This is a genomic window from Streptococcus sp. ALY_211 (genome assembly GCF_058314555.1).
Genome location: NZ_JBZFUN010000009.1, coordinates 1 through 57,671, shown reverse-complemented (window position 1 = coordinate 57,671; position 57,671 = coordinate 1). Strand labels below are relative to the sequence as shown.

The following is a 57,671-nucleotide window of genomic DNA, read 5'->3' as shown; positions in this document are numbered from 1 at the left end:
CTACTCTTATTAATAGAGACTATCCAAGTCTTGAAATAACACCTGAAGAAGTAATAGATGACTGTATCGGACTTAATAGAATCGGAATTGAAATTCTAATTAATGGAAACCAGCTAACATTAAAAGATAAATTATTTGACTTTGAAATTCCTATACAAAAAAACGTATCATTAGAAAAAAGTGATATTGAAAAATTTAAGAATCAATTACGAACAGAACTAACAAATATTGATCACTCTTATCTTAAAGGAATTGATATAGCTAGTAAAAAGACAACCACTAATGTCGAAAATACGGAATTTGAAGCAATTTCAACCAAGGTCTTTACAGATGAGCTAGGTTTCTTTGGTAAACATCTTGGAGGAAGTAATAAGCCAGATGGACTTGTTTGGGATGATAACTGCGCAATTATTCTTGATTCCAAAGCCTACTCAGAAGGTTTTCCACTTACCGCATCTCATACAGATGCTATGGGAAGATATCTGAGACAGTTTAAAGAACGAAAAGAAGAAATAAAACCAACATGGTGGGATATTGCTCCAGATAATTTAGCTAATACATATTTTGCCTATGTTTCAGGAAGTTTTTCAGGTAATTATAGAGCTCAGTTACAAAAATTTAGACAGGACACAAATCATCTGGGTGGAGCATTGGAATTTGTTAAATTATTACTACTCGCAAATAATTATAAAGCTCAAAAAATGAGTATAAATGAAGTTAAAGAAAGTATTCTCGATTATAATATCTCATACGAAGAGTATGCTCCATTACTCACAGAAATTGAGTAAAAAAATTTAAATTAGTAGAGGATATCTAATAGAACAACAGATATAATAAAAAGCAACACAGTTCAAACTATGCTGCTTTATTTTCCAGTAAGTATTTTAAATGTCTCATTATCATAATTAGTTATCAGGACTTCTTGACTTCCTTTGTTTTTTGAATTATGAGACGAATTATTATAGTTATAATTGAGATAATTAATATTTAAGTTTCTTGAATAAGCCCAATCTTTTAATAATTGGTTGGTTTTACCTTTATGCTCAGTTACATTGCTGAGAGCAAAACGAATTCCATGATGATTTAGACGATCCATAAAATTTAATAATTCTACTTCGGAGGTTTTATTCCAATCTGAGAAACCTCGTTTCCCATCATTATAACTTCCAGTTGTAATTAAATATGGAGGATCAAGATAAATAAAATCCTTAGATGTCAAATTTAAAATATTAAATTCATTAAAATAGTTATCTGTGAACGTAGCATCTAATGCTTGAAGCTTAGTAACGAAATTCAATAAATTATTTCTCATATTCTCACTAAAATGACTACGATTTCTACCAAAAGGATTATTGAACTCCATAGAATTATTAAATCTAAATTGATAATTGTAACTAAAAGAGGATAGCACATATAAATCCAAAGGATTAGGATTAGTGTTATAATGTTTTCTAAAAGTCAGAAATGCCTCTTCGTTAGTCTTACTTAGTTTCCACTCATCAATCCTTTGTTCAATTTGTTGAACCAAATTTACTGGTGACTGACTTTGAAAATACCGAAACATTTCATTAATACGATTATTCATATCATTAAAAATATATTTGTTTGCTTTCACATTAATACCAACATTAGCTCCTCCACTGAATATATCCACAAATGTATCAATATTGTCCGGAAAGAGAGGTAATATTTGATTTAAAAGTTTATATTTCCCTCCAATGTAATTAAGTGGACTCTTAATGTATTTCCTTGTTGAACTAACTTTTATGCTGTTGTTGGTTTTCTTAAAAGTTTTATTTTTAGGAAGTGGTTTTCTTTGTATATAAAATAATAATTCATAAATTTCTTTGACCTTAGAAACCTTCTTTGATTGATACTTTCGATATGGAATTTTTTTAATATCAACCATACCATCAACTGAGAATTTTTTCAAAATATTAGTCAAATCTTCCTCGGAGATAATTCCTTCGTTATTATAGCTTAAGATAATATGAGTTGAATCTATATTTTGAATTAAATCTCTCATTGCTGTTAGAGCTTTACTTTTTGTAGCGTAATCACTTTTAAGATTTTTCCAATCAAAAATCTTTGTGACTCCCTTTAAAACAGGTTGATCATTTCTAGCCACATTTTCTAATAAATGATAATTGGAAGCATATTGTCTTGAATTGTAAGGAGTATCAATATAAACAATGTCAGCTTTTACTTTTTGAACTAGCTTATTTGCATCTTCATTGAATGCTCTATTTTCTTTAGAGTTATCAAATATAGTAAAATCTTGTAACTCTAAATCATTCAAAGCCCTCTTGTCCCAGTGTTTTAGGAAAGCACCATAAGTTCCGGTAGTGTTGCTGACAAATGGTAAGGCCTCTATAAGAGAGGAGAGTAGATAGTAGTATTCATGCTCTGTTAGCAAATTCTGATTTTTCCAACTTTCAATTTGATTACGGATCATGTCTAGTTTTTTTGCATTTTTTACTGAAAGATAATTTGCTTTTCCTGTAGGAGAGTAAGCAGATTCATAATATCCTACCGTTTCATTATCAACTTCTAAATCTTGCAAATAAGTCATGGGAGAAGTGATTCCTACTTGAATAAGCTTATCAAATAACGGTTTGGAATTATTCTCAATTCTAGCTTTGGCATTAACATAGCTAAAAAACAGTAAATCATTGGAATAAACTGTGTAAAATTGTTTGAAATAATTCGCTACTACATTTGTACCAGCAAATAAGTCTAAGAATACTTCCTCAGAGCCATCGGTATGTCTATCTATCATTTTTTTAATCTCAGGTAAAAGTAATTTTTTAGAACCAATATATCTCATTTTTACATCCTTTGTCATCCTTATTTTAACATAATAGAAATAATATTCCAACTATAAAAACAATTTTTTATAAAGTAAATTTTTCTAAAGCGATATGCTCAAAGTCAGATTACCTAAAATAGGTAATTTCAAAAATAGAAATGGCTTATTTGATAAACTAGATGTTAACTTTGCATTATGGGGTGATTCCGATTATCCCATAATGCAAAGAAACAACCTCCCATCGATACAAATTAGCAGTTAACAAAAGACTTCAGTTTGAGAAACGTTCTAAGGAGCCATGTCTGATTTGTAAAGGTTTGAGAAGAAAAAGAGAACATTTCGTACCATTTAAACCTGTCTAAATTACAAAAATTGTATTTGTTTTTTACAAAATAAAGTACATTTTCCGAAAAATAGAATCAAAATTAAATTTTTGTTTTCACGTAAATAAAGTACATTTTCAGTCAAATTTCTTCAAAAATTTTTTTTAGTCATTAATGGGACTCTGAAAAAGGATATCAATCGTTTCGAGTTATTTGTTATAACTTCTTTCCGAAAAACTGTAATTTTCTTGAAAAATATATACAGGCGTGATATACTACTATCTGGATAAAAACGATTAAAAAACAAAGGAAAATGAACTGATGAAACGTCAACGTTTATTAGAAAAAATCGAGGAATTAAAGGCTCTTATGCCATGGTATGTTCTGGAATATTATCAATCCAAATTAGCTGTTCCTTACAGTCTGACGACTTTATATGAATATCTCAAGGAATACCGTCGTTTTTTCGAATGGCTGATAGATGCTGACATTGTTCAGGCTGATAAGCTTGCTGACATTCCGCTAGAGAGTCTAGAGAAATTAACTAAAAAAGATATGGAATCCTTTATTCTTTACTTGCGTGAACGTCCGTCACTCAATACCTATTCGACTAAAAACGGGGTGTCGCAGACCACTATCAACCGTACTTTATCGGCCCTCTCCAGTCTCTACAAGTATCTAACTGAGGAGGTTGAAAATGATCAGGGTGAGCCTTATTTCTACCGCAATGTTATGAAAAAAGTCTCCACTAAAAAGAAAAAGGAAACACTTGCTGCCAGGGCGGAAAATATCAAACAGAAGCTCTTCCTAGGTGATGAAACCATGGAATTTTTGGATTATGTGGACAAAGATTATGAAGGTAAGCTTTCCAATCGGGCAAAATCATCTTTCCGAAAAAATAAGGAACGTGATCTAGCCATTATTGCCCTGCTGCTGGCTTCTGGTGTGCGTTTGTCAGAAGCTGTCAATCTTGATCTGAAAGATATCAATCTCAATATGATGGTTATTGAAGTCACTCGTAAGGGTGGTAAGCGAGATTCCGTCAATGTTGCTGGCTTTGCCAAATCTTATTTAGAGGATTATCTAAGAATCCGAAAAAGTCGCTATAAGGCCGAAAAACAAGATGTTGCCCTCTTTCTTTCTGAATATCGCGGGGTTCCTAACCGTATCGATGCCTCCAGTATCGAAAAAATGGTGGCTAAGTATTCCGAAGATTTCAAAGTTCGTGTGACTCCCCACAAGCTCCGTCACACGCTAGCAACCCGCCTCTATGACGCCACCAAATCCCAAGTACTCGTCAGTCACCAACTCGGTCATGCTTCGACTCAGGTCACCGACCTCTACACCCACATTGTCAATGACGAGCAAAAAAATGCCTTGGATAATTTATAGTAAATAAATTATGTAAACTATTTTAGAAAAAGTCTAAGAGGGTTTTATTATATTAGCAATATTTTCACCGTCCTAAACCATGATAAGGACTCTTTATCAGTCTCTTTAAAAATTACAATCACCAATACTCTTGAACGACAACAAGAAGGGGACTATAATAGCCTCAGTTTTATTTAATAGATTCAAGCTAAAGGAGGTTATTATGACTGTTAATGTTTTAACCGCTCTGATCTTAGTGGTAGCCCTTGCTTTTCTAGCTCTCCTGGTTTATTTCCATCGGAAAAAAGTAGGTTTCACCACTTCTGTCTTTACTGCACTCATCACTGGGACCGCTTTTGGCCTAGTCCTGCAACTACTACTGGGGGCTGAACATCCTGCTCTTATAAGTGCCCTCGATTGGTTAGGGATTGTTGCAGATGGCTATGTTTCCCTCTTAAAAATGTTGATCATTCCTCTGGTTTTTATCTCCTTGGTCAGTGCCTTTACGCAGCTAGATATTACACAAAATATTAGAAAAATTGCTGGAAATACGCTGACGGTCCTGCTTGGAACCACCGCTGTAGCCTCCCTGATTGGCTATTCTTCAGTGATTCTCTTCCATCTGCAAGGAGCTAACTTTGCAGGCAGTGCTAATAAAGAAGCCTTGGCCAGTATCCAAGAACATCAAGATGAACTCGCCGGTCTAACCCTGCCTCAGCAAATTGTCAGCTTCCTACCAAGCAATATCTTCGCTGATTTTGCAGAAACTCGGGCAACCAGTACCATCGCTATTGTGATCTTTGCTTTATTTGTTGGCTTTGCCTTCTTAAGAGTTAAGAAAGCTGACCCTGATAGCGCTGAGCTGTTTGCTAAAATTATCAAGAGCTTTCAGCTAATCATAAACCGTATTGTCAAGCTAGTCCTATCACTGACACCTTATGGTATCTTTGCTTTAATCACAAGAGCCAGTGCTGTGAATTCGCTAGATACAATAGGACGTCTGGGAATCTTTATACTAGCCATCTATGCTGCGCTAATCACAGTACTCCTAGTCCATACAGCCCTACTGCTGTTCAATGGAATCAATCCTATCCTCTACTTCAAGAAAGCTTGGCCAGCTCTTATCTTTGCCTTTAGCTCTCGTACGAGTGCTGGAACGCTGCCCCTGAACATTAAAATTCAAACAGAATCATTGGGGATCAATCCTACGATTGCCAACTTTGCGGCTAGCTTTGGATTGACGATTGGCCAAAATGGCTGTGCTGGTGTTTATCCTTCTATGATCGCCACTATTATCGCACCAACAGTTGGAATTAATGTTTTTTCATGGCAATTTATCCTGACTCTAATAGCTATCGATGTCATCGCCTCCTTTGGTGTAGCCGGTGTCGGCGGAGGTGCTTTATTCACCGCCTTGATCGTACTTGGCAGTCTCAATCTGCCAGTAGCCACATTGGGAGTTTTGATTGCTGTTGATCCTATTGTTGATATGGGTCGTACCTTGGTCAATGTCAATGACAGCATTCTAGCCGGTATCATCACAGCTAAAAGAACCAATCAGCTAGATACCCGTTTGCTCAATGACACTGACTCCATTGTCACTAGCACTTTATAGGCTCCCATCAGCACCACTAAAGATTTCAAATAAAGGCATAAAAAAAGGGTGAGACAATAAGTCTCGACCCTTTTTATTTTTAACGATTATCAATTGTTTCTGGATATAGATCGTGATTCATGAGACGGTAATTAGCCATCTCTTCATACTTGGTGCCTGGACGACCGTAATTGAAGTAGGGATCGATTGAAATACCGCCTCGTGGGGTGAATTTACCCCAAACTTCTAGATAGCGAGGCTTTAGCAGGTCGATCAAATCCTTACCAATAGTATTGATACAATTCTCATGGAAATCACCATGATTACGATAAGAGAAAAGGTAGAGTTTAAGTGATTTCGACTCTACACAGAGCTCGTCGGGAATATAAGATAGGTAGATAGTTGCAAAATCAGGCTGCCCAGTAATAGGGCAAAGTGAGGTGAATTCTGGACAGTTGAACTTGATAAAGTAATCATTATCTTGATGGCGATTTTGGAAGGATTCCAAAATACTTGGATCATAGTCAAAAACATAAGGAACTTTTTGATTCCCTAGTAGGGTCAAATCTTTCATTTCGTCTTGAGTCATTTAAGACCTTCTTTCTAAATATAGTTAGACACCACGTTTATTATCATAAACGAGTGTGTGGAGTTGAGGGAGAACACGGACATTACCCCAGCTATCATCCTTAGCTATACGGTCCCAGAGCTGGCCAAGGCGCTCCAGTTGATGCGCCACAATACTACCATCTGCCTTAGGCTCAGGATTTCCTGCTGAAAGATAGAGGACATCAGGCTGATAGCGCTCCTGAATCATCTTAGCAAAGTCTAAGTCCTCATCATTAAAGATTGGAATCTTAAAGGTTACACGCTCTCTAGGAAGTTTAGCTACGATAAAGTCTAGGGTTTCCATATTGACCTCCATCTTACTTGATGGTGGCTTAGGACTCAAGGTCACATCATCGATATCAAGAAGCCACTCCTGCCAACGTGATCCTTGGGTTTCGACAGCCAAGGTCACACCACGTGCCTTAAGTTTGCTCACTAACTCAGCCATATTGGCTGCCAGTAGGCAAGGATTCCCCCCAGAGAGAGTGACATAATCATAAGTCCCCAAAGCATCTAAAGCTGCGATAACCTCATCGCTGGTCATGCGAGTTGGCTTCTCTGAACCATCCCAAGTAAAGGCAGAATCACACCAGTCACAATGATAATCACACCCACCCGTACGGATAAACATGGTCTTTTGACCAATAGCACGTCCTTCTCCTTGAAAGGTTGGTCCAAATATTTCTAAAACGGGTAATTTTAGTACACGTTCTCTAACCACTAGTCTTCCTCCCAATCCCTGCGAAATTCTGCATAAGAAGTCGGAGTCTCATATAGGCGGACATGCTCCATACGCAAGCCTCGCTCATCTGGTAAACTCTGCTTCACCCTTTGATAGATCCAGTAAACCATATTTTCTGCTGTCGTATTCATATAGGGTAAACTTTCATTAAGATAGCGATGATCCAGCTTGGGTTCCAGCTCTTTTTTATAGATAGCCTTAAAATCCCCAAAATCATAGGTCATTCCCTTGGCATCTAAGTAGCCGCTGATCGCAATCTCTAACTGATAGGTATGACCATGCAAGGCCTTACATTTTCCCTCATATTGGAAAAGGTGATGAGCTGCATCAAAGGTAAAGGACTTGGACACCAAAACACGTCTAGGAGCATAGACTAAGGAGTCACCGGTCTCTTGTTTGATTTCTTTGGGTGCTAGAAACATCAGCGAGCCTCCCTTTTGGACAGATAAGTGTCTAAACCATGCTGACGAAGCTTACAAGCAGGACACTCACCACAACCTTTACCGATAATGCCATTGTAGCAAGTCAGTGTCCTTTCTCGTACATAGTCAAAAGCACCTAAGTCATCGGCTAAAGCCCACGTTTCAGCCTTGTCCAACCACATGAGTGGGGTCTGAATGACAAAATCGTAAGCCATAGCTAGATTGAGAGTGACGTTGAGCGATTTGACAAAAACATCACGACAGTCAGGATAACCAGAAAAGTCAGTCTCGCAGACCCCAGTCACAATGTCAGTAATCCCCTTTTGCTTAGCTAGAACAGCTGCAAAGGATAAAAAGAGATGGTTGCGCCCATCCACAAACGTATTTGGCACCTCTCCTTCTTTTGCTTCAATGTCCATATCACTGGTCAAAGCATTGGTTGTGATTTGACTCAATAAAGACATATCAAGGATATGATGCTTGATACCTTGCTCCTTGGCAATCGCTTTAGCAACCTCTACCTCTTGCTCATGACGCTGGCCATAGGCAAAAGTCACTGCTTCTACATGCTGGTAGTGCTCCATAGCCCAAAACAGACAGGTTGTTGAATCCTGACCACCACTAAAGACGACCAGAGCTGATTTTCGTTTCATATGAGATACACCCCTTTATCTTTCCTAACTGATGGCAAAAGAAAAAGCCCTTACCAACTTGGTAAAGACCACCCAAAGATGCTTGCGCAGGTTTTTTTTAGTGATGGCTTTTCCCAAACATCAGTCTACAATAAATGCTTCATTATAGTAACACGATCAGTAGGGAAAAGCAAGTAAACGAGCAAAAATAGATCCCTGATCATTGGTCTTACACTAGCTTAACAATCCCAAATCATACTTCCAAATCAAGATACGTTTCACTGACTTGTCTATAGCTTTTTCAGAGAGATCACCAGCATCAATCTTATCCAGGAGATAAGGAATCTGCGATTGATAAGATGACCCCATAATAATATCATTACCAGCGGCGAGAACACGATAAGCAGCCTCATCCTGACTAACAAAATCTGCCAAGCCCGCCATATCCAGATCATCTGTCATAATAACTCCCTCAAACCCTAAATCCTGTCTCAAAAGCTGATTGATCTTAGGTGAGATGGAGGAGGGAACATCGTCAATAGTCGTCATAATATTATGGGACACAAGAACGCTGTCTGCTCCAGCCTCTATTCCGGCTTTAAAAGGAAGTAAATCAGATTTTTTCAGCTCAGACAGCTTTCGCTTATCCCTGATAATATCAGTATGGCTATCTCCATTATTACCATAACCTGGGAAGTGTTTGAGGGTCGAGCCCACTTTTTGCTCCTTGAGGGTAGTTACCACCTGACTGACATAATCTGCTGTTTTATTAGCGTCTTGACCGATGGTACGATCATAAATAAAAGCTGAGGGATCCGTTGCAACATCAGCAACTGGAAAGAGTCCTGCATTGATCCCCACAGACTTGAGAGTCTGAGCCTTAGTCTGAGTATCTTTGACAATCGCCTGAATACCGCCATGTTTATAGAGAGACATGGGAGAAACAAAAGGCTTGTCCAAAATACTACTCAGCCGTGTAACACTTCCTCCCTCTTCATCTGATCCAATCAGCATAGGGATATTAGCCGCATCTTGATAGGACTTGGTTAAAGACTTGAGACTATCCCTTGTCTGGCCTTCAAAGTCCTTGCCAAACAGGAGATAACCACCCAAATGATAGGTTTGGATATCTTTGACTTGATCTTTTTCAGGGACTCTAGCCCAAAAAAGCTGGCCAACCTTTTCCTCAAGCGTCATATCTGAGAGAATCTTATCCACAACTTTATCACGATGGGCTATCTGAGCCTGCTGAGCCGACCTTTCTTTATCTGACTTTATAGAACGAGAGCGTTCCTGAGGCAGAACAAAAAGGTGACTCAAGACCAGACTCAAAATCAAGACTAGAAAAAAACTATGGACAATAAGGGGGTTAATGCGTCTTCTCATAATGTGCTCATTATAACATTTTCCAAAATGAGAAAAAAGCAATCACCTTTTAGCCTGTAGCACAACGCCACACTTATCAGAGGGAGAAAGGAGCTCTTTTATATGGAATCAAAAGACCACCTGTTTAATGGATAGTCATGATTGTGATAAAGGAAAACTTGTCATAGTTTGAGCGTCATAAATATCTAGATATCTCGATTCCAATCGCTGTCTATATCACGAAATGGCTGGATATCCTGGACATACTCAAGAACACCTTGAAACTCTTGCTTCTCATCACGTACAGCCGCATAAGTGACAAAAACGAATTTACCTGTACGTTCAGACTTAAACCACATCTCTACTTTATCTCGCTCACCGGAGCGTAAGAGATTAAAAATTTTCTTGACCTTATCCAGCAATTTTGGTGGATGGCAGAGCTCGACATGACGGCCAACCTGACTAGGGGTTCGCTTGAAGATCATTTCAGAAGAGGGAAGGCTATCATTATAGTATTGGAAGATATCATCTTTATTGACAAAGGTAATTTCTAAGGGGAGATGATTGAGAATAAGGTTGGCTTGATCCATAGACAAATAACCGTTTCCCATTGGCTCTACCTGTGAACGGTCAGTAGGACTATCATCTTGTTTCGGGGTGAAACTAATGGTAAATTGGCCATGCGGAGTGTCAATGGTCATCGCACCATCACTACCAGCAGTAGATACCATTGTTTTTGGCTGATCGCTGCTTTCGTGCTCAAAGGATTCACGATGGGGGACCCATTTTTCACTCGGCCGAATAATAGCATAACCATAGGCCTCACTTTCATCCCTAACTTGCAACCAATCGTCTTGCGTAAATGTTTCCAATAAAATCATCAGCAGGATAGATTCTTCTTTGAAGATCATTTCTTCAAATTCCTTGGCGAATACCTCAAAAGAGTCAGACACTTCCTGAATAGGAACATCAGGCAATCGGTCCACGAGAGCCCTGCTTTCTTTAAAGAGAACCCTAATCTCATCATCTACTCCCCACATGACCCTCGGGGGAGCGTCATGACCATAGCGCTCCATAATAGGAAAAAAGAGCTTTTCTTTTCGTGTATAATGAATATGAAATTGCCCTAAAAGATCCATTTGGTGTGTGAGACCTGTGATGAGCTCCTCCCTAAAAGCCTCATTGTCCGGTGCTGCATATTGGTCTAAAATCCGGCGGATACGCAGGAGAGGCGGATACGCAGGAGAGCTGCTCGCAGAGCCAAATTTTCCTCTTTAAAGATATAGACCGGATGGCCAGGATGGTCTATATCATCTGCTTCTACCCCCTCTACTGCTCCTTTAAAAAGATTGGCATGAACATTACACAATTTCATGACATCCTCAAACCCTACGCCTGTATCAGCAGACATTAGCTCATGCTCCATCATAGAAATTTCCATGGCAGACACACCCTTAAAGTGTTGGTTAAAGCGCTCTTGTACCGATTCTGGACTAGCTCCTCGGTGCAGATCCAATAAGATGTCTTTTAGAATGTCAACACGTTCTGCTGTCATTGTTGCTCTCCTTCTACTTGGTAGCCATTAAACTCTAGGGTCCGTACAATTTTCTCCAGCGGGATGCGAGCTATTTTGGCTCCAGCTTGTAAACTAGTTGTCCGTCCCACTGTTTCTAACATAAGAGGATTAGCCAAGGGCTTAAATCCCAGATCGACCAAGAGCTCTTTTAGTTCGGGATGCTCTTCTACAAGCTGCGCTACTGGCTTTGACAAATCGATGGTATTGTTCATCATGGTTGACCCCTTTTCTAATCTTATCCTCATTATAACGAAATTTGCTAAAAAAGTAAGAGTCGGACTCAATCAGTAAGCCGTGATAAAACCATGATTTACTGATTTTCCTAATTCCCGCATTTTTAGGCTCAGGTTGAAAGCCTCCACTTATATCGACACATGCACAAAAATACCACCACCTCAAACGAGATGGTGGTATTTCTAGGTTTTAAACCGAACTGATATAGGGATATAGGACTCACATGTTTATGATTTTTAGATCATGTATTTGGCCTATTTTTTAAGTTAAACTGAACAGCTATAATTGCTAAGAAACCAGTCACTATAGCACTAATTACCATTAAAATAGAACTGCTGGCTAGGAAAAGGCAACTAGGGAGTGAAATGATCTGGGAGACCGTTTCTGATCGAACGCCTAAAAATAAAAGAAAGGATAGAAATCAATAATTCGAAAAATTTGATTCCTATCCCACTCTCTCTTACTTATGTTTCGCAAAACGACCACGTCGCTTGCGCTTTCTCATCGGTTGAGGGGCTTCTAGCAAGTCAGATTCAGACTGACCACTCTCCTCAGGAAATGGCTGATCGTCTTGATCATCCGCACTAAAACTAGGGCCCGTCACCAGTTCAGCATAGGCCACCGGAACGGTCTGAAACTTTTTAGCAACCGAAACCGATACACGATCAGAATCCGGTTTAGAAGCGACTTCCTGAGCGACACTATTTTTACTGACACCGGCTGCTTGGGAGGCGCTCTCTTCTAAAGTATCAGACAGACTGACTTCAGCTAATTTTTGCTCCAGCTTTTCTTCCTCACTTGCTGCCTCATCAAGATCTGATCCAGATCTCAATTCCCATTCGATCCCACTAGTATCGCCATCTTCACTGCCTTCCTCTTCTTCATCATCTTCATAACCAAAGACCTCAGCAGACGAGGCTAGGCGAGACTTTCTAGATGATTCTTGAACATAGTCATCCTCATCATCGAATCTTCGGTTTTTCCTGCCTTTTTTAGAAGGTCTGGTAATCTCTTCGTAGTAAGCCATAGACGTAGACTTGAAAAAGTGTGATAACAACCATAGGAAAAAGATAATCTGGATAAATAGCCAACCAGCAAAAGGGAAAAGCAACTGGCGAACAGCCTTATCCAAGCTCTCGATACTACCATCTTTAGCGACAAAACCAGCATCGATCTGATTCCAAACCTTATAGACATAGATGGTGTGCATGACCACAAAAGCAAAGAGGGCCAAAGATACAAGAAAAATCAAGAAGACCATCACTCGTTTTAAAACATTTTTTGTCTGACGTGACATATAAGCGCCAACTTTCTAATCATACAATATATATTCCACTATAGGAAGTAAAGCAGTTGTTAACTGCCTTCAGAAGACAAAGACTCATTTAATCGCTTCTGCCTGACATGATTGGCAATAAGCTTATAAAGGGTAGCTGCTGATGGTACGGCAATCAACATTCCAAAAACACCGCCCAAGGTTGCCCCGATAGAAATAGATAAAATGACCCACATTCCAGGAAGGCCGATAGAACCGCCAACGACACGTGGATAAATCAGATTCCCTTCAAATTGTTGTAAAATGACAACATAAACCACAAAGAACAAGGCTTGAGGAACCGACTGCGTCATAATTAAAATCGATCCGATGACAACCCCGATATAGGCCCCCACAACAGGAATTAAGGCAGTAAAGCCTACTAAAATACCAATCGTTCCAGCATAAGGGAGCTTAAAGAGAATCATTCCAAAAGAGCACAGACTCCCTAAAATAATAGCCTCGATGGTCTGTCCCTTGAAAAAGCCATGAAAACTCTCATGGGCTATCCGTCTCACATAGTGAAACTGCTCTTCATACTGTGGTAAATAAGCATGAATCAGCATATTGCCCTGGCGTCCTAACTTTTCCTTTCCTGCTAAAACATAGATAGAAAAGATAAGGCTGACAAAGACAGAAACCAGGCGAGAAGCCAAAGAGGTGGTCGATGCTAAAATACCACTCAAGATCCCAACCACTGTAGAGGAAATCTGTTCATTATAGCGAGCTAGAAGGTCATTAACACTCTTATCCAGATCAATATTAAAATCTGCCAGGACTTTTCTGACCCCTTCACTCTTTTGCAAGTTATCCAAACTCTTAGCAATCCCCTCAAAATCGATCTTAGTCAAGGATTTCAGACTATCGACCAAATCAGGCAAAACAATCGAGAAAATGAAAAAAATCGCAATGATAAAGGTCAAATAGGACAGCAGCATACTAATAGCACGATGACCAGGAATATCTTTTTTGAAGATCAGGCGCATCAAATCTTCGTAGCTACTCATGACGATATTGATGATATAGGCCAAGCCACCTCCCATCAAGAAGGGGAAACTAGCGCCATAGACCTTACCGAGAATATCTTGCGCTAAGGACCAATACGTCACTGTCGCATAAATCACAGCAATCACTAAGAACAGATAGCCAAAATGTCGTTTTGTAAGTTTCATATAAGTATTATACCCTCTCCAGCAAAATAAAACCAGTCAAAATTATTGATATGACTGGTTTTATTTTATATTGATTAGATGATCTTGTTAAGAGAGCTCACTGATCTTGGACAAGTCAGCCAAAGCCCGCTCCGCAATCTTTTCATAGCGCTCCTTCTTATCACGAATACGTGGCCCCTCAAGCTCTTTTATGATCCCAAAGTTGACATTCATAGGCTGGAAGTGCTTACTATCAGTATGAGTCACATAGTGTGGAAGACTTCCAATAGCTGTTGATTCTGGAAAGATCAGAGGGTCTTCTCCCTTAAATAAACGAGCTGCATTGATCCCGGCTACTAATCCAGAAGCAGCTGACTCGACATAACCTTCAACTCCTGTCATCTGACCAGCAAAGAAAAGATTAGGATTCTTACGAGACTGAAAGGTTTGGGTTAAAAGATTAGGCGAATCCATGTAAGAATTGCGGTGCATGACCCCATAACGGACAAACTCTGCATTTTCAAGTCCGGGAATCATCTGGAAGACACGTTTTTGCTCACCCCATTTAAGATGGGTCTGGAAACCAACGATATTGTAGAGACTGCCCGCTGCATTGTCCTGACGGAGCTGAACAACGGCATAAGGGGTCTTGAAATCACCATCACGAGGTCCCTCATAATCATCTGGATACTCCAAGCCAACTGGCTTCATGGGTCCATAAAGCATAGTCTTAACCCCACGCTTAGCCATGACCTCAATAGGCATACAGCCCTCAAAATATTTTTCCTTTTCAAACTCATTGAGAGGCGCTTCCTCAGCATTGATCAAAGCCTCATGGAAAGCCATAAATTCTTCTTTTGTCATCGGACAGTTGAGATAGGCAGCCTCACCCTTGTCATAGCGGGACTTGAGATAGACCTTGTTCATATCAACTGTACTGATATCTACGATTGGAGCTGCCGCATCGTAGAAATAAAAGCCTTCCCCACCATTAAGAGTATGGATTTTCTCAGCCAATGCATCTGAGGTCAAAGGACCCGTTGCAACCACTGTGATAGCATCATCAGGAATATCTGTGATTTCCCCACGAATGACTTCAATCAAGGGATGATTGCTGATTTCATCAGTAACCGCTTGCGCATAGCCCTCACGGTCCACTGCCATAGCTCCACCGGCAGGGACACGATGGTCTTCACCATTACGCATGATAACGGAATCCAAACGGCGCATCTCCTCTTTCAAAAGGCCGACCGCATTGGTCAAACTATCTCCACGAAAGGAGTTGGAACAAACCAGCTCAGCAAAATTGCTTGTTTTATGCTGAGGAGTGGCTTTAACCCCACGCATTTCATAAAGCTTAACAGGAATACCACGCTTAGCGATTTGGTAGGCGGCTTCTGAGCCTGCCAAGCCCGCTCCGATAACATTAATATAAGATTGAGACAAAACTAATACCTCTTTGCTAGGAAGCCCTAGCTCAAATCTTTCTACAAATTTTCGTCAATGGACTAGGCTATTATAGCATAAAATCAGTAAAATAAAGGGGACACGATGCCCTAGCATAAAAAACTACTAGTAAGGAGTGACCTCCAAAATAAAAGTCGCAAATTTGTCCATTCATTCAATAATCTAAAGATTTTAAGAATATCCAAAATATAACTAGCCCACTTCTTCTACCACTGGCTTATCCTTCATTTTCGGCACCAGATGTGCCTCAACAAAAGCATTGAAATCACGCATACAATGGGTATCAATTTGCGTTTTTACTTGGATCATCTGACTATTGTTTTTCTCTTTATCCCAGCTCGGTGCTGTCCAAGTGACATTGCGATAGTCGCCCCAAAAGCTATTTTGCACTGGAGCAACTGTTAAGGACAATTCCTGAGGATCCATTAGATAACTTTCCCCCGACAGTTTTAGGCGCAGGTAGCCTTCATTAGTCAGCTTAATTAAGACTTTTTGAGATGACAAACCCACAGCTAGATACAAACCCACACCGAGCAAAAATAGATAAAATCCAAAATCATTATCCTGAAAACGAACAATCAAAAAGATGATGAATAGAAGAGGATAAAAGAAGGTGTGCAGACCGATTGGACCATAGCAAAAGAGAAAACGTCGTTTGGCCTGACGAGCCATAGCCCTGTGATCCGAAAGACCTATACTGGTCCTTTGGAAAATACGCAACCCCTTCTTATACTCCCAGCCGGTAGCTTCATGCTCAACGCTTAGTTTAGGAGCTATATGAGCGTCATAGAAAGTCCGAAAACTTTCAATGTTTTTGGGACTTAGTTGCCCTGACACTTCTCTAATCTTACCATTAATCGTTTTACCACGAATAATAATGGAATAATAAGTGATACTGGCTCTAGCAGACGTTTCTGTGACCATCTGTCCAAAATAAAATGTGACATTCCGCCATAAAAAACGCTTTTTACGAAACCATTGGCATAACACCAGATTATCCGTCTCCACACGGATTTGTAGAGGCATTCCCATAAATAAAATAATGAGCAAAGCACCAAATAAAGCTATAGCCAAAGATACCAGACTCCCCTCCTGAGTAAAAAGTAACAAGCCAGACAGGATAAAAAAAGCTCCCATTCCTTGTGATAGCCTATAAACACCAGAGAGTTTTACAATATACTTTGGACTTTTCTCTTTCACACTAAAACCTTTCAACTATGTAATACCCTACTTGTAAAATTAAACTAGACAAAAAAAGCCACCTACGTTAGACTCAGATTATTATAGTCCCAGCTATGATGAAGTTTTTGGAACCATTCGAAACAACACAGCTCTAAAACCTCGTAGACTAATTTTTGTCTCGATATTTCGTAATCGTGCCATTTATCTCAGCCAGATTTCAGCTTCAAAATGATTCCTTTTAAACAATTTAATCATCTGCATTATACTCAAAAAAGCGCTAGAAATCAAGCTTTCCAACACTTCTAACTTTGTTTCATAATTGTAATTTTTTCTCTAAAGCCTTTGTTAATACTTCAGAGTAATTGACTTGATCACGATCAGCCAGTCGCACCAGCCATTCAGGAACCGTCACATTTTTTCGAATGGCTTTGCTATTCCTAAGATAAGGACTCGGATCCGCCTGAATCAGGGTAACGAAACCATCCTCAGCAGATATCGTCCCTATATCACTTGGTTTAGGTAATTTCATTCCTTCATCCAGATAAGAGGCCAATACACTCTCGAGCATTTGACGTGCATTCTTCATGGATTCTTCCAAGTCTTCTCCTTGCGTACCGCCACCAAATTCAGGAAATTCAACCCAGTATCCCTCTGCTTCCCTATGAAAAATTGCTGGATATGTTTTTAGCATAAGATTCCCTCCTTTATCATTACAAACCTAGATCTTTTAAAATTTTCTTTTCAAGACCAACTTTAACTGATTGATTTCCATGGATCGGAATCGTGACAATATAAGGTATGCCATCCTTCTTGAAATGATGATGACTCGTACTCTAACCTCTTTCCAACCATTATTTACAGCTAACTTGGCTAATTCCTTTCCAGTTAAAGGCAATGTGGAACTCCTTCTGTAATTATATGCGTATTATACGTATTTGTCAATTTTAAATAAAAGGTAGACACCTCTTAAGTGTCTATCTTATTATCCGTATTCAACTTAAAAATGATCACCTTTTTTTCGTCTTTGTACCAGGAGAATCACGACGGAGACCGTCTCCATAAATTTTCAATCTTTTGTGTATGCGTTTTCATGAAAATGTGATATGATACCAATGTGACAATAAATATTTTTTAAGGAGACCTATTATGAGTCAAGGTAAAGTTACTGCTTCTGCTGCCATGCTCAATGTTTTGAAAACATGGGGCGTGGATACCATTTATGGTATCCCCTCAGGAACTTTAAGTTCTTTGATGGATGCGCTGGCTGAAGATAAAGATATTAATTTCTTACAAGTTCGCCATGAAGAAACTGGAGCTCTTGCTGCTGTAATGCAGGCTAAGTTCGGTGGTTCTATTGGTGTGGCTATTGGGTCTGGTGGTCCTGGTGCTACTCACTTGATCAACGGGGTCTACGACGCTGCTATGGATAATACACCATTCCTAGCAATCCTTGGATCCCGCCCAGTTAATGAGCTCAATATGGATGCTTTCCAGGAGCTCAACCAAAATCCAATGTACAATGGTATTGCCGTTTACAATAAGCGCGTCGCTTATGCCGAACAATTACCAAAAATTATCGATGAAGCCTGCCGTGCTGCCATGTCCAAAAAAGGACCAGCTGTCGTTGAAATCCCTGTCAACTTCGGTTTCCAAGAAATCGATGCAGACTCTTACTATGGTTCTGGATCTTACGAACGCACCTTCCTAGCACCAGCCCTAAATGAGACAGAAATTAATAAGGCTGTTGAGATTCTCAATCAAGCTAAACGTCCTGTTATCTACGCTGGTTTTGGTGGAGTCGGATCTGGTTCTGTTATTACAGAGCTGTCACGTAAAATCAAGGCACCAATCATTACGACTGGGAAAAACTTTGAAGCCTTTGAGTGGAACTACGAAGGATTGAGCGGTTCAGCCTACCGTGTTGGTTGGAAGCCTGCCAATGAGATTATCTTTGAAGCTGATACTGTCTTATTCATGGGATCTAATTTCCCCTTCTCAGAAGTTTATCAAGTCTTCAAAAACACTGAGAAATTTATCCAAGTGGATATCGACCCTTATAAACTCGGTAAGCGCCACGCCCTAGATGCTTCTATTCTAGGAGACGCTGGCCAAGCGGCCCAAGCCCTTTTAGAGCGAGTAGATGCTGTCGAATCAACACCTTGGTGGCGTGCTGCTATCAAGAACAATCAAAACTGGCGTGATTACCTCACCAAGCTGGAAACAAAAACTCAAGGAGAACTCCAACTCTTCCAAGTTTACAACGCTATTAATAAATATGCTGACGAGGACGCTATCTACTCTATCGATGTCGGAAATACCACTCAAACCTCTACTCGTCACCTTCATATGACACCTAAAAATATGTGGCGGACCTCTCCTCTCTTTGCCACAATGGGGATTGCTTTGCCAGGAGGTATTGCGGCTAAGAAGGATAATCCAAATCGTCAAGTCTGGAATATCCTAGGAGATGGTGCCTTTGGTATGTGTTATCCAGATGTCATTACCAATGTTCAATACAATCTACCTGTTATCAATGTTGTCTTCTCAAATGCTGAATACGCCTTCATCAAAAATAAATATGAAGACACTAATAAGCATCTCTTCGGTGTTGACTTCACCAACCCAGATTACGTTAAAATTGCTGAGGCCCAAGGAGCTGTTGGCTTCCGTGTAGACCGTATTGAAGATATTGATGCTGTCGTCAAAGAAGCTATTGAGCTCAACAAAGCTGGTAAAACTATTGTTATCGATGCTCGCATTACTCAGGATCGTCCAATCCCAGTAGAGGTTCCTCAACTCGAATTGGATCCAAAACTTTATTCAGAAGATGCTATTGCAGCTTATAAAGAACGCTACGAAGCACAAGATTTGATTCCATTCCGCCTTTTCCTTGAAGAAGAAGGTTTAGAGTCACGTCATATTAAATAAGATCGCCGTCTATAGAAAAACAGCGACAATAAACAGGTCTAGGAACTCTTATCCTAGGCCCGTTTTATATATCTGCTAGCCAAGAGGTAATCAGATCTTATTCTTCCAGCAATCCTAGCTTGTCAAAAGCCTTGTAAAGACCGTCTTCTTCTACATCATCTGCCACCATATCTGCCATAGCCAAAAGCTCCGGACCGCTATTTCCCATGGCGACCCCGATCTCACAATAGGACAACATCGGAATATCTACCTTAGCATCTCCAAAGGCGATCGTATCTTTTTTATCGAGCTTCAAATGATCTAAGAGAACCTCTATCGTATGAGCCTTATCAATATCAGCTACTCCTATATCACCAAAAAGCGCTGTCTCACCTCGACCTCCCCAGGTTCCTACTTTGAGATGAGGAAAAGCAGACTTAGCATCAAGATAGTCCTGATAACTATTCAAGATAAAACTGATTTTATTGACATCATCACGATAGAGATCCTCACCATAGAGTAAGCCATGGATAGCATCGTCTGCCTCCAAGTCTGCCACCTCTTGATCCGATGCTCCTTTACGTTTTGCATAAGCTCTAATGACTGGTCTTGCGACTTCTCTAAAATGTTCACTAGCAAAAAGGCCATTGTTACTCTCAATATAAAATTCTAATTGATGTTGACTCAGCCAATCAACAATCTCCTGACTATCCCTTTCAGATAGGACTTGGTGCATGAGAACTTGGCCATGATGCTCAAGATAAGAACCATTACCACCAATTAAACCATCCAAGCCAATCTTCCACAAGTTCGGCTGTATTTCAGCACGACTGCGACCGGTACACATATAGACGAGATGACCTTTGGAGCGTGCTTGCTGAATCGCCACGATAGCCGATTCAGGAATACGATTTTCATAGTCAACAAGCGTCCCATCAACATCTAAAAAAATAACTTTGCCAGCCATAGTTTCTCCTTATAACTTTTATAGTTATCACCATTATAAAAGGTTCTTGCTGAAAAAGATAGAAACTTCCTCTTAAAAAATAATACTATCCTATGATTCTTTCACGATAAAAAGAGACCTCCAAATATTTTGAGAGCGATCCAACGTCAAATAACCAAAGCCTATAAAGCAAAAAAGAGAACCTTTTTAGGTTCTCTTTTGGCTATTGCAAATTCCCTCATGTACTCTTTCTATTGATTATCCTCTGGAGGTGTTCCGCTTCCAGGGAAGGCCGGATGATGGCCGTTTGGTAAGAGAGGAATCGTCTCCTTTGGAATATCACGGCGAATCTCTGGGTGAGGAGTTGTTTCTTTGGTCGCTGTTACTCTTGCTGGGTGACCGTCAGCTGTTGTAATAGTGTAAGACTTTCCTTCTTTTAGGTCTTTGCTAGAGTAGACAACATTATCAAAGTCAACATCAGCCTGGGTTTGAGCCACTGCTTGTCCATCTTCATCTGTAACGGTGATAGTATCACCAGCTAATCCTGAAACAATGCCAATAATATAAGCCTGCTCGGTACCTGTTGAGAAACCTTGGGCAAAGCCCATATGACCAATCCCCCAGATAGTACCACCAGAAGCCAGACCAATACCATCATAATCTAAAGCTGAGCTATAGTCAGTTTTAGACTGAATTTTAAGATTGCCACCAGTAACAGTCAAATTCCCATTGGAATCCACGCCATCATCATAGCCAGTCCCATTAACATCAGCACCTGATAAGATGATAGCCACCTCGTTTTTTATATCAGAGGTACTATTAGTCAGCTGAGAAAGGTCCGCATCATCTTTAGCAGTCCATTCAGTCGCATTAATGATATCATCCCCAGAATCAATGGTGATAGTTCCTTTTTTCAGCTCAACATGGCGGCCTTCAACACCTTCAGACTCTGACTTAATCGTTAGAGTAGTATCTCCTTTAACAGTCACCTCATCGTTAGCTGTTATGCCTTTACTTGCAGCTGTGATAGCCACGGTTGAATCTTTGATCTTGAGATCCCCAGCATTGACATCAGTATCATCACTGACTTGAATACCATCATCACCGGCGGTAATGGTAACAGCTGAATCATCGAGGCTCACTTTTGTTTGGACATTCATCCCATCTTTAGCCACTGCATTAAGCGTCAAATTAGCATCTTCAGCCTCAAGCTCCCCCGCCTTAATCGCATGCGACTCAGAACTTGTCAGCGTTAGAGTGCTTTTTTTCTTGCTAGTAATAAAGAGAGCTCCACCAGCTTCAATCGTCGCCTCAGCTGATGATAACGAACTATCTGAAGAAACTTTGATAGCCAAATCTCCCGCAGATGAGATATGGGAATCTGTCAGATTGACGGCCTTGAGTTTTAGCTTAACCTGACCTGTTACCCCATCAGCAACGGCAATATGATAGCCATTTCCAGAGCCTGTTAGCGTATAGGTTCCAGCTGATGAAATAGTGACGGTTCGGTCGTCAATAGTGACATGAGAAGAAGAGGACTCTACTCCCACTTCACTGAAAGTAATAGTCGCTTTCTTCTCATCATCGCTCGCATCGTCATCAGATTCTTGGTCATAGTTGTCGTCTTCGTCGTCATCAAACTCATATTCGTCATCATCAGATTCATCCTCTTCTTCATCGAATTCATCTTCATCATCGTCATATGATGCAACAAAAACTACCGATTGAGGAGACTCAGAATTTACTTTCTGGCTGGCTGGCTGATCAGAGACAGCTGCTGCTTGCTCTTCTGCTTGAGCTGCTGTCTCATCAGTCTGATCCGACTCACTTGCTGCCTCAGCTGACACAGCCTGCTGATCCCCCGTATCTGGTGATTCAGCATTGACAATAACAGCTGTTGCAGATTGGTCGTCGGCAGAAACCACTTGGCCAGCCCCCAGCACAAGCAAAGATCCTGCTAGGAGCACTCCTGCTACTAAGCCCTTAGAGGATTTACGCTTGCTATCATGCCCCTTGGCATTTGCAAAACTCTGACGATTAAATAAAACATTTTTGTTCATACTACTTCATAAACCTCCTAAATATTGATCCATTATATCAAAATTTCTAAACTTAACAAATTTTAAAAGTAATCAATCATCTAAATAGATCATTGTAAGGTTAAAAATAGGATGAAAGGCCCCTTCCAGTATCGGTTATCGGTAGTCCTATCTCTTGGCGGCACTTTTAGATCGATTACAAAACTCTCTAGCTGACTAATCAGATCAAAATGCTACAGGATTTCCTAAAATTATAAAAATCATCACATCCCTCTCAATCATTATTACCTTTCAAAAAAGCTTCAATAACTTGAAAAACGCCATTATCATCATGATGAGGGGCTTCATACTTAGCTACTGCTTTAACATTGGCAGGGGCGTTGAGCATGGCATAGCTCTCACCACTAATAGCCAACATCTCCAAATCGTTATCACTATCACCAAAACTCATGACCTGATTCGGTGTTAGTTTAAAGTGATCAAGTACACGCTCTAAACCAGTAGCTTTATTGCAGCCGTCAACCATGATATCAACACCTCCGTAACCACTAGTGACAGCCTTGAGGCGACCGTTAAAAATCCGATTGAAATCAGTTACAACAGAATAAGCCTCTGCTTCATTAGTGGCCAGATTCATCTTGAAAATAGGGCCTGCTATTTCTCCCCACGAGCGTAAATGATGAATTTGATTTCGCATAGCTTCCAACTGCTCAGGCTCAATCCCATCAAAATCAGGAATTGAGCTATCTCTAAGCATATAAGTACAGACATCGCTCGTCAAACTCAAACTGTAGTCTCTCTCCTTACCTGCAAAAAACTGCAGAGCCTCCTCTACCAAGCCTTCTGCAATCGTGGTCTTAGATAAGGTCTGTCCCTCGATCATGATATGAGCGCCATTCTCTGCTACAAAATCCATTCGATCAGTCAGTCCGTCAAACAGCATCTCTAAGCGTTTCATACTATTTCCCGTCGCAACAACAAACTGAATCCCTCTAGTTTCAAGAGCATCCAAAATCTTGATGAACCTCTCCTTATCATAGGAGCCTTTGGAATCCAGAAAAGTTCCATCCATATCTGCCGCAATTAATCGAATACTCATAATATTTCCCTTTCCCCAAAAAAAGCAGCAGGCCTTATCCCACCATACTGCTTTTCCCTAATTTATTTAAAGAGCACCTCTCCGTTGCTGGCGATAACTTCTTTATACCAATTGAAGGATTTTTTCTTGTAACGCGCTAGGGTGCCGCTGCCATCATCGTTGCGGTCCACATAGATAAAACCGTAGCGTTTGCTGAGCTGGGCTGTGGAAGCTGAAACCAGATCGATCGGTCCCCATGTCGTGTAGCCAAGAAGCTCTACACCATCTTTCAAAGCTTCGCCGACTTGGACTAAATGCTTTTGCAAATAGTCAATGCGGTAGTCATCTTCAACAGTTGGGCCGTTGGGGCCATCCACCAAGACATCCTTGGCACCCAAACCATTCTCTACAATAAAGAGCGGCAACTGATAACGGTCATAGAAATTATTAAGAACGAGTCGCAGACCAACTGGGTCGATCTGCCAGCCCCATTCGGAAGCTTCTAGGTAAGGATTGTTGATACCTCCCATAATATTGCCGCGACCTGAGTTGTAGTTTTCGGGGTCATGCGCTTGAGCGACACTCATGTAATAAGAGAAGGAAATAAAATCAACAGTATTTTTGAGAATTTCCTCGTCCTCTGGTGCAAATTGAATCTCAATACCATTTTCTTCAAAATAGCGTTTGATATAGTTTGGATATTTTCCACGCGCATGAATATCTGAGAAGAGGTAGTTTTGATTTTCAAAATCACGAACAGCCAACTGATCCAAAGGATTTGATGTCATAGGATAAGCCGGCATAGCCAGTACCATGCAACCAATCTTAAAGTCTGGATTGATTTCATGGCCAACCTTGGTAGCCAGGGCTGATGCCACCAATTCATGGTGGACAGCTTGATAGAGGTCCTGTTTACTGAGCTCTTCGACCGGTGTGGCAATACCACCTGACATAAATGGCGCGTGGAGGACAGAGTTGACTTCATTGAAGGTCAGCCAATATTTTACTTTATCCTTATAGCGGGTAAAGACCGTGCGGACATAGCGTTCGTAGAAGCCGATCAAGTCCCGGTTTGCCCAGCCATTATACTGGCGCGCCAAGTGCAGAGGGGTTTCATAGTGAGAAAGGGTCACTAGAGGTTCAATGCCATACTTAGCCAACTCATCAAAAACATCATCGTAAAATTGCAAGCCAGCTTCGTTGGGTTCCGTTTCATCACCATTTGGGAAAATCCTACTCCAAGCAATGGACAGACGGAAAACCTTAAAGCCCATTTCAGCAAAGAGAGCAATATCTTCCTTGTAGCGATGATAAAAATCAATCCCCTCCAATTTGAGATTATTCTCGGTCGGTTGATCCGTGATCAAAGGATTGAGATCACCGTCTTTGGCAGGAATCCCACCTTGAGGGGTAACATCTTGAACGGACAATCCTTTGCCGTCCACATTATAAGCCCCTTCGAATTGGTTGGCAGCGGTTGCCCCACCCCAGAGGAAACCTTCTGGAAATACTGATTTTGTCATAAGACTACTCCTTACTACTTCTATTAGTTCTGATAATAGTAGTATAGAATTAATAACATGATTTTTCTGGCATTATCCTTGGTTAAAATGATACTATACTCTGAAATTATGCTAAACTAAAAGAAAAACATTGGAGAAAATTCATGAAAGAACCCCTGCTAAATGATCTCAAAGAAGAGGTCCCATTCAATCACCATCTTCTCCCCTATAACTACTATCACACCATTATAGAAAATGGCCGACCAGATACATTATTTCACTGGCACCCAGAAATGGAGATTAGCTATATCTATGAGGGACACGCTCAATACCATATCGACTATGATTACTTTGAAACTCAACCTGGTGACATCATCCTTATCCGCCCCAACGGCATGCACTCCATCCATCCTATTGGTAATGAGCGCCAAGTCAGCGATACCTTTCAGTTTCATCTAGATATGGTGGGAAATGCTATCATCGACCAGGTCAGTCTGCGTTACCTGCAGCCCTTGCAAAATAGTGATTACAAGTTTATCCCCATTATCAAGCCGAACATGGCTGGTTACGAAGAACTGCATAGCTGCCTCTTTGCCATCTTTAAACTTGTCAAAGAAGAGCACCGCCATTTTGAGCTTTTGCTCAAAGCTAAAATCAATGAGTTTCTCTATCTGCTCTTTCAATATCGTTACGTCATTCGTAAAGTTACTGACGATGCCTATCGCAAGAATGAAAAAATTCGTGAACTCGTTGACTATATTAATCAGCACTACGAACAGCCCATGTCTATCGAATTTTTAGCGAATATGATCGGCTACAGCAAGACTCATTTTATGGCGGTATTCAAGAAACATACGGGTACCTCTTGTATTGACTTTATCATTCAAGTCCGCCTGAATAAAGCTTGCGAAGAATTGAGCAACACCAGTAGGTCTATTCTTGATATTGCTACCAGCGTGGGTTTTAATAACCTGTCTAACTTTAACCGACAATTTAAGCACTACTACCAGATGACACCCAGTCAATATCGCAAACAACAAAAGCAAATCCAAAGCGGTACTGCTATGGTCAATCCTGCTAAATAGAAAGAATTTTCTTTTCATGTCTAAAATCTACCTATTTGATTTGGATGGAACGATTGTCTACGATGGCTTACAGATCGATCCAGCAATCAAACAATTACTCCTTCAACTAGCTACAAAATCCCGTCTCATCTTTGCCTCCGCCAGGCCTATACGAGATATGATGCCCTTACTTAAGGAGTTCAGTAACTGTGAACTTATCGGTGCCAACGGTGCAATGATCCGTCAGCACGAAAAGAATATCCTGATCAAGTCTATTGATCCTACTGTTGCAGATAAGATCATCAATTATCTCCAAGACAGATCCTTAGACTATATCATCGATTACGGTTGGGACTATAGTCCCCACATTAAACAATCAAGTCATCCTATCTGGAATCTACTAGATAGGGATCAGCTAGCCCAAAATATTCCCATCAATCCTAATGCTATAAGTAAGTTCATCATCTTTTCCCTCGATCGAAACTTCATTGATTTTCTGAATAGCTGTCACCAGATCGATACAGTCATTGACACTAATACTAAAGAGATCATTATCACCGCTAAAGACATCAATAAATATACAGCCATCCAAAAATTAATCGGTAATCAGCCTTATATCGCTTTTGGCAATGACCAAAACGATACACAAATGCTCTCACATGCCAAGATAGCTTATCTTATCGACAATAAACTACCAGTCCTATCGGATAAGCCAAATGTCTCTTTCATAAGACGGACCAATCTTAAGCATAAAATTAAAGACTATCTTTAAACATATAAAAAAGCTTGATAAGGAACGAAGCCCTATCAAGCTTTTTAACTATTTAACCGCTGTCAACAAGTAATCTCCAGCATTGACGCGACTTTCTTGGGTCAGTAAGACATCATCAAAGTCTGCGGAATTGGTCACAATAACAGGAGAAATAATTGGCAGACCAGCATCACGGACAACTGCCAAATCGAATTCAAGAAGTTTTTGACCAGCTTCAACTTTTTGACCAGCTTCAACTAGACTCTTGAATCCTTTACCAGCCAGAGAAACGGTGTCCATCCCAATATGGATGAGGATTTCAGCGCCGTTCTCAGTCTTCATACCGACAGCGTGACCCGTTGGGAAGACAAGAGTGATTTCACCATTAGCAGGGGCAACAACTGTCCCATCAGTAGGATCAATAGCGATACCTTTACCCATAGCTCCTGAGGCAAAGACCTGATCAGGAACATCTTCCAATTTGACAACGTTACCAATCATTGGTGAAGCAATAATTTCTTGCTTAAGTTCCTTTAGGGGTTGGGCCTCTACCTCTGCTTCTGCTTTAGTTTCAGTTGCTGCAGAAGGTCCACCGTAGAGGTAAGGAATCTTAACAAAATGAGTCAAGATAAATCCAAGAACAAAATTCAAGACAATAGCGCCAATGAAATACCAAACGTTATTAGGTCCAGCTGGTGCTCCTGCTGGCATCTTAGCAGGAATGATATAAGAAGGAATACCGAACAAACCAAGACCACCCATAGTAAAGCCAGTAACATTAAAGAAACCTAGAAGACCACCTTGAATAGCACCAGCAACACAAGTCATGATGAAAGGAAGGCGCATTGGTAATGTAATACCATAAATAGCTGGCTCAGTCACCCCGAAAAGAGCTGAGATAAAAGCAGGAATCGTCAGTTGTTTAACTTTTTCTTCCTTAGTCCGCAAGAAGATATTAAGAAGAGAACCTGCTTGAGCAAAACAGATAGCAGCTGTTGCTACCAGCATTGTACTCCAGCCTTGTGTTGAAAATTGGAGAATGGCAATCGGTACAAGACCCCAGTGCAGTCCAAACATAACCATAACTTGCCAAAGAGCACCAAGAAGGATACCAAATAAAATAGGACTAAAGTTATATACAGCTTGGAAGCCAACTCCGACCAAGTTAGAAGCCTCTGCCATCACAGGACCAATAGCCAAGAAGGCAAGCGGAACTGTAATCAACAAGGTAAAGAAAGGCACAATGAAGACCTTCACAACATCAGGAATAATCTTCTTGAAAAAGGCTTCAATCTTAGAACCAATCCATACCGTCAAAACAATTGGCAAAACGGTTTGAAGGTAGGTGGATTGTGGAAAAATAACAGGAATGCCTAAAAAGGTCACACCACCTTTAGCAAAATTTGTAGCAATATCAGGGTAGACCAAAGCAAAGCCAAGTGCAATTGCTGTAAACTGGTCCATCTTGAAGCGCTTAGCTGCTGTTAACGCCAAGATCAATGGTAAAAATTGGAAGAAACCATCACCAGCCGCATTCAAGATAATATAGAGACCATCTGTCTCCTTGACTCCTACTGCTGCTAAAATCGCAACTAATCCCTTGATCATACCAGCTGCTGACAAGACTCCCAAGATTGGCTGGAAGAGACCTGAAACTAAAGCGATAAATTGATCAAATAAGTTCCCTTTAGGGACATCACCTTCATCGACATCAATGCCGCCATCTCCAGAAATTCCAGCAACTTTCAAAACAGCATCGTAAACATCTGGGACATGATTACCGATGACCACTTGGAATTGCCCACCAGCTTTAACAACCGTTACAATACCATCACGTTTCTTGAGATAGTCCTCATCTGCTTTCCCTTCATCCTTGAGGGTGAAGCGTAAACGTGTCACACAATGGACCAGCTTAACAATATTGTCTTTACCACCGACGTGTTCGACAATATCCTGAGCTAATTCCGTATAATCTTTAGCCATACCTAGGCTCCTTTCATAAGATGTAGCTTAGCTAACTTGTCTGTCATAAACAAATCCATCTAAGCCAGCTCCAAAATAGAAATGTTAGCCGTTTAGACAAAACAAAAACCTAAACAAATACCAAAGACTCATCTATGCTTTTTAGCATACGACGCCATCTCGTATTTATTTAGGTTTTGCCTGCCTTACAGTAACAATCCTTATTAACACCACCATTATATCAAATAGTTAGAAAATTGCAAGGGCTTTCATTATAATTATTTGACAAAAATAAAAGTAAAGGAACCGCGATTTTTCTCACTCTCTCAACCCTACGCTTGATTCTGCTGACGCTGGATATGGATGGTCAGATAGACTTGTTCATCTTTGCTCATTTGAAAATTAAACTGCTCCTGGATATAGTCCTTAATTTTCAAAGTACAGCTAAAAGCCTCTCGATAGTTGAGTTGGACTTGTTCGTAGAGAAAATCATCATTAGCTCCCTGAACACTGCCGCTGACTACTCGCTGAGCAAAATATTGAAGATGGGTGACAAACCGATTATAGCTGATCGAATCCTCTGGAGCCAGGTAACCAAAATGAAGTCGGACAATTTCTAGACAGTTGATCACAATTTGCTGAATCTGCTGACTAGTATGAGGGAGAGTTGTTTCTTTTTGAGCATTAATAAAGTGCAAAGCGATAGAGGCCGCTTCACCTTCGTCCATCGTCACCCCCAAACTCTCTTTAATCATTGCAAGAGCTTTTAATCCAATAGCATAGACCTTGGGATAGAATTTTCTCACTTCCCAAGCCAGAGGATTCTGCAGATTAATCCCCTCTTTGGTCCTAGCGATAGCATAGTGAAGATGATCTGCCAAGGCAATGTAGAGAGAAATCTCAAAAGTCTGCTCCAATATCTCTTGTCCATAAGCAATAATCGCTAAAACAAGAGATAACTCATCATCTGTCAAATCTTGATAAACGCGCGATAATTCACTGATATGATCAAATGACCTCTGAGTCTCTTCAAGAACAAAACGCTTTTCAATTTTTTTAGAATCAACCACATCACCCGGCTTCTTTTGAAAACCCAACCCCTTCCCCATAAGAATGATTTCAGTGCCCTCTTCTTCTATTTGGACGACATTATTATTGTAGACACGCTCAATTTTCATAACAGTAACCTCATTTCGACATACACCCTATTGTAACAGACTATTGTTAAAGTTAAATAATAATTTGACTACTCTACATGGCTAAACGACTAATGGGCTAAAAATTAATGCCTGGAGCATTCAATACAAAAAATAAAAGAGTTTAAGAACTTATCTCAAACTCCTTTTAGCGTCTATACATTTTAAATTGTAAATAGCGATCATTATAAATGCCTAACCAATTAGCTCCTAAATTATCATAGACTTCTAAATTTTTAATAACAGCTGCTGATGGATAAAAGGAAGGATCACCTGTCACTTCCTTAGGCAATAGCTTCTTAGCAGCTGCATTTGGGGTTGCATAACCGATATACTCCGCATTTTGAGCAGCATTTTTAGGATCTAACATAAAGGAAATAAAGGCATAGGCTGCTTTTTTATTGACTACTGTTTTTGGAATGACAATATTATCAAACCAAAGATTGGAGCCTTCAGAAGGAAGAACATAATGAAGATGCTCATTGCTATCTAACATTTCTCTAGCCTCCCCAGAGAAACTTACACCAATAGCTGCATCTCCATTGATCAAATAACCTTTCATTTCATCGCCTACAATCGCCTTGATATTGGGCGTCAAATGACTCAATTTATCAGATGCTTGATTGAGCTGACTATAGTCCTTAGTATTGACACTGTATCCCAAAGCGTTAAGTCCCATCCCCATCACTTCTCTAGCACCATCTACTAGCATGATCTGATGGCGATATTCTGGCTTCCAAAGATCCTTCCAATGCCTAGGGGCAGACGTAACTAATTGGTCATTATAGATAATACCTACCGTTCCCCAAAAATAGGGGATTGAGTAGCTATTATCAGGATCAAAACTTTTGCCTGTAAACTGTGGATCGATATGGTCTAGTCCCTTGATTTTAGATTTATCCAGCTTAACCAAAAGATTTTCCCTGGCCATTTTATCGATCATATAATCGCTTGGAACTGCAATATCATATCGGGTACCACCCTGTTCAATTTTAGTATACATAGCCTCATTTGAATCAAAGGTCTCATACTGAACAGTGATCCCCTTCTCTTTTTCAAACTTAGCAATCAGCTCAGGATCAATATAATCCCCCCAATTATAGATAACCAAGCTATTAGCCTGATCATGACTAGACTGCTCTTGTGTCAAGCTAAGCATGATGAAAAAAAGAATAAGAACGACACTGAATATACCTGTGATGAATAAATACAACCTACGCATCTTGGCTACCTTCTTCCTTGCTAATAAAGTAATAACCTATCACCAAAAGGATGCTAACCAAAAAAATAATGGTAGATAAGGCATTAATTTCTAGTGAAATGCCTCGACGAGCGCGTGAATAGATTTCAACCGCTAAAGTAGAAAAACCATTTCCAGTAACAAAGAAAGTCACCGCAAAATCATCCAATGAGTAGGTGAAAGCCATAAAATAGCCAGCAATGATACTTGGTGTCAGATAGGGAAGCATGACAGAACGCAGCATTTGAAAACGAGTCGCTCCCAAGTCATAAGCAGCATTGATCATATCTGGATTCATTTCTTGGAGCCTGGGTAACACCATCAAAACCACAATAGGGATAGAAAAGGCAACATGACTGAGTAAGACAGACCACAGCCCGAGCTGAAAACCAATAAAGGTAAAGAGAATGAGAAAGCTAGCTCCAGTCATCACATCTGGTGAAACCATGAGGACGTTGTTGAGCACCAATAAACCTTGATTGTATCTTTTTTTGACCTGATGGATAAAGATAGCACCAAAGGTACCAATAAAAGTCGCTAGTAAGGCGCTTAAAAAAGCTAGAAAAAATGTCTGAACAAGAATCAACATCAGACGACTATCAGAAAAAACAGCCTGATAATGCGCCCATGTGAAATCAGTAAACTGACTCATCCCCCCACTGCTGTTAAAAGAATAAAAAATTAAATAAAAAATAGGAAGGTAGAGCAAGCAGAAAACAACAGTCAAGTAAGACTTGGCAAATTTACCCATTAGCGCCCCTTTCCTTGGTCAAAGTCATGATAGCTACCATAGCAATAATTAAAATAACACCAATGGTGGATCCCATACCCCAGTTTTGCGTGATGAGAAAATGCTGCTCAATCGCCGTTCCTAGAGTAATCACACGATTGCCCCCAATCAAACGTGTCAGCATAAAAAGACTGAGACTGGGAATAAAAACCGACTGAACACCAGAGCGGACACCGTTCAAAGATAGGGGGAAAATCACCCGCCAAAAAGTCTGCCAACGATTAGCTCCTAAATCTTGACTAGCATAAATGAGGTTAGTATCCAAATCATCTAAGGCGTTGAAAATTGGTAAAATCATGAAGGGTAATTCAATATAAGCAGCCACAACAATAAAAGAAAAATCAGTAAAAAGCAACTGCTTAGGACCAATCCCCATAAATGTCAAAAAATGATTGACACTACCATCTTGTCCTAAAATCCCCATAAAAGCGTAGACTTTTAGAAGGAGGTTTACCCAAGTTGGTAGAATGATCAACATAAGCCAGAGCTGTTTTCTTTTCAGTCTGGTCAAGATAAAAGCCGTAGGATAACTTAAAATCAAAGTCAGTAGTGTAATAATCCCCGCATATAGAATCGAATTCATTCCCATGCGCAGATAAGTCCAAGAACTAAAAACAGTTTGATAGTTCTCTAAACTTAATTGCCCCTCTTGATTAAAGAAAGACTGGAACACAATCATACCAACTGGTGCGACAACAAATAATAAGAGCCACAAAAGATAAGGGAGGGCGAAAAAAACATTAATCTTTTTCATGACGCTCCCCCTCTATAGCATTGATCAGACCTTCCTCTGGCTCTTCAAGCTCAACATATTCTTCAATACGGGCATCAAATTCTTCTTCGGTCTCATTGAGGCGCATGATATGGAGGTCCTCAGGAGTAAAATCAAGCCCGATAACTTCTCCTTCTATAGCCTTACGTGTCGAATGAATCATCCATTCATTGCCCAAATCATCATAAGCTATAATTTCATAGTGTACCCCACGAAAAAGCTGCGTATCAACCTTGACTTGCAATTTCCCACTGTCAGGTAGCGTAATCTGTAAATCTTCTGGACGGATAACCACTTCTACAGGCTCATTGGGACGCATACCACCATCTACTGCCTCAAACCGCTTACCATTGAATTCCACCAGATAATCTTCGATCATAGTGCCATTGACAATATTGGATTCCCCAATAAAGGTAGCCACAAAATGATTGATAGGCTCATCATAGATATCTACTGGTGTCCCAGATTGAACAATTTCACCATCATTCATCACAAAAATCCAGTCACTCATTGCTAGAGCCTCTTCTTGATCGTGAGTGACAAAGACAAAGGTGATCCCCAAACGTTGCTGGAGTTCTCTCAACTCATACTGCATTTCGGTACGCAGCTTGAGATCCAAAGCTGATAAAGGCTCATCCAACAAGACAACTTTCGGTTGATTGATAATGGCACGTGCAATAGCCACGCGCTGACGCTGACCTCCAGACAACTTCTGAATACTGCGCCTTTCATAACCGTCCAGTCTAACCATCTTGAGCGCCTCTTTGACACGCTCCTTGATCTGAGCCTTATCCACTTTCTTTAATTTCAAGGGAAAAGCGACATTATCGAAGACAGTCATATGCGGAAAAAGAGCATAGTTCTGAAAAACCGTATGCACATCTCGCTTATTGATAGGGATATCATTGATCCGCTTACCATCAAGGTAGATATCACCACTGGTCGCTTCCAAGAGACCGGCAATAATATTGAGTATGGTCGATTTTCCAGAACCAGAGGCTCCCAGTAGAGTATAAAATTTCCCTTGCTCCAGCTCAAAATTGATATTTTTTAAAACTTGAGTGCCACTATCCTCAAAGGTCTTTGTGACATTCTTAAATGAGATAATCGGCTTAGCCAATCTGCATAATTCCTCCTAAAGGTCTTAGTTTTGATAATCACCAATAATACGAACCTCTGGTTCTAAACGGATACCTGAATGAAGCTCAACTTTCTCGATCACATCAGCAATCAAAGCTTCATAATCATCAGCCGTTCCATCAGCTACATTGACCATGAAGCCAGCATGCTTCTTAGACACCTCTACACCACCGATACGATGGCCCATAAGACCAGCCTCCATGATAAGTTGTCCTGCAAAATGACCAACTGGGCGCTTAAAGACCGAGCCGCACGATGGGTATTCCAGAGGCTGCTTAAGCTCCCTAAGATGATTAAGTCGCTTCATCTCATTGGTAATTTGTGTATAATCTCCTGGCTTAAGAGCAAACTTAGCTGAGATAACTACTTCCCCAGTGTTCTGAAGGAGAGAATGACGGTAACCAAAGGCCATATCCTTTCCCTCAACAATACGCACATCACCTTCTTTATTTAAAACCTGTACGGATACCAGGATATGAGCAACCTCACCACCATAGGCACCAGCATTCATAAAGACAGCACCGCCGATACTTCCAGGAATACCAGCGGCAAACTCAAAACCGGTCAGGCTATGAAATTGAGCAACCTTGGTTGTCTCTATTAAGTTAGCACCTGCTTCAGCCTCAATAGTATAACCATTGACTGTCACCGTACTGAGCTTATCAAACATGATAACAAAGCCACGAATCCCCCCCTCACGAACAATCAAATTACTAGCGTTACCAAGAACCATCCAAGGGATACCTTCTTCGTTAGCAAATTTGACAACTCGGGCTAACTCGTAGCGATTGCGAGGGAAGGCCAAGAAATCTGCAGGGCCTCCCACTTTTGTATAGGTATATTTTCTCAAAGGTTCATCAATACGAATATCAATACCTTCAAGAATTTGCTTCATTTTTTCAATCATACTATTTCCAAACTTACATTAAAAAAGTCGGCATAAAGCCGATTAATATTATAGCAGATTTATACCTCTTTTGCGATAAAGTCCTAGAGATTTTTAAAGAAAGCGAGATATAAAAAAGGAATCAGGATAGACGCTTAATTTGAGATACATCCAACTTTCGCAGATCATCTCTATAGCTTACCTGGCTGACAGGCTCCCTAAGCTGGGGAGCAATCTCTAATAATGGAACCAAAACAAAAGCACGTTCCCTCATATAAGGATGGGGGATCTCAAGCTCAGGTAAGTTGATTTGATCATCATTATAGAGAAGAATATCAATATCAATGGTCCGAGGTCCCCAATGAATCTCTCTTGTCCGCCCAAGTGACAGCTCGATGGCCTGACAGTGCTCAAGTAAAACAAGGGGCACCAAGTTCGTTCTAATCAAACAGACTGTATTTAAAAAATCTGCCTGATCAGTCAAGCCCCAAGCAGGTGTTTCATAGATAGAAGCGCAGCTTATCAGTTTAGTTTCTGGCAAGGCCTCAATCGCCCCTAAGGCTTTCTCAAGATAAGATAAGCGATCACCTCTATTAGTTCCCAAGCTGAGATAAACACGATTCATCGACTGCGCTCCAAAATAATCCCTACGCTATCATAGTGACCGGCAATGGGAGGATTTTCCTTAGTGATCTTCAGTCTGATAGTCACAACAGTAGGAAATTGCTCAAAAATATCTCGGCAGATAGCACCACCGAGTCGCTCTAAAAGCTGGTAACTCTGATTCTCAGTTTGATACTTAATCACATCGAAGACTTGACCATAATGTACCGTGTCTTCTAGACGATCACTCTGCGATGCTGCTGTTAAATCCAAACCAAGTTCAGCATCAATCATAAAAATCTGCCCTAGGACATTTTCTTCAGGCAAAGCACCGTGATACCCATAAAAACGGCACCCTGTCAATAAAATCTTATCCATTTTTCCCTCACATCAGCTGGCTGATAACCTTAACGATGTCACGATTAGCCTCAACATTATGAACCCGTACAATTTGGCACCCCTTTGAGATAGCATAGGCCGATAGAGCTGCCGTTCCCATATCTCGTTCATTTGCTTGAGTATGACCACCAAGCAGATAATCCACCACACGCTTACGTGAGATACCAAACAAAACAGGGTAGCCCAGATGGCAGAGGCGGTCTAATCCTTTTAATAAAGCAATATTTTGCTGGGCATTCTTGGCAAAGCCAAAACCTGGATCAATCCATATATTATCAGGACGGACCCCAGCTTCAAGTGCTACTTGAGCACGCTGAGCCAAAAAATAACTGACATCTTGGACAATATCTTGGTAATCTTCGCTAGACTGATTATGCATAAGAATAATTGGGACATCAGCTTGAGCTGCCAATTCAAACATCTGACCATCGTACAATCCAGACCAAACATCATTAAGAATATCGGCACCAGCCTCCAGCGCAGCCTTAGCTGTTGCTGTCTTATAGGTATCGATGCTAACAAGAATATCAAATCTTGCTTTAATAGCTTTAATCACTGGAACAATACGACTGATTTCCTCTTCCTCGGAAACAAAATCAGCACCCGGACGTGTCGATTCACCGCCAACATCAATAATTTTTGCACCGGCAGTAATCATATCCTGAACCTGAGACAGGGCATTGGCCAGCTCAGTATAACGACCACCATCTGAAAAAGAATCCGGTGTCACATTTAAAACACCCATGATGCAGGCATTACCATCTATAGTGTGCTTTCCTATTTTCATCCCTTATCCCTTCATTAAGCTCAGCAATTCTTGGCGGGCAACAGTATCTTCACGATAAATTCCCTTAGCAACTGTGGTAATTGTTTTACTACCAGGTTTCTTAATCCCTCTCATAGTCATACACATATGCTCTGCCTCAACCATGACAAAGACCCCTTTAGGATCCAAGGCTTGAACCAAGGCGCTAGCAACCTGCTCTGTTAAACGTTCTTGCAGCTGTGGACGCTTACTCGCTACTTCTACTGCTCTAGCTAGCTTACTTAGCCCAGTCACCTGACCGTGATTAGGAAGGTAAGCAACATGAGCCACCCCATAAAAAGGAACCAGATGATGCTCGCACATAGAATAAAAAGGAATATCCTTAACCAATACCACTTCCTCATGATTTTCTGTAAAAACAGCGGTAAACTGGTCTTTTGGATCTTCATTCAAGCTGGCAAACATCTCCGCATACATTTTTGCGACACGTTTTGGCGTATCTAGAAGCCCTTCGCGATTAGGATCTTCACCAATAGCCTCTAAAAGTTGATAGATAGCATTTTCTGCTTTCTCTTGATCAATCATAATATCCTCTTATCATCTTATTAGGTACTAATTATACCTCAGTTAGGCTGATCTTTCAAAAGCCAATGACGAACTTGGGCGATAAAATAAAGAGAGCCCGTTACAATATAGAGTGTATCCCGATCATCTGGCTGATAGATTTTAGAAAACCAATCCTCAAACGAATCTACCCTATCATACTGATCAGGATAATCTAGCACATCTAGACTATTGGGATAATCAAAACTTGTCACCCAGATTGTCCCCAGCCTCTCCAAATTCAAAAGCATATCAGTAATCGGCTTGGTAGTGATAGCAGCGAATAAAATTTTGATCGATTTATCTGCATAATCTCTTCTTATCAAATCGATTAGAGCCTGAACACTTTCTCTATTATGAGCACCATCAATCATGAGATTATCTGCCATTATTTCTGTACGTCCCAGCCATTTAGCTTGAGACAGTCCCAGTCGAATGGTATCATCTGTAACCTTGGGATAGCGTCCACGCAACAAGCTGGCTGTCGCAACAGCCAGAGCTGCATTTGAAACTTGGTGTTGCCCAGGCATAGCAGGATGCAAACCTTCCAGATCCACATCCCTTAGATGAAAATTATAGCCTATCTGTGATGGCTCTAGCGAAAAATTCTTACCATATTCATAAACTGGCGACCCAACAATCCTAGCCCTATCCAAAAAAGCCTGCCTAGCCTCTTCCTGTCTAATAGCCATCACCAAGGGCTCACCTGCTTTTAGAACAGCAGCCTTATTGGCAGCGATCGCTGCATAACTGTCGCCTAGAACAGCTTGATGATCGAGCCCAATAGAGGGACAAACAACAGCCAATGCTTGGAAACAATTGGTCGAATCATCTCTTCCTCCCATACCAGCTTCTATGATAGCAATATCTACTGGGTGAATACGACCAAAATAGAGAAACATCACCGTAGTGATAACTTCAAATTCAGTTGCCTCCTCGTAAGACGTCTCTCGAGGTAGGCGCTCTACCACTGGCTTTACCAAATCAACACAGGAGAGCAAATCTTCTTTCGTAATCATTTGCCCATTAATCGCAATGCGCTCCCTAAAATCCATAATATAGGGTGAGGTAAAGGTGCCAACTTCATAGCCTGCCTGACTAAAGATATGCTGCAAATTATTAACGACAGACCCCTTGCCATTGGTTCCAACCACATGGATACCCTGCAAATATTCCTGTGGATTTCCCAACTCATTAAGCATCCAAGCCATCCTATCAAGTCCTGGCTTGATACCAAAGCTCAATCGAGCATGAATCCACTCTAAGGCTTCTTGGTAAGTCATATAAAATCCTTTCACATATTAAGCACTTGAAAAAAGTTGGATAAAAATCAGTGAGTCTGGGACAAAAGTCCAGACTCGTTAGACCTATGCTAAAGTTACCAGATTAACGCAGTGGTTGGCTGTCCTTACCTCGAGGCGCATCCTATTTTCAGTCCTCCCCCCTTTAAACAGTCCTGTGGACTTTGGCAGTCTGGGGATAGACTGCCAAAGCCTATCACCTAAAAATAAGAGAGCGGGGGCAATCAAAATCGTGATAAAAATCACGACTTACTGATTTTTGGCTCAGACCTTTTCTTTCTTAAATAAATAACCTGCTCAAGAATGAAGATTGCAATGGCCGCCCAAATAAAAATAAGACCATAAATCTGCCCTCGATTGATTGTTTCTCGGAAAATGACCAAAGCAATCAAAAGCTGCAAGGTTGGGTTCATATATTGTATAAAGCCAATAAGACTAAGCGGGGCACGTTTCAAAGCCTCCGCATAAAGCAAGAGGGGGACGGCTGTCACTAGCCCCGATAAAATCAATAAGATAGTTTGAAGAAAACTATAGTCCAAAAGGTTTTTTTCCTTAGCAAAAAATAAAAGATAAATCACCACCAAAGGCAAAATAATACCTGCTTCAAAAAGCATAGCAACATCACTGGACAAGGCTATTTCCTTTTTCAGCAAACCATAAAAACCAAAACTAAAGGCCAAAATTAGGGTAACATAAGGCAACCTTCCCGTCTGATAAACTAAGAAGACCACACCGAGGGCAGCTACTAAAACTGCAACTCCCCTTGCCCGTGTTAATTTTTCCTTAAGAACAAAAAGTGCTAACAAAACGGATACTAAAGGCATCATGTAGTAACCAAGACTAGCTTGAGTCGCCTGCCCCTGCGAAATCGCATAGATGTAAGTCAGCCAATTGAGGGCAATCATGCCACTAGCTAGTATTGCCTGCCCCAACTGATGCTTATGGAACCACAAGGCTGACAGCTCTCTTTTAAAGCGAGCTGTTTGTCTAGTCACAAATACATAGACCAGCATGGTCAGGAAACTCCAAATAATGCGATAAGAAAAGGTTACGTAGGGATCTACTCCAGCTAAGAGCTTCCAATAAATCGATAACAAAGACCACAGAAGATAAGCCAAAACTCCTAGCAGCAAGCCTTTCTGTCTCTTACTCACACCGAACTCCTTGGGTGTCGACCATTAGCTGGGCACTCTCACCATTAAGTTCCATTTCCGATAAGGCTGATAGAAAATCCCCACCCCTACCAGTCGGCAAAAGTGTCATAACAGTCGGTCCAGCTCCTGATAAGTAAGTTGCATAAGCACCAAACGCTTTAGCCAAATCCCTGATAGGGTTGAACTCCGGTATCAATTTTTGTCGGTAGATTTCATGAAAGCGATCTTCTTGAATCTCTCTTCCAGCCCTTGACAAATCCCCTACCAAAAGAGCTGCAACAGCTACGTTAGCGACTGAAGAAGCTGCAACAGCTTCCTGATAAGACATGGAAGTTGGCAGGACATCTCGACTGTCACTCGTTTTCAATTCATAGTCAGGAATAAAGGCGACAAAATCGCAGGCTGGAAAATCTGCTACAATACTTGCCACTTCTTCATTAACATAAGAGGATATGACCAAATTACCCCAAATAGCTGGGGCGACATTATCAGGATGCCCTTCAATCTTTGTTGCCAAATTGACCTTCTCTTGCTGAGAGAGATCTAATCGGGCCAACTGATTAGCCAGTTCAATCCCGGCCACAATAACAGAGCTAGAAGATCCAAGTCCCCGTGCCAAAGGAATATTAGAAGTCATCCGAATACGGTGGGGCCTTAGATCAGGTGCCACTCTCAGAGCTGTTTGCACCAAAAGATTATTAGCATCACTGGGAATATCTCCTAAATCATGAAGCACTTCCCAATCATCACTAGCCTCCAATACCTCAATAGTCAAATATCTAGAGAGAGCTATCCCTACCGAATCAAATCCCGGTCCAAGGTTAGCTGAGGTTGCCGGAACTGTAATTTTCATATTCTATTTCCTCACCGCTCCTCCCAGGCTCGAGCGGAAACATTACCAAACTAATTCGTGGGAGCCGGAGCCACAATAGACATTAGAATTAGGGAGAAGTAAAATTCTCCTTAAACACTTACAGCTTTGTCTATTTACTATCCGTATCAAATAATAAAGAAAAGCAAAAAGGTACGAAACGTACCTAGAAGAGTCCCCGATACAAATCCAGAACGAGATGATTTTCGGCTCGGTCTCTCTTTATTCCCCTAAAACCTTAAAACTATTGATCAACTCAAAGTCCTTTTGTGCTTTTAACTTAGCTTGAACATTCTCTAACTGAGTCAGACTTAGGGCATGTGTCACAATAACAATCTGCGCTTTATGCCCATCTCCTCTTTGTTGCAAAACTTGAGAAAAGGAAATGTCCTCACCATTGAATATTTCAGACAAACGCAAAATCTGTCCCTTTTTATCGGGAACTGTCAGTGAAAAATAATAGCGACTCTGAACATCAGCCGGATTAGCTAATTGTGCTGGACGGCTGTATTCATTAAATGACTTACCAACATTCCCCTCTTGGATACGACGACCAATGCGGACGATATCTGCCATAACAGAAGTGGCTGTAGGCTTTTGACCAGCCCCCGGTCCATAATACATGGATTCACCTATCCCAATGGACTCCACAAAGACCGCATTCATCACCCCGTTGACACTTGCTAAAGGGTGTTCCTTAGGAATGAAGGTCGGTAAAACTTGCGCAGAAATACCTGAGACAGTTTCTCGCACATCACCAACTAGCTTAATCACATACCCTAACTCTTGTGCTACTGCTACATCTTCTGGGGTAATCGTTGAGATCCCTTGATGAGCAACATCATCTAAATTAATAGTCATACCAAATCCAAATTGACTGAGAATGACCGCCTTATAAGCTGCATCAATCCCTTCAACATCATTGGTTGGATCACTCTCAGCATAACCCAGTTCCTGAGCAGTTTTCAGAGCCTCATCATAAGTCCAGCCCTCATCCACCATCTTAGTCATCATAAAGTTTGATGTCCCATTGAGAACACCTAAGATACGGGTAACCTTATCAGAAACTAGGGAATTAGCCAAGGTACGAAGAATCGGAATCCCCCCTGCAACGGCTGCCTCATAGTAAAAAGCGACGCCTTTTTCTTGAGCTAGAGCAATCAATTCACTACCATGTGTTGCAATCAAATCCTTATTGGCTGAAACGACATGCTTCCCTGCCATTAAAGCTTGCTTAATAAATGTCCGAGCAGGCTCAATACGCCCCATCAATTCTACAACAATAGCAATACTGTTGTCGTTTAAAATCTCATCAACATCTGTCACAAACTCATAGCTATGACCAGCTGCTACTAGCCTCTCTTTTTCAGCATCATCTCTAACCAAAACTTTAGCAATATCAAATGCTGTATGAGCCCCTGAAGTAATTTTTTTCTCATTTTCTTTAAGTAAAAAAGGAATCCCACTCGCTACCGTTCCAAAACCAAGCAAAGCAACTTTAACAGACATGATCTCAGTCTCCTTATCGTGAATTATTTAGGCTCATTATACCAAAAACTAGCTAAATTTACAGAAAATTTCTACTTGTGGTATAATTTTAAGATCTAAAAACGAATATTAAGGAAGTTTATATGGTATCTTGGACAGGATTTTCAAAAAAAACACCTCAGGAGCGCTGGGAACAGCTAATAAGCAATCAAATTCTCACTACTGAAGAGGCGCAGGATCTAAAATCACAAGTGCTCTTGCCGCTAGAAACCGCCAACCAAATGGCAGAAAATACTATTGGCCGACTGGCTCTCCCCATGAGCCTAGCTCCAGATTTTCTAGTTGATGGCCACATCTACCAGCTTCCAATGGTTACAGAAGAGCCATCAGTCGTTGCTGCTGCTAGTTACGCAGCTAAACTCATCAAGCGCTCTGGAGGCTTTTCTACAAAAATCCACGAGCGTCGTATGATTGGCCAAATTGCTCTGAACCATCTGCCCGACATCTCTCGTGCTCAAAAAGAGATCTTAGCTGTCAAGGACGCTCTACTAACCCTAGCAGATGCTGCCCATCCATCTATTGTTAAACGTGGGGGTGGGGCACGAGATCTTTGGTTGGAACAAAAAGACCAGTTTCTCATTGTCTACATCAGCGTAGATACTCAGGAAGCCATGGGGGCTAACATGATTAATACTATGATGGAGGCTTTAGCACCTGAGCTCGAAAAAATCAGCCAGGGACAATCTCTTATGGCTATTCTATCTAATTACGCAACTGAGAGTCTGGTCACAGCCCGCTGTCAGGTCGACCTACGCTTTTTAAGCCGTCATAAGGAAGAATCGCTGGAGCTAGCTCAAAAAATACAAGAGGCTTCTCAACTAGCTCAAGTTGACCCCTACCGAGCTAGTACTCACAATAAGGGAATTTTCAATGGTATTGATGCCTTACTCATAGCAACTGGCAACGACTGGCGAGCTATTGAAGCTGGAGGCCATGCTTACGCTGCATCATCAGGCAGTTACAGAGGGCTTTCCACTTGGACATTTGACCGTGACAGGCATCAACTGATCGGACAGCTGACCTTGCCCATGCCTGTTGCTAGCAAAGGAGGGTCTATTGGGTTAAACCCCAGCGTCTCAATAGCCCACAAGCTATTAGAACACCCTGACGCAAAGACCCTAGCCAGTCTAGCTGTATCCTTAGGCTTAGCACAAAATTTTGCAGCTATGAAGGCTCTGGTAAGCACAGGCATCCAAGCAGGTCATATGAAGCTTCAAGCAAAATCTTTAGCCCTGCTTGCCGGTGCTACAGACAATCAGGTGGCACCTCTTGTTGCTCAATTACTTAAAGAAAAGCATATGAACCTTGAAACAGCTAAAAGAATTTTAGAAGACTTAGATTAAAGAGGCCGAGATAAAAGTTCTCGACCTCTTTTATTACTCAATTTACGGGTCCAGAAAGCTGAACAAAAACTGATGGGCTATAGCAGCCCTAGTCACTCCCTGAAAAATTTTATAGCAGCAATAAATGACTCCTGTTGGTATTTTTTATTTTATAATTGCAGTTATAACTTGACCTTTGATTATTATAAACGTATAATCTAGTTATCAATACTAGATTATACGGAGGTGAATATGTCCGATACTTTTCCCAAATGGAATGATCTGCCTGATATAGAGCTCTATCTAGACCAAGTCTTACTTTACGTCAATCAAGTCACACAATCAGAACGTCAGGATAGTGACAAGGGGCTGACAGCATCTATGATTAACAACTATGTCAAGCATGGACTCATCGATAAGCCTGTCAAGAAAAAATACAGCCGTAAGCACCTTGCCCGCTTGATAGCTATCACCACCTTTAAGCCAATTTTTTCTATTCAAGAGCTCAGCCAGGCCATCGAGATAATGACTCAAAAATATGATTCTCAGGTCTGCTATGATGCTTTTGCTGATGGGATGAACCATCACAATCAATCACATATTCCAGAGGTGATCCAAGCGGCCTGTCAAACTCTAGAGCTCTATCACCATACCTACCAATTGGTTAGCCATATTCAAGGAGATGACCTATGAACCCATCGTACACAGTAAAACTCAGCAAACGCCTATCACTCGGTGAAGAAGTTGCTAACAGTGTCACTCATGCTATTGGATCAGTAGCCATGCTAGTCCTACTGCCTATCACCGCTTCTTTCAGTTATGAGACCTATGGTCTTAAAGCCAGCATAGGCATGTCCATTTTTATCATCAGTCTCTTTTTGATGTTTTTATCTTCGACTATTTACCATTCCATGCAGTACAACTCTCCGCAAAAGTATGTCTTACGTATTATTGACCACAGCATGATTTACATTGCTATTGCAGGTTCTTATACTCCCATTGCTCTATCCCTTGTAGGAGGGTGGCTCGGCTATCTCATCATTCTTTTACAGTGGGGAACCACTATTTTTGGCATCTTATATAAGATTTTTGCAAAAACGATTAATGAAAAATTTAGTCTGATTCTCTATTTACTCATGGGCTGGTTGGCAGTCTTTATCATTCCAGCTATCATCACAAAGACTGGCACCCTCTTTTGGGGACTCATGCTAGCTGGTGGACTTTCCTATACCATTGGTGCTATCTTCTATGCCAGAAAAAGACCATATGACCATATGATCTGGCACCTCTTTATTCTACTGGCTTCCGCCCTTCAATATATAGCTATTGTCTACACTATGTTATAGTGATAACAATAAAAATAAGGCTGAGTTCAAGCGCTCAACCTTATTTATTTTGCCAAATTTATATACAAGAGTGGAATAGAAATCAAATTCTTGGAAATAACTTCTGTCCCACTCTTATTTTTTATATTATTAAACAGTTGCCCAATCAAAGTTAACAAACTTTTGGAAGAGTCCGCCAACAGTTCCTTTGTAGCCAAGATCTTTACCGTCATAGGTGACACCCGTTACCGGATAGCTATCTGGTATGGTCAAACAACCTGTAAGCGCCTGGATAAAGTCTGTTGGCTTGTCATAAGTTTGTGTCCGCTCAATTTTATAAGCATCTGTATACGTCAATGTAATCATAACATACCTCCATAGGTAAAGACATTGGGATCTATTTATTAGATTGAAAATGTGATCCACAACCACTTTCTATCTATAGTTTATTCCCATATAGCCCAAGCGTCAACTAATTTGATTGGCTTCTTTTAATCGTCCATATAATAAATAATCAACCTGTCTAAGTTGGTCAATCGTTCGACAGTTAAGCGCACACATGATGATTTTCAAATCTTCCTTCCATGTCTCTACTATAGCGATAACATCCTCAACAGATTTCTCCTCCACTAACTTTAAGAAAGTTCTTGATAGGCCAACTCCTCTTGCTCCTAATACCATAGCCTTTATCATATCAAGCGGATGACGAATGCCTCCACTTGCTAAGATTTCAAGGTCATTGGATAAATCTTTGCAAGCAAGAAGGGTTTGCGCAGTAGATTGCCCCCAATCATTGAGATAGTGACGCTGAGCACCTCTTTGGTTCTCAATATAGGCAAAACTAGTTCCGCCTCGACCAGAAATATCGAAGGTTGTAATGCCCAATTCTGCAGCATCCAAAATGGACTGGCGATCCATACCAAACCCAACTTCCTTCAGTACTAAAGGGACATCTAGCAATCTGATATAATCTTCCAAGTGCTGACGCCAGTGAGCAAATGAACGCTCTCCTTCCGGCATTAGAAGCTCTTGCATCACATTAATATGAATCTGTAGAAGTAAAGGATCCATCTCCTTTACCGTTTGTACAGCTAATTCAACAGACTTATCCAGACCTATATTAGTTCCTAGCTTGACATCTGGAGCAACCAACCGTACATCATAAGAATCATCTACACCACTTGCCAAAGCAGCACTGTAAGAACCGGTTACAAATAATAAATCGCATGCTTGCGCTACCTGAGCTAGCTTTTGATTGATTATCTTAGCCCGTGTAGATCCTCCAGTCATAGCATTAATGTAAAAAGGGGACGACCACTGATGACCTGCGAACTCAGTAGATATGTCAATAGCTGCCAAATCATACTTGGGCAAAGAAGCCTGGATAAGCTCCATTTCATCAAAACTATTATAGGGGGACTGATAATCCAGCGCATGTTGGATATGCTGATCTTTACGATTCATCTTCAGTTTTGGCGAGAAATCAGCTCTATCCCTGATTCCCGCCACCTTTCTATTAGTGTTCTACTAGAAATAGCATCAAAAGAGAGGGCAATACCACAGTCACCTCCGCCTGCTCCAGAGGATTTAGCTATAGCATTTAAGCCATCTGTAGCTCTGACCAAGAGTCTTAAATCTTCCGTGTAAATAGCCGGATGAAGTCGTTCTAAGAGAAGAGATACCTGCGACAGCTCAGCCTCGATGATCTCTTGGTCACCTCTTTCCAAAGCATTTACTAAGGATAATACAGCCGATTGTGTCTGCTCCAGGAAAGTTTGAGATATAGCAGATTTAACTTGAGTGATCATCTCTCGAGAAATAGAAGGCTTCCCGGTCCATCCTATCAGCCACTCCACTGGCAGAGCAACCTGAACTTCATGTATCTCATAATGCCAATCTTTAGTTAAGACCCCTAAAATAGGTTCTGTCTCTATCCAATGGGCTACCATTTGACGATCAAAAGCCTTAAAGAGAACGAGGTCATCGTAAGCAATACAGGCCAAATCTCCCATTGAGCCATTATCTCCTAGCATAATGAGGGTATAAGAAGCTAGCTTAAACAGAAGATCGGCTGACCAATCCACATCATAAAGTGCAGCCATAGCCTTTAATACCAATATGGTAACACTACCACTAGACCCAATCCCCAGCTTCTTTCCTTGACTTTCCATCTTACCTGAAATAGAGAGATGAAATGCCTTTAGTGAGAAGCCCTGACTAAGTAAGTATGTCTCACCTACAGCAATAGTCTTTTGAATCAATCTATAGTCTTGATTAGGGGTCAAATCTACGCTGTAATCAAACATATCTGAAAAGAGCTGATAGCTTTCAGCCTCCTCTATATCAGCCGTCATGTAGATCGGAATATTTTTAATCAGAGCATACTGACCCGGGAATAATATGGCATATTCACCAGCCAGATAGAGTTTTCCACCTGTTTGCACACGGTACTTAGTCATAAGAAGGATCCTTAGTCTTTGAAACAATAATACGATAACGTTCTTCAAATAAAGGAATCAACTGTTCTAAATCCTCTTGACGGCAGAGCACTTTGACGTTAGGACCAGCATCCATGGTAAAATAACATTGATACCCCTGCTTTTGCAAATTCTTAATATAATTCATAGCAGCATACGACTCATCCGTAAGGTAAGAAAAGGCAGGCGTTGCATGAAGCGTTGTCTCATGCATCCGCAGAGCATTATCCTGCGTTAAGCGGCCAACATTCTCAAAGTCATTAGCCTTGAGATAGCCTAACATAGCTTGATAATCCAGCGCTGATTGTTCAATCCACTCAGAAAAATTAGTCGATGTCTCGCTGCAACGCTTCATTCCTTCACGACTGGAGATCGGTTTTGGTTGGTCGTTAAGTACTAACATAATCATCGCAAGCTCCAGATCAGTTTGAACTTGATAAATCTCGCCAGAGTCTTTATCCCAGGCAGACAGCGGTCCAAAGAAAGAGCGTGATGAGGAGCCAGAAGCAAATTTTGCTTCTTGAGCCAGACGTGTCTGGTCTAATCCTAGTTCAAAAAGATCATTACAAGCCTTAACCAGGGCAGACAAGCCACTTGAACTTGATGATAAGCCTGCTGCTGTCGGCATATTATTCGTCGTATCTACCCGAACAAATCGACTACCATCTGGTCGAAAACGATCAATAATGGCAGAGATTTTAGCATGCTCAGCTGGACTCTGCAACTTACCATCAATATAAAATTCATCTGCTACTGCATCATCATCTAAAAATTCTAGCGAGGTCTGAGTATACATATTTTCTAAAGTCAAGGAGATGCTGCTGGTCGCAGGGACCATTTTTTGAGCATCAGATTTCCCCCAATACTTGATAATTGCGATATTAGCATAGGATTTTACACTGACAGATTTTCGATCCATGTATGACTTGCTCCTTCTTTTTCTAATTGATACGACAATTGCTCAGCTTGCTCATAGGTCTGACAGAGGGCAATAATACAGCCTCCTAAGCCACCTCCCGTCATCTTAGCCCCCAGGGCTCCATTTTTTAAGGAAGATTCTACTAAATGATTGGCTTCTTGATTGGATACCCCCAACTGATCTAATACAGTATGGGCTTGGCTCATTGCTGCTCCCATCTTTTGGAGATCTTGCTTAACAATAGCACTCTCTATTATCTTAGCTAACTCTCCCAAATGGTGTAGAGCTGGTAGTGCTTTTTCTTCGAGATTACGGACCTTAGCCACAGCTTCCTTCGTATGACCGTGGATACCAGTATCAGCAATAACCAGATAAGCGCTTAGATCAATGACCATTTCAGAAAAGCCAACATTTCTAATAAATTTAATTGCCTTATCGCTCAGACAGGTCTTAGCATCCAGTCCACTAGGATTTTCATGGGCGATAATTTCAGCCTGATTAGCCAGCATTTCCAGAACTGTATGATCTAGAGGCTTCTCGAAATAATCAAAAACCGCACGAATAGCTGCTATGGCCACGGCTGCTGAAGATCCCATCCCTCGCTTTTCAGGTACCTCAGATTTAATAGCAACTGAAAAATACCGATCTTTAATACCGAGATACTCAAGCGCAGCAAATACTGCTGTAGAAAGTGGATCTTTAATATTTAGGGTCAACGGTTGCTCAGATGGGTAGATATAGCACTCCACCTCAATATGCTTGAGTGGTAAGGCTAGCGCTGTGTAGCCATAAACCACAGAATGCTCACCGATGAGAATAATCTTACTGTGTGACTTCCCACTTCCGTATTGTAATGTCATTAGTCTTTAATCTTTCAAAATAGTCTAGCCTATATATTTTATCTAATTTCTCAAGAAAAAGCGACCACAAAACTCTCACTTCATAGTCCTATGCCCTAAGAAAAAGGCTTCCTATTGGGAAGCACATTTCTAAACAAAAACTAAGCATTGTAGGTTTTATAATACTTTTCAATACCTGCGACAATACCTTTAGCCAGTTTTTCTTGATAAGCAGCAGAGTTTATCTTCTTAAATTCAGCTGCATTGGACATGTATCCTAATTCTAACAACACAGCCGGTGCTGTTGTTTCACGCAAGACTGCAAAAGTATTACGCAAAATTCCATTATTTTTACCACCTGTAGCCGATACTGTCTGAGACTGAATAGCATTAGCCAAAGTATTACTCATACTTAAACGCGTTTTATTGTTATGGTAGGTCTTATTAATAGCTGAAGGATACTCTGCAAAATACTGATAGTAATAAGTCTCAATACCTGAAGCAGACGGACTTGCAGAAGCATTGAAATGAATACTGATAAAGATATCCGATTGACTGGCATTAGCCTTTTTTGAACGATCCAATAGCTCAACTGACTTGTCAGATGTCCTTGTCGTCACAACCTTATAGCCTTTAGCCTCAAGCTTTTTCTTAACCAGATTGTGTATCTTTTGATTAAGCACTTTTTCACTTTGGCCATAGTAAACAGCTCCCGGATCATAGCCGCCATGACCAGCATCCAAATAAACTGTACGAGTAAAGACATCATAGTGACCTTGTGAAGCACTGCCTCTTTCAGCAGGAGAATGGGCTGCTGGAGCTACTTGAGGCTTGATAATCTCAAAACTGCCAGCATCTCTGAGACTAGAACTACCATCTTTATAGGTGGTTTTAACTTGAACCTTATAAACACCAGAAGTGTTGGATAGATCCTTTATAGAGATCGTTTGCTTGGCAACATTTTTTGAAACTTTGGGATTATACCATTTAATATTAGCTTTATCCTTAGTGTCTAACCATGCTCCTACACTGACAGCTTTTATTTGCTTCGTAGATGAGTTTCCTGATACCTTAACGACAAAGGAAGTTTTATTTTTCTGATAACCTTCTACTTTGATTTTTGCTTCCGGACGATTGTCAGTGTGCTTATACCCCTTAGTTGCTTTCAACCCATAAAGTTTACCTGTAACACTGCTATTACCATAGATATGGATTTCATGCTGTCCCCATTCTTTAAGCTTAATTGTCGCACTGTAGACGCCCTTTTTCTCCTTTTTAGCCTTATGCCAAATCAGATCATCCTGCCCCTTTTTCTTAGACCAAATTGGAATCGTGATTGAAGTGATAGTATCTGGTACTTTTGATACAGTGACTTTGATACTATCCAAAGAGACTCTGGCAATAGTTGCGCTAATTTTGGGAACACTCAAATCATAAGTTGTCGCAGCGAGACGCTTGGTTTGATTCCTGCTAACCGAGTAAGCTTCAATATTATATTTACCATACTTACGATGACTGACAAAAGCAGCTTGGGCAGCACCGGCCTTATCAGCGCTATACCAAACCAAATCATCTTTTCCTTTCGATTGAGTCCAAACAGCAAAGCGAACAGTCTGATTTTTTGCAATTTTGGCATTATAGCGTAATTTAAGACCTTTCTTACTAGTCGAGATACTAATAACTTCCTTCTCAGAACTTGCTTTTGGTTGTTCAACCGTTGCAGCTACACTGCGCTTCACAAAAACTTGAGAGCTCTGGGATGATTCAGCAGAGTGAGCTGGCTGCTGAACGCTCTGAGTTTGAACAGATGACTTAGGGGCAGAGGGCAAAGCCGGATGACTCACTTGCTCGCTCTTATCAATCGACACAGACGGAGTATCACTGACCGTTGATTGGCTAGTAGAATTGGGCTCTGATACTTCCACTAGCCCCTGATCAGCTGGCTGAGACTCCTGGGGACTTGCAGTAGTAGATATTGCTTGATCAGGAACTTGAGCAGATGAAACCTCATCGGCTTGAACAACAGTTCCTCCCCAAAATATACTAAGTCCAAGCAGAACTGAGGCTGCCCCAAAACTATATTTTTTAATCGAAAATGTTTGCTTGATTTTTTCTTGATCAGCTCTGTAGTGCATAAAAGCTAATATCCTCTCTCAATATAAATAATATAAGTATCCTGTAGATAGTGCTATCATAACACGGCAGCCAGCATAGAGCAACCTTATTTTCTTAATTATTACAAATCAATAATAAAAAGACGTCATACGACGCCCTAATCCACTACAGTGATTCCAAAATAGTATCCCAAGCCTCATCATAACCCTGCTGAGTCTCTGAGGAGAATATGACAAACTTATCTTCTGGATCAAAATCCAAAGTTGCTTTAATATCCGACTCATGCTTATTCCATTTTCCCCTCGGGATTTTGTCAGCTTTAGTAGCTACTATAATAACAGGAATCTCATAATACTTTAAAAACTCATACATTTGTATATCATCAGCTGTCGGTTTATGACGCATATCTACCAGACTAACAACCACACGTAGATTCTCTCTGGTAACGAGATACTCTTCAATCATCTTGCCCCACTTGGCACGCTCGGCTTTGCTAACACGCGCATAGCCATAACCAGGAACATCTACAAATCGTAACTTATCATCAATGTTATAAAAATTAAGCAACTGTGTCTTACCTGGTTTACTAGAGGTACGAGCTAAATTTTTACGCCCCAAAAGAGTATTGATAAAGCTAGATTTTCCGACATTTGAACGCCCAGCCAGAGCGACTTCAGGCAAAGAATCTTTGGGATAGTGACTCTTATTGGCTGCACTCAGTAAGATAGAAGCATTATGGGTATTTAAAAGCTGTTCTTCTGCCATATCACTCTTTCCTACGCTGTTTTCAAGATCGGTTTGTCTGTACCATCAACTGCAGCCTTAGTCACACGAACACTGGTAACATCTTCTTGACTTGGCACCTCAAACATAATATCCATCATAGTTTCTTCGATAATAGAGCGAAGACCACGAGCCCCCGTCTTACGCTCAATAGCTTTAGATGCAATAGCCTCCAGAGCTTCTTGATCAAACTCAAGCTCAACGCCATCATAAGACAAAAGAGTCTGATACTGCTTAACCAGTGCATTACGTGGTTCTGTCAAAATATGAACTAGATCATCAACCGTCAACTGCTCTAGTGCTGCTAAAATTGGCAAACGTCCAATAAATTCAGGAATTAGACCGAATTTTTGAATGTCTTCTGAAACGATTTGCTGCATATAGGAAGCATCCTCATCAATCATCTTACTAGATTGACCAAAACCGATAACTTTTTCACCAATACGCTGCTTGACAATATCCTCAATACCATCAAATGCACCACCTACAATGAACAAAATATTCTTAGTATCTATTTGGATCATCTCTTGGTTTGGATGCTTACGTCCCCCTTGCGGAGGAACACTGGCAACAGTTCCTTCGATAATTTTCAGCAGTGCCTGCTGCACTCCTTCACCAGAAACATCACGAGTAATAGAGACATTTTCGCCTTTTTTCGCAATCTTATCGATTTCATCGACATAGATAATTCCTCGTTCAGCTCGCTCAATATTGAAATCTGCAGCTTGAATAAGCTTGAGAAGAATATTTTCGACATCCTCACCAACATAGCCTGCTTCGGTCAATGCCGTAGCATCTGCAATCGCAAAAGGAACATTGAGACTTTTAGCAAGCGTCTGAGCCAAAAAAGTTTTCCCAGAACCTGTTGGTCCAATCATAAGAATATTAGACTTCTGCAAATCAACATCTTCATCTTGACTTGTGGCTGAAAAGCTAATGCGCTTATAATGATTATAGACCGCTACTGCCAAAGCCCGCTTGGCATGACTTTGTCCAACAACATAATCATCCAAAATTTGTAAGAGCTCTTTTGGCTTAGGCACTTCTGCCAAATCAGCCATAACATCTTCAGCTAGCTCTTCTTTAATAATTTCTTGAGATAGCGCTACACACTCATTACAGATAAACACACCATTCCCAGCAATGATTTTCTTCACTTCGGTCTGGTTTTTTCCGCAAAAGGAGCAATATACTAAAGTATCACTATTAGAATTTTCTACCATAATTTCCTAATCTCTCTTTTCTAAAATAATGTACCGTAAAAAGCATGAATTGAATTAACTAAGTTAGTAAAGGCATTCAAAAGAAAAATAACACCTAAACCATAGCGATTCTTTTTCAAAGCAGGCAGGGCACACAACAAACAAATCACGGCTAAAATGGCTGTAAATACCCCAAAAATACTTCTTTGCATAACTCTATTCCTTATTCTTCTTAACAAACCTTGCAATTGTAAAGTTATGAGCATTACGAGAATCTTTTTCATAAGAATGCTCTTCTATCAATTTATAAGCACCATAGTCCAAAGGAATCATGTAAGTATCTCCCTTAAAACTAGCATGAATAGTGGTTCTGATCAATCCATCAAAATAATCCGCAAAGCTCTCAAATACACTGGCGCCTCCAATAATATATAAGTCATCATCCTGATGATCAAACCAATCAAGAACTTCATCAACAGACCTTAAAACATGAGCCCCTTCTACCTGATAATCTCTATCGCGTGTCAAAACTAAAGTTTTACGTCCTGGTAATAACCGACGATTCATTCCCTCAAAGGTTGTTCGCCCCATCAAGATCGTAGCTCCCATCGTCGTTTCCTTAAAATGTGCTAGATCAGCCGGAAGATGCCAGGGCAAGGTAGTATCCGCACCGATCAGATGATTATCATCCTCAGCCCAAATCGCCCAGATTTTTTTAATAATACTATCTTTTTTCATACTAGTGTAAGTGTATCAAAAATCAAGAAAAAAAGCTCTCTAAAAACACGTAACTACCCACTTTGGGCAGACCTAAATAGCTAAATCAAATTTTAATTGTGGCTTGATAGGGTCATAATCAACCAATTCAAAATCCTCAGGTTTAATATCAAAGAAATTAGTACCGTCAGGGACATTCAATACCAAACGAGGCTGGCAATCTGATGGTGTACGGTTCAACAATTCTTGAGCTTGGTCGAATTGATTATCATAAATATGCAGATTATTGATAAAATAGAAAAATTTACCAACCTTCCAACCGAGATGTTTAGCAACCATCATTTGCAAGGCCACATACTGCATTGCATTGATATGATGAGCTACTAGCATATCATTGGAACGCTGGGTTAAGGTAGCATCCAAATAAATGTCCTCCCCTACACGCCGAACATCGAACATCGTTTGAAAGGCGCAAGGTAACAAGCCTTCGGATGACTCAAACGCTTCATAATCCCATAGGCTAATGACATTGCGACGATTCCAGGGGTTACTTTCTAACTGGCTAAGTATTTTTTCCATAATATTGTGCTTTTTAACAATCGCTCCATAACGCTCGCCAATAGTCCCTGTATCTCCTACTTCCCAATCATTCCAATAGTGAACATTATATTTGTCATTAAGCAAGGATAAGTCATTGGATTGATCTTGATAGATCCAAAAGATCTCCTTAATAGCAGATTTCACAGGAATAGGGCGCAGAGTCGTAATAGGAAACTCCCCTTTTGACAAATCGTAGGTCTCAAAATATCCCGTAATATATTTTGAATTAGCAGTCCTACCATCCTTATATTTAGGTCTCGCCTGCTCCGAAAACACACCTTCTGTCAGGATGGTCTCTATATTCTTTTTGAAAATATCATCTGTTCGTGTCATATGAGGTCCTTTATAGCAATGATTATTTATTATTCTAACCAAATCTCTACAAAAATGCTATTAGAAACTATTGGATCAGTATACAGTTAGAAACACTAACTATAAAGCCTTTGAGAGTTTCTCCTCAGCTATGTCACAGGTTCTATGATACAATAGAACATATAACATCAAAATTAGAAGGTATGTTTATGACGACTGGAATTGACAAAATTGGATTTGCGACAGCACGCTACCAGCTAGACATGGCTGATCTAGCCCAAGCTCGTCACACAGATCCTGATAAATACTCTATCGGCTTAATGCTTGATCGTTTGAGTATTAGCCCTATCACTGAAGATATTATAACTTTAGGTGCCGCAGCAGCCGACGAATTTCTTACTGATCAAGATCGCCAAGAAATTGACATGATCATCGTTGCTACAGAATCAAGTATTGACCAAAGTAAAGCTGCAGCAGTCTTTGTGCATAGCCTCCTAGGGATTCAGCCTTTTGCACGCAGTTTGGAAATGAAAGAAGCCTGCTACAGCGCTACAGCAGCTTTGAATTATGCCAAACTTCATGTTAATGCCCACCCTGATTCCAAAGTTTTAGTTATCGCTAGTGATATTGCTAAATATGGTCTTCTTTCTTCCGGAGAGCCAACCCAAGGAGCTGGAGCTATCGCTATGCTGATAACCAGCCAAGCACGTATATTGGCATTCAATGATGATAATCTGGCTCAAACACGCGACGTCATGGATTTCTGGAGACCTAACTATTCTTTGACACCATTCGTCCAGGGAATGTATTCTACTAAACAATATCTAGACAGCTTGAAAACAACTTGGGCTGAGTACCAAAAACGTCAGTCAAAGACACTCGAAGACTTTGACGCCTTTTGTTTTCATATTCCTTATCCCAAATTAGCCAACAAAGGATTAACAAAAATCTTAGATAAAAAACTATCCCAAGAGTTACAAGCCAAGCTACAAGAAAACTTCAATCACTCGATCACCTATAGTCGACAGGTGGGCAATATCTATACCGGATCGCTTTATTTAAGTTTCTTATCTTTAATCGAAAATAGCTCAACTCTAAAAGCTGGTAGTACGATCGGATTTTTCAGCTATGGTTCCGGTGCTGTTTCAGAAATTTTCAGTGGAACATTGGTTGATGGCTATCACAAACAATTAAAGACTAATCGGCAATCAGATCTCGATCAACGTCAGAAAGTTACAGTTTCTGAATACGAAAAATTATTCTATGAACCAGTAGACCTCGATGAAGCCGGCAATGCTCAGTTCAAAAAATATTTGACAAACAAATTTCACCTAGAAGCTATCATCGAGCATCAAAGACAATACAAGAAAAATAACTCTTAGAGGACTAACTTCCAAGTTGGCATATTAATTATACTTTTTTCTGTCACATCTTTAAAAACTGACTAAAATCGCTAATAGCAAAAAATGTTGAGCTCAAGCTCAACATTTTTTCTTATGCCAATTTAGTGAAGTCAAGTACCTTGCGTCCTTGAATTTTACCAGCTTCCATTTCATCAAAGACTTGTGGAGCCGTGTCAACATCAACTGTTTCAACAACAGGAACAACTAGACCACGTGCGCCAAAATCAAAGGCTTCTTCCAGATCCTTGCGGGTACCAACAAGAGATCCAACAACTCGAATACCATCTAAAACAGTCTTAACAATTGATAACTCCATATATTCTGAAGGTAATCCAACTGCTACTACAGTTCCGCCAGCACGAACACTATCAATGGCTTGATTGAAGGCAACCTTAGAAACAGCTGTTACAACAACGCCGTGACAACCGCCAGTTTTTTCTTGAATATAAGCTGCAACATCCTCAACTTCCTTACCATTAACGATAAGATCCGCACCCGATGCTTTAGCTAAATCCAATTTATCTTGGTTGATATCCACAGCAACAACCTGTGCATTGAAAACCTTTTTAGCATATTGAACAGCTAAATTTCCCAAGCCTCCAGCACCAAAGATACAAATCCATTGACCAGGAGCAGCACCTGCTTCTTTGATAGCCTTGTAGGTAGTTACACCCGCACAGGTAATAGAGGAAGCCTGAGCTGGATCCAATCCTTCTGGCACTTTAACAGCATAATCTGCTGTAACAACAGCGTATTCACTCATACCACCATCAACACTATAGCCCGCATTTTTAACGGAACGGCAAAGTGTTTCACGACCTGTTGTACAATACTCACAGTGTCCGCAACCTTCGAAAAACCATGCAATGGAAACACGATCACCAACTTTTAGTGATTCAACACCATCACCAATTTCTTGGACAATACCAATTCCTTCATGGCCTAAGATACGACCAGGAACTTGTCCGAAATCCCCATGAGCAACGTGCAAATCCGTATGACAGACACCACAATACTCAACTCTAACCAATGCTTCACCATATCCAATTGTCGGCACAGCATGATCAACAACTTCTACTCCATTTGAAGCCTGATTCACAACAACTGCTTTCATAAAAATCTCCTTACTATTTTTTGAAATCGTTTACAAGTTAATTGTACTTTTTCTCACAATATTGTCAAGAGATTTTCAGATTTTCTGACCATAATTCATATTTTTTTCTAATCCCGCGTTGTAAAATGAAGTGCAACACAAAAGACATGTTCGTCTGATATACTAGAATCCTCCAACTCAGTATAGAAAGCAGATGAACATGTCCACTAATTATTCTACCAAAAAGTCGCGTT

55 protein-coding genes and 1 pseudogene (1 of these 56 running past the window's edge) are annotated in these 57,671 nt (G+C 40.6%); 10 read left to right on the top strand and 46 right to left on the bottom strand.

The genetic code is table 11. The features are described from left to right. Positions 1–788: the 3' end of a restriction endonuclease FokI C-terminal domain-containing protein gene (locus AC4HAJ_RS07500; RefSeq protein ID WP_491079550.1), read on the top strand. 1,021 nt of this gene lie to the left of the window's left edge; the window shows 788 of its 1,809 coding nt (coding positions 1,022–1,809); its start codon lies off the left edge, out of view; its stop codon occupies positions 786–788. A gap of 77 nt (positions 789–865) precedes the next feature. On the opposite strand, the gene AC4HAJ_RS07495 is transcribed toward AC4HAJ_RS07500, so the two are convergent. Then, entirely contained in the window at positions 866–2,845 is a 1,980-nt protein-coding gene (locus AC4HAJ_RS07495) for a Dam family site-specific DNA-(adenine-N6)-methyltransferase (RefSeq protein ID WP_491079549.1), read from the bottom strand. Positions 2,846–3,453: 608 nt separating this feature from the next. Here AC4HAJ_RS07495 and xerS point away from each other — a divergent pair. Both xerS and AC4HAJ_RS07485 read left to right on the top strand, forming a co-directional pair. Then, positions 3,454–4,524, top strand: a complete 1,071-nt coding sequence (gene xerS / locus AC4HAJ_RS07490; RefSeq protein ID WP_491079548.1) for a tyrosine recombinase XerS — start codon at positions 3,454–3,456, stop codon at positions 4,522–4,524. A 202-nt stretch (positions 4,525–4,726) separates the two neighbouring features. Then, positions 4,727–6,118 carry a cation:dicarboxylate symporter family transporter gene (locus AC4HAJ_RS07485; RefSeq protein ID WP_491079547.1) on the top strand — a complete coding sequence of 464 codons (1,392 nt, stop codon included), beginning with the start codon at positions 4,727–4,729 and terminating at the stop codon, positions 6,116–6,118. A 79-nt stretch (positions 6,119–6,197) separates the two neighbouring features. Here the strand turns inward: AC4HAJ_RS07485 and queF are convergent, their stop codons facing one another. The 14 genes and pseudogenes from queF to AC4HAJ_RS07415 form a co-directional block, all read right to left on the bottom strand. Then, the gene (gene queF / locus AC4HAJ_RS07480; RefSeq protein ID WP_491079546.1) at positions 6,198–6,686 is read right to left on the bottom strand and encodes a preQ(1) synthase; all 489 of its coding nucleotides are present in this window, start codon (positions 6,684–6,686) and stop codon (positions 6,198–6,200) included. A gap of 24 nt (positions 6,687–6,710) precedes the next feature. Continuing rightward, complete coding sequence (gene queE / locus AC4HAJ_RS07475; RefSeq protein ID WP_491079545.1) at positions 6,711–7,427, bottom strand: 7-carboxy-7-deazaguanine synthase QueE; 717 nt, start codon at positions 7,425–7,427, stop codon at positions 6,711–6,713. Beyond that, positions 7,427–7,870 (bottom strand): 6-carboxytetrahydropterin synthase QueD, encoded by a 444-nt coding sequence (gene queD / locus AC4HAJ_RS07470; RefSeq protein ID WP_491079544.1) that lies wholly within the window; start codon positions 7,868–7,870, stop codon positions 7,427–7,429. Before queD ends, queE begins: the two co-directional genes overlap by 1 nt. Then, complete coding sequence (gene queC / locus AC4HAJ_RS07465) at positions 7,870–8,523, bottom strand: 7-cyano-7-deazaguanine synthase QueC (protein ID WP_491079543.1); 654 nt, start codon at positions 8,521–8,523, stop codon at positions 7,870–7,872. Before queC ends, queD begins: the two co-directional genes overlap by 1 nt. Positions 8,524–8,736: 213 nt before the next feature. After that, on the bottom strand, positions 8,737–9,888 hold the full coding sequence (locus AC4HAJ_RS07460) for a glycoside hydrolase family 3 protein (protein ID WP_491079542.1): 1,152 nt from the start codon (positions 9,886–9,888) through the stop codon (positions 8,737–8,739). A 185-nt stretch (positions 9,889–10,073) separates the two neighbouring features. Further along, entirely contained in the window at positions 10,074–11,078 is a 1,005-nt protein-coding gene (locus AC4HAJ_RS07455) for a PAS domain-containing protein (RefSeq protein ID WP_491079553.1), read from the bottom strand. Further along, positions 11,072–11,422, bottom strand: a complete 351-nt coding sequence (locus tag AC4HAJ_RS07450; protein WP_491079541.1) for a DUF438 domain-containing protein — start codon at positions 11,420–11,422, stop codon at positions 11,072–11,074. Before AC4HAJ_RS07450 ends, AC4HAJ_RS07455 begins: the two co-directional genes overlap by 7 nt. Then, on the bottom strand, positions 11,419–11,655 hold the full coding sequence (locus tag AC4HAJ_RS07445) for a DUF1858 domain-containing protein (protein WP_491079552.1): 237 nt from the start codon (positions 11,653–11,655) through the stop codon (positions 11,419–11,421). Before AC4HAJ_RS07445 ends, AC4HAJ_RS07450 begins: the two co-directional genes overlap by 4 nt. Positions 11,656–12,137: 482 nt before the next feature. Continuing rightward, a complete protein-coding gene (locus AC4HAJ_RS07440) occupies positions 12,138–12,974 on the bottom strand; it encodes a hypothetical protein (RefSeq protein WP_491079540.1) in 837 nt (278 codons plus the stop codon). Positions 12,975–13,033: 59 nt separating this feature from the next. Beyond that, complete coding sequence (locus AC4HAJ_RS07435) at positions 13,034–14,164, bottom strand: AI-2E family transporter (protein ID WP_491079539.1); 1,131 nt, start codon at positions 14,162–14,164, stop codon at positions 13,034–13,036. A gap of 87 nt (positions 14,165–14,251) precedes the next feature. Next, a complete protein-coding gene (trmFO, locus tag AC4HAJ_RS07430; RefSeq protein ID WP_491079538.1) occupies positions 14,252–15,589 on the bottom strand; it encodes a methylenetetrahydrofolate--tRNA-(uracil(54)-C(5))-methyltransferase (FADH(2)-oxidizing) TrmFO in 1,338 nt (445 codons plus the stop codon). A 213-nt stretch (positions 15,590–15,802) separates the two neighbouring features. Next, the gene (locus tag AC4HAJ_RS07425) at positions 15,803–16,810 is read right to left on the bottom strand and encodes a hypothetical protein (protein WP_491079537.1); all 1,008 of its coding nucleotides are present in this window, start codon (positions 16,808–16,810) and stop codon (positions 15,803–15,805) included. Between the two features lie 295 nt (positions 16,811–17,105). Next, positions 17,106–17,483, bottom strand: a complete 378-nt coding sequence (locus tag AC4HAJ_RS07420; RefSeq protein WP_491079536.1) for a type II toxin-antitoxin system HicB family antitoxin — start codon at positions 17,481–17,483, stop codon at positions 17,106–17,108. A gap of 19 nt (positions 17,484–17,502) precedes the next feature. Then, positions 17,503–17,687, bottom strand: a pseudogene (locus tag AC4HAJ_RS07415) (type II toxin-antitoxin system HicA family toxin). A gap of 251 nt (positions 17,688–17,938) precedes the next feature. On the opposite strand from AC4HAJ_RS07415, the gene spxB reads away from it, so the two are divergent. After that, positions 17,939–19,720: a pyruvate oxidase gene (gene spxB, locus AC4HAJ_RS07410; protein WP_491079535.1), complete on the top strand. Its 1,782-nt coding sequence runs from the start codon at positions 17,939–17,941 to the stop codon at positions 19,718–19,720. Positions 19,721–19,817: 97 nt separating this feature from the next. On the opposite strand, the gene AC4HAJ_RS07405 is transcribed toward spxB, so the two are convergent. The 4 genes from AC4HAJ_RS07405 to AC4HAJ_RS07390 form a co-directional block, all read right to left on the bottom strand. After that, entirely contained in the window at positions 19,818–20,666 is an 849-nt protein-coding gene (locus AC4HAJ_RS07405) for a Cof-type HAD-IIB family hydrolase (protein WP_491079534.1), read from the bottom strand. A 230-nt stretch (positions 20,667–20,896) separates the two neighbouring features. Then, positions 20,897–22,705 carry a carbohydrate-binding domain-containing protein gene (locus tag AC4HAJ_RS07400; protein ID WP_491079533.1) on the bottom strand — a complete coding sequence of 603 codons (1,809 nt, stop codon included), beginning with the start codon at positions 22,703–22,705 and terminating at the stop codon, positions 20,897–20,899. Between the two features lie 253 nt (positions 22,706–22,958). After that, positions 22,959–23,783, bottom strand: a complete 825-nt coding sequence (locus tag AC4HAJ_RS07395; RefSeq protein WP_491079532.1) for a Cof-type HAD-IIB family hydrolase — start codon at positions 23,781–23,783, stop codon at positions 22,959–22,961. Positions 23,784–23,845: 62 nt separating this feature from the next. Continuing rightward, complete coding sequence (locus tag AC4HAJ_RS07390) at positions 23,846–25,285, bottom strand: glycoside hydrolase family 1 protein (protein ID WP_491079531.1); 1,440 nt, start codon at positions 25,283–25,285, stop codon at positions 23,846–23,848. 143 nt (positions 25,286–25,428) lie between these two features. On the opposite strand from AC4HAJ_RS07390, the gene AC4HAJ_RS07385 reads away from it, so the two are divergent. Further along, on the top strand, positions 25,429–26,349 hold the full coding sequence (locus AC4HAJ_RS07385) for a helix-turn-helix domain-containing protein (protein ID WP_491079530.1): 921 nt from the start codon (positions 25,429–25,431) through the stop codon (positions 26,347–26,349). 16 nt (positions 26,350–26,365) lie between these two features. Next, a complete protein-coding gene (locus AC4HAJ_RS07380) occupies positions 26,366–27,100 on the top strand; it encodes an HAD-IIB family hydrolase (protein ID WP_491079529.1) in 735 nt (244 codons plus the stop codon). A 48-nt stretch (positions 27,101–27,148) separates the two neighbouring features. Here AC4HAJ_RS07380 and AC4HAJ_RS07375 read toward each other — a convergent pair whose 3' ends face one another. The 15 genes from AC4HAJ_RS07375 to AC4HAJ_RS07305 all read right to left on the bottom strand — a co-directional run bounded on the left by AC4HAJ_RS07375 (position 27,149) and on the right by AC4HAJ_RS07305 (position 42,271). Next, positions 27,149–29,062 carry a beta-glucoside-specific PTS transporter subunit IIABC gene (locus AC4HAJ_RS07375; RefSeq protein WP_491079528.1) on the bottom strand — a complete coding sequence of 638 codons (1,914 nt, stop codon included), beginning with the start codon at positions 29,060–29,062 and terminating at the stop codon, positions 27,149–27,151. 311 nt (positions 29,063–29,373) lie between these two features. Beyond that, complete coding sequence (gene licT / locus AC4HAJ_RS07370; protein ID WP_491079527.1) at positions 29,374–30,219, bottom strand: BglG family transcription antiterminator LicT; 846 nt, start codon at positions 30,217–30,219, stop codon at positions 29,374–29,376. Positions 30,220–30,385: 166 nt separating this feature from the next. After that, entirely contained in the window at positions 30,386–31,459 is a 1,074-nt protein-coding gene (locus AC4HAJ_RS07365; RefSeq protein WP_491079526.1) for an ABC transporter substrate-binding protein, read from the bottom strand. Next, positions 31,452–32,228 carry an ABC transporter permease gene (locus AC4HAJ_RS07360; RefSeq protein WP_491079525.1) on the bottom strand — a complete coding sequence of 259 codons (777 nt, stop codon included), beginning with the start codon at positions 32,226–32,228 and terminating at the stop codon, positions 31,452–31,454. The genes AC4HAJ_RS07365 and AC4HAJ_RS07360 overlap by 8 nt, the downstream gene beginning before the upstream one ends. Beyond that, positions 32,221–33,021, bottom strand: a complete 801-nt coding sequence (locus AC4HAJ_RS07355) for an ABC transporter permease (RefSeq protein ID WP_491079524.1) — start codon at positions 33,019–33,021, stop codon at positions 32,221–32,223. Before AC4HAJ_RS07355 ends, AC4HAJ_RS07360 begins: the two co-directional genes overlap by 8 nt. Continuing rightward, complete coding sequence (locus AC4HAJ_RS07350; protein ID WP_491079523.1) at positions 33,008–34,159, bottom strand: ABC transporter ATP-binding protein; 1,152 nt, start codon at positions 34,157–34,159, stop codon at positions 33,008–33,010. The genes AC4HAJ_RS07355 and AC4HAJ_RS07350 overlap by 14 nt, the downstream gene beginning before the upstream one ends. 24 nt (positions 34,160–34,183) lie before the next feature. Further along, entirely contained in the window at positions 34,184–35,086 is a 903-nt protein-coding gene (murB, locus tag AC4HAJ_RS07345) for a UDP-N-acetylmuramate dehydrogenase (protein WP_491079522.1), read from the bottom strand. A gap of 121 nt (positions 35,087–35,207) precedes the next feature. Continuing rightward, the gene (gene folK / locus AC4HAJ_RS07340) at positions 35,208–35,690 is read right to left on the bottom strand and encodes a 2-amino-4-hydroxy-6-hydroxymethyldihydropteridine diphosphokinase (protein ID WP_491079521.1); all 483 of its coding nucleotides are present in this window, start codon (positions 35,688–35,690) and stop codon (positions 35,208–35,210) included. After that, the gene (gene folB / locus AC4HAJ_RS07335; RefSeq protein WP_491079520.1) at positions 35,687–36,046 is read right to left on the bottom strand and encodes a dihydroneopterin aldolase; all 360 of its coding nucleotides are present in this window, start codon (positions 36,044–36,046) and stop codon (positions 35,687–35,689) included. Before folB ends, folK begins: the two co-directional genes overlap by 4 nt. A gap of 7 nt (positions 36,047–36,053) precedes the next feature. Further along, complete coding sequence (gene folP / locus AC4HAJ_RS07330) at positions 36,054–36,854, bottom strand: dihydropteroate synthase (RefSeq protein WP_491079519.1); 801 nt, start codon at positions 36,852–36,854, stop codon at positions 36,054–36,056. A gap of 3 nt (positions 36,855–36,857) precedes the next feature. Next, positions 36,858–37,418, bottom strand: a complete 561-nt coding sequence (gene folE / locus AC4HAJ_RS07325) for a GTP cyclohydrolase I FolE (RefSeq protein WP_491079518.1) — start codon at positions 37,416–37,418, stop codon at positions 36,858–36,860. Between the two features lie 38 nt (positions 37,419–37,456). After that, positions 37,457–38,719 carry a bifunctional folylpolyglutamate synthase/dihydrofolate synthase gene (locus AC4HAJ_RS07320; RefSeq protein WP_491079517.1) on the bottom strand — a complete coding sequence of 421 codons (1,263 nt, stop codon included), beginning with the start codon at positions 38,717–38,719 and terminating at the stop codon, positions 37,457–37,459. Between the two features lie 260 nt (positions 38,720–38,979). Further along, positions 38,980–39,891, bottom strand: coding sequence for an EamA family transporter RarD (rarD, locus tag AC4HAJ_RS07315; RefSeq protein WP_491079516.1), 912 nt, complete (start codon positions 39,889–39,891; stop codon positions 38,980–38,982). Continuing rightward, a complete protein-coding gene (thrB, locus tag AC4HAJ_RS07310; RefSeq protein ID WP_491079515.1) occupies positions 39,884–40,744 on the bottom strand; it encodes a homoserine kinase in 861 nt (286 codons plus the stop codon). The genes rarD and thrB overlap by 8 nt, the downstream gene beginning before the upstream one ends. 240 nt (positions 40,745–40,984) lie before the next feature. Continuing rightward, positions 40,985–42,271, bottom strand: coding sequence for a homoserine dehydrogenase (locus AC4HAJ_RS07305; RefSeq protein ID WP_491079514.1), 1,287 nt, complete (start codon positions 42,269–42,271; stop codon positions 40,985–40,987). Positions 42,272–42,393: 122 nt separating this feature from the next. On the opposite strand from AC4HAJ_RS07305, the gene AC4HAJ_RS07300 reads away from it, so the two are divergent. The 3 genes from AC4HAJ_RS07300 to trhA all read left to right on the top strand — a co-directional run bounded on the left by AC4HAJ_RS07300 (position 42,394) and on the right by trhA (position 44,978). Next, a complete protein-coding gene (locus tag AC4HAJ_RS07300) occupies positions 42,394–43,653 on the top strand; it encodes a hydroxymethylglutaryl-CoA reductase, degradative (RefSeq protein ID WP_491079513.1) in 1,260 nt (419 codons plus the stop codon). A 231-nt stretch (positions 43,654–43,884) separates the two neighbouring features. Beyond that, the gene (locus AC4HAJ_RS07295; protein ID WP_491079512.1) at positions 43,885–44,325 is read left to right on the top strand and encodes a DUF1836 domain-containing protein; all 441 of its coding nucleotides are present in this window, start codon (positions 43,885–43,887) and stop codon (positions 44,323–44,325) included. Next, the gene (trhA, locus tag AC4HAJ_RS07290) at positions 44,322–44,978 is read left to right on the top strand and encodes a PAQR family membrane homeostasis protein TrhA (RefSeq protein WP_491079511.1); all 657 of its coding nucleotides are present in this window, start codon (positions 44,322–44,324) and stop codon (positions 44,976–44,978) included. Before AC4HAJ_RS07295 ends, trhA begins: the two co-directional genes overlap by 4 nt. Before the next feature lie 129 nt (positions 44,979–45,107). Here trhA and AC4HAJ_RS07285 read toward each other — a convergent pair whose 3' ends face one another. From AC4HAJ_RS07285 to AC4HAJ_RS07235, 11 genes are all read right to left on the bottom strand, one after another. Continuing rightward, entirely contained in the window at positions 45,108–45,323 is a 216-nt protein-coding gene (locus AC4HAJ_RS07285) for a DUF4649 family protein (protein ID WP_491079510.1), read from the bottom strand. 102 nt (positions 45,324–45,425) lie between these two features. Further along, on the bottom strand, positions 45,426–46,421 hold the full coding sequence (gene fni, locus AC4HAJ_RS07280; RefSeq protein WP_491079509.1) for a type 2 isopentenyl-diphosphate Delta-isomerase: 996 nt from the start codon (positions 46,419–46,421) through the stop codon (positions 45,426–45,428). A 2-nt stretch (positions 46,422–46,423) separates the two neighbouring features. Continuing rightward, on the bottom strand, positions 46,424–47,416 hold the full coding sequence (locus AC4HAJ_RS07275) for a phosphomevalonate kinase (RefSeq protein WP_491079508.1): 993 nt from the start codon (positions 47,414–47,416) through the stop codon (positions 46,424–46,426). After that, positions 47,409–48,353: a diphosphomevalonate decarboxylase gene (gene mvaD / locus AC4HAJ_RS07270; protein ID WP_491079507.1), complete on the bottom strand. Its 945-nt coding sequence runs from the start codon at positions 48,351–48,353 to the stop codon at positions 47,409–47,411. The genes AC4HAJ_RS07275 and mvaD overlap by 8 nt, the downstream gene beginning before the upstream one ends. Continuing rightward, entirely contained in the window at positions 48,329–49,213 is an 885-nt protein-coding gene (gene mvk / locus AC4HAJ_RS07265) for a mevalonate kinase (RefSeq protein WP_491079506.1), read from the bottom strand. Before mvk ends, mvaD begins: the two co-directional genes overlap by 25 nt. A 140-nt stretch (positions 49,214–49,353) precedes the next feature. Next, a complete protein-coding gene (locus tag AC4HAJ_RS07260; protein ID WP_491079505.1) occupies positions 49,354–51,327 on the bottom strand; it encodes an N-acetylmuramoyl-L-alanine amidase in 1,974 nt (657 codons plus the stop codon). Positions 51,328–51,472: 145 nt separating this feature from the next. Then, positions 51,473–52,072, bottom strand: a complete 600-nt coding sequence (yihA, locus tag AC4HAJ_RS07255; RefSeq protein WP_491079504.1) for a ribosome biogenesis GTP-binding protein YihA/YsxC — start codon at positions 52,070–52,072, stop codon at positions 51,473–51,475. Positions 52,073–52,083: 11 nt separating this feature from the next. Continuing rightward, entirely contained in the window at positions 52,084–53,313 is a 1,230-nt protein-coding gene (clpX, locus tag AC4HAJ_RS07250) for an ATP-dependent Clp protease ATP-binding subunit ClpX (protein ID WP_491079503.1), read from the bottom strand. A gap of 20 nt (positions 53,314–53,333) precedes the next feature. Next, positions 53,334–53,504, bottom strand: coding sequence for a hypothetical protein (locus AC4HAJ_RS07245; RefSeq protein WP_491079502.1), 171 nt, complete (start codon positions 53,502–53,504; stop codon positions 53,334–53,336). Positions 53,505–53,508: 4 nt separating this feature from the next. Next, positions 53,509–54,015, bottom strand: coding sequence for a dihydrofolate reductase (locus tag AC4HAJ_RS07240; RefSeq protein ID WP_491079551.1), 507 nt, complete (start codon positions 54,013–54,015; stop codon positions 53,509–53,511). A gap of 87 nt (positions 54,016–54,102) precedes the next feature. Continuing rightward, positions 54,103–54,942, bottom strand: coding sequence for a thymidylate synthase (locus AC4HAJ_RS07235; RefSeq protein ID WP_491079501.1), 840 nt, complete (start codon positions 54,940–54,942; stop codon positions 54,103–54,105). 188 nt (positions 54,943–55,130) lie between these two features. On the opposite strand from AC4HAJ_RS07235, the gene AC4HAJ_RS07230 reads away from it, so the two are divergent. Further along, positions 55,131–56,303: a hydroxymethylglutaryl-CoA synthase gene (locus AC4HAJ_RS07230; protein ID WP_491079500.1), complete on the top strand. Its 1,173-nt coding sequence runs from the start codon at positions 55,131–55,133 to the stop codon at positions 56,301–56,303. A gap of 112 nt (positions 56,304–56,415) precedes the next feature. On the opposite strand, the gene adhP is transcribed toward AC4HAJ_RS07230, so the two are convergent. Beyond that, on the bottom strand, positions 56,416–57,438 hold the full coding sequence (adhP, locus tag AC4HAJ_RS07225) for an alcohol dehydrogenase AdhP (RefSeq protein ID WP_491079499.1): 1,023 nt from the start codon (positions 57,436–57,438) through the stop codon (positions 56,416–56,418). Positions 57,439–57,671: the final 233 nt, after the last annotated feature.

Coding starts and splice junctions, on each gene's coding strand:
- AC4HAJ_RS07460 (WP_491079542.1), bottom strand. CDS start 9,888: ATGAGAAGACGCATTAACCCCCTTATTGTCCATAGTTTTTTTCTAGTC.
- queC (WP_491079543.1), bottom strand. CDS start 8,523: ATGAAACGAAAATCAGCTCTGGTCGTCTTTAGTGGTGGTCAGGATTCA.
- licT (WP_491079527.1), bottom strand. CDS start 30,219: ATGAAAATTGAGCGTGTCTACAATAATAATGTCGTCCAAATAGAAGAA.
- AC4HAJ_RS07300 (WP_491079513.1), top strand. CDS start 42,394: ATGGTATCTTGGACAGGATTTTCAAAAAAAACACCTCAGGAGCGCTGG.
- AC4HAJ_RS07260 (WP_491079505.1), bottom strand. CDS start 51,327: ATGCACTACAGAGCTGATCAAGAAAAAATCAAGCAAACATTTTCGATT.
- adhP (WP_491079499.1), bottom strand. CDS start 57,438: ATGAAAGCAGTTGTTGTGAATCAGGCTTCAAATGGAGTAGAAGTTGTT.
- AC4HAJ_RS07380 (WP_491079529.1), top strand. CDS start 26,366: ATGTCTAAAATCTACCTATTTGATTTGGATGGAACGATTGTCTACGAT.
- AC4HAJ_RS07295 (WP_491079512.1), top strand. CDS start 43,885: ATGTCCGATACTTTTCCCAAATGGAATGATCTGCCTGATATAGAGCTC.
- AC4HAJ_RS07400 (WP_491079533.1), bottom strand. CDS start 22,705: ATGAACAAAAATGTTTTATTTAATCGTCAGAGTTTTGCAAATGCCAAG.
- AC4HAJ_RS07445 (WP_491079552.1), bottom strand. CDS start 11,655: ATGAACAATACCATCGATTTGTCAAAGCCAGTAGCGCAGCTTGTAGAA.
- AC4HAJ_RS07235 (WP_491079501.1), bottom strand. CDS start 54,942: ATGACACGAACAGATGATATTTTCAAAAAGAATATAGAGACCATCCTG.
- AC4HAJ_RS07405 (WP_491079534.1), bottom strand. CDS start 20,666: ATGGCTGGCAAAGTTATTTTTTTAGATGTTGATGGGACGCTTGTTGAC.
- queF (WP_491079546.1), bottom strand. CDS start 6,686: ATGACTCAAGACGAAATGAAAGATTTGACCCTACTAGGGAATCAAAAA.
- spxB (WP_491079535.1), top strand. CDS start 17,939: ATGAGTCAAGGTAAAGTTACTGCTTCTGCTGCCATGCTCAATGTTTTG.
- AC4HAJ_RS07385 (WP_491079530.1), top strand. CDS start 25,429: ATGAAAGAACCCCTGCTAAATGATCTCAAAGAAGAGGTCCCATTCAAT.
- folE (WP_491079518.1), bottom strand. CDS start 37,418: ATGATTGATCAAGAGAAAGCAGAAAATGCTATCTATCAACTTTTAGAG.
- AC4HAJ_RS07420 (WP_491079536.1), bottom strand. CDS start 17,483: ATGCTAAAAACATATCCAGCAATTTTTCATAGGGAAGCAGAGGGATAC.
- AC4HAJ_RS07230 (WP_491079500.1), top strand. CDS start 55,131: ATGACGACTGGAATTGACAAAATTGGATTTGCGACAGCACGCTACCAG.
- AC4HAJ_RS07305 (WP_491079514.1), bottom strand. CDS start 42,271: ATGTCTGTTAAAGTTGCTTTGCTTGGTTTTGGAACGGTAGCGAGTGGG.
- AC4HAJ_RS07320 (WP_491079517.1), bottom strand. CDS start 38,719: ATGACTTACCAAGAAGCCTTAGAGTGGATTCATGCTCGATTGAGCTTT.
- queD (WP_491079544.1), bottom strand. CDS start 7,870: ATGTTTCTAGCACCCAAAGAAATCAAACAAGAGACCGGTGACTCCTTA.
- mvaD (WP_491079507.1), bottom strand. CDS start 48,353: ATGGATCGAAAATCTGTCAGTGTAAAATCCTATGCTAATATCGCAATT.
- AC4HAJ_RS07495 (WP_491079549.1), bottom strand. CDS start 2,845: ATGACAAAGGATGTAAAAATGAGATATATTGGTTCTAAAAAATTACTT.
- AC4HAJ_RS07355 (WP_491079524.1), bottom strand. CDS start 33,021: ATGAAAAAGATTAATGTTTTTTTCGCCCTCCCTTATCTTTTGTGGCTC.
- xerS (WP_491079548.1), top strand. CDS start 3,454: ATGAAACGTCAACGTTTATTAGAAAAAATCGAGGAATTAAAGGCTCTT.
- AC4HAJ_RS07390 (WP_491079531.1), bottom strand. CDS start 25,285: ATGACAAAATCAGTATTTCCAGAAGGTTTCCTCTGGGGTGGGGCAACC.
- folB (WP_491079520.1), bottom strand. CDS start 36,046: ATGGATAAGATTTTATTGACAGGGTGCCGTTTTTATGGGTATCACGGT.
- AC4HAJ_RS07435 (WP_491079539.1), bottom strand. CDS start 14,164: ATGAAACTTACAAAACGACATTTTGGCTATCTGTTCTTAGTGATTGCT.
- AC4HAJ_RS07440 (WP_491079540.1), bottom strand. CDS start 12,974: ATGTCACGTCAGACAAAAAATGTTTTAAAACGAGTGATGGTCTTCTTG.
- yihA (WP_491079504.1), bottom strand. CDS start 52,072: ATGGCAGAAGAACAGCTTTTAAATACCCATAATGCTTCTATCTTACTG.
- fni (WP_491079509.1), bottom strand. CDS start 46,421: ATGAATCGTAAAGATCAGCATATCCAACATGCGCTGGATTATCAGTCC.
- thrB (WP_491079515.1), bottom strand. CDS start 40,744: ATGAAAATTACAGTTCCGGCAACCTCAGCTAACCTTGGACCGGGATTT.
- AC4HAJ_RS07365 (WP_491079526.1), bottom strand. CDS start 31,459: ATGCGTAGGTTGTATTTATTCATCACAGGTATATTCAGTGTCGTTCTT.
- AC4HAJ_RS07285 (WP_491079510.1), bottom strand. CDS start 45,323: ATGATTACATTGACGTATACAGATGCTTATAAAATTGAGCGGACACAA.
- mvk (WP_491079506.1), bottom strand. CDS start 49,213: ATGACATTACAATACGGAAGTGGGAAGTCACACAGTAAGATTATTCTC.
- AC4HAJ_RS07245 (WP_491079502.1), bottom strand. CDS start 53,504: ATGCAAAGAAGTATTTTTGGGGTATTTACAGCCATTTTAGCCGTGATT.
- AC4HAJ_RS07375 (WP_491079528.1), bottom strand. CDS start 29,062: ATGGCTAAAGATTATACGGAATTAGCTCAGGATATTGTCGAACACGTC.
- AC4HAJ_RS07395 (WP_491079532.1), bottom strand. CDS start 23,783: ATGAGTATTCGATTAATTGCGGCAGATATGGATGGAACTTTTCTGGAT.
- AC4HAJ_RS07360 (WP_491079525.1), bottom strand. CDS start 32,228: ATGGGTAAATTTGCCAAGTCTTACTTGACTGTTGTTTTCTGCTTGCTC.
- AC4HAJ_RS07450 (WP_491079541.1), bottom strand. CDS start 11,422: ATGACAGCAGAACGTGTTGACATTCTAAAAGACATCTTATTGGATCTG.
- folK (WP_491079521.1), bottom strand. CDS start 35,690: ATGAATCGTGTTTATCTCAGCTTGGGAACTAATAGAGGTGATCGCTTA.
- AC4HAJ_RS07275 (WP_491079508.1), bottom strand. CDS start 47,416: ATGACTAAGTACCGTGTGCAAACAGGTGGAAAACTCTATCTGGCTGGT.
- AC4HAJ_RS07485 (WP_491079547.1), top strand. CDS start 4,727: ATGACTGTTAATGTTTTAACCGCTCTGATCTTAGTGGTAGCCCTTGCT.
- trhA (WP_491079511.1), top strand. CDS start 44,322: ATGAACCCATCGTACACAGTAAAACTCAGCAAACGCCTATCACTCGGT.
- clpX (WP_491079503.1), bottom strand. CDS start 53,313: ATGGTAGAAAATTCTAATAGTGATACTTTAGTATATTGCTCCTTTTGC.
- folP (WP_491079519.1), bottom strand. CDS start 36,854: ATGAAAATAGGAAAGCACACTATAGATGGTAATGCCTGCATCATGGGT.
- murB (WP_491079522.1), bottom strand. CDS start 35,086: ATGATTGAAAAAATGAAGCAAATTCTTGAAGGTATTGATATTCGTATT.